The sequence below is a fragment of the Massilia sp. UYP11 genome, assembly GCF_050434805.1.
Classification (GTDB): Bacteria; Pseudomonadota; Gammaproteobacteria; order Burkholderiales; family Burkholderiaceae_D; genus Telluria.
The window spans coordinates 1-57,671 of sequence record NZ_JBNDJE010000013.1 but is presented as its reverse complement, the minus strand read 5'-3'; the positions used below and the strand labels follow the sequence as shown (position 1 = coordinate 57,671).

Here is a 57,671-nt window from a genome sequence, read left to right as displayed (position 1 = left end):
GCGTGCGACCTGCATCCTCCCTTGACCACGGTGCGCATCGACGGCACCGCCATCGGCGCCGCCGCCGCCCGCTTGATCATCGACCGCGCCGAAGGCCGGCCGGTCGAGGAGCCGGTGCGCGACGTCGGTTTCGCCATCGTCGAACGCGCCAGCACCTGACACGCCCGCCAGCGCATCGACTTCCTTCTCGAGATGCCGGCGTCATCCCCGCGCAGGCGGGAATCCAAGTGCCGCCGGCGCTGTCGAAACGCGTGCAAAATTGGATCCCCGCCTGCGCGGGGATGACGTGGTGGTGGTGGTGGTGGTGAATCAGGCGGCCGGGATCAGCCCTTCGGCTGCTGCGTCACCTCGACCCGCCGCGCCACGCCCGATGGCCCCGGGAAGCCCTCGAAGGCGCTGTGCACCAGGGCCGGCATGATGTCCGGCGTCGACATATTGCGGCTGGTGTTATGCACCGTGACGTCGAACAGGCGCTTGCCGTCGCGCGCCGACTTGATCGAGACCTGCAGCTCGCGCCGGTAGTGGTGCTCGACCGAGGTCTGGTAGGCCGGATACGGACCCCAGAACGGATCGTAGAACGGGCTGTACCAGCCGCCCCAGTAGCGGCGGTGCAAGCCGCGGTAGCCGTAGCCGAAGCGCGCGCTCGGATAGAAATATGGCGTCATGACCGGCTCCAGCACGCGCACCGGCAGGTCGGTGGTGGTAAAGCGCATCGCCACCGTCAGCGCCGGCGTGGCGCCCTCGGCGTCGCGAAAGCCCTGGCGCGCCAGCTCGGTGCGCACCAGTTCCTGGTAGCTGCGCCATTCCAGCGTGTCGTCCTGCGGCGGCGGCACCTCGAAGACATAGCTCTTGTCTTCCATCTGCGCCGGCCATTGGTGGAAGGTCGTCACGTCGCTGCGGATGGTGGTCGCGCAGCCGCCCAGGAGCAGCGCAAGCGCCGTGCCGGCGGCGACCATGATGAGGCGTTTCATACCGATCTCCAAAATATTCTGCGGAATTTCCCCGATGATCAAGTTTACTGCTTGTTCAAGATCAATGAACCGGGTTTTACACCCCGTTACCGTGCATACACTGCGATACATGGAATCAAACGGAGCACAGGAAAAGCTTGTTGGTAAAATAAGCACTTCTCCACTGTGTTCTTGGACTCTTCCTATGCGCACCGATACGCCCCAGACCATTTACCGCAAAGACTATACCCCGCCAAGTTATCTCGTGGATACTGTCGAGCTCGGCTTCGACCTGGATCCCGCGCGTACGGTCGTGGCCAACCGCCTGACCATGCGCCGCAACCCGGCGGCAAGCGGGCGGGCCATCGAGCTGCATGGCGAAGAGATCGAGCTGGTGGCGCTGCGCCTGAACGGCAAGGCCCTCGCCGGGGCCGACTACACGCTGGCCGACAATCTGCTGGTCATCCACGAGGCGCCCGACGAGGTGGTGCTCGAGATCGAAACGGTCTGCGTGCCCGAGCAGAACACGACGCTCAGCGGCTTGTATGTATCGAATGGCAACTTCTTCACCCAGTGCGAGGCCGAAGGCTTCCGCCGCATCACCTATTTCCCGGATCGCCCGGACGTGATGGCCAAGTACACCGTGATGCTGCGCGCCGACAAGGCGCGCTACCCGGTGCTGCTGTCGAACGGCAACCTGATCCAGGAAGGCGAACTCGACGACGGGCGTCACTATGCGCTGTGGGAAGACCCGTTCAAGAAGCCTTCTTACCTGTTCGCGCTGGTGGCCGCCAGGTTGGTTTGCCAGGAAGAAACCTTCCGCCTGGCGGACGGCCGCGACGCCCTGCTGCAGGTGTGGGTCGAAGAGGGCAACCTGGACAAGACCGACCATGCGATGCAGTCGCTCAAGCACAGCATCCGCTGGGACGAGGAAAAATACGGCCTCGAGCTCGACCTGGACCGCTTCATGATCGTCGCCACCAGCGACTTCAACATGGGCGCGATGGAGAACAAGGGCCTGAACATCTTCAACACCAAGTTCGTGCTGGCCAACCCGCGGGTGGCCACCGACGTCGACTTCCAGGGCATCGAGGCGGTGGTGGCGCACGAATACTTCCACAACTGGACCGGCAACCGCGTGACCTGCCGCGACTGGTTCCAGCTGTCGCTGAAAGAAGGCCTGACGGTATTTCGCGACCAGGAATTCACGGCCGACATGATCGGCACCGACACCGGCCGCGCCGTGACCCGCATCGACCAGGTGCGCACGCTGCGCCAGCACCAGTTCCCCGAGGATGCCGGCCCGATGGCGCACCCGGTGCGTCCCGACTCCTTCGTGGAGATCAACAATTTTTATACGGTGACGGTGTACGAGAAGGGCGCCGAAGTGGTGCGCATGTACCACACCCTGTTCGGCGAGGAAGGCTTTCGCAAGGGCATGGACCTGTACTTCGCGCGCCATGACGAACAGGCGGTCGAGTGCGACGATTTCCGGCGCGCGATGGCCGACGCCAATGGTCGCGACCTGACCCAGTTCGAACGCTGGTACAGCCAGGCCGGCACCCCGGTGCTGCGCTTCGAGGGCCGCTGGGACGAGACCGCCCACACCTACACGCTCAAGCTGGTCCAGTCCTGCCCGTCGACGCCGGGGCAGCCGGACAAGCTGCCGTTCCACATCCCGGTCGCGGTCGGCCTGCTCGACGCCGCCGGCAACGACATGCGCCTGGTGGAAGGAGGCGTCGACCGCGGCGCGACGGCGGTGCTCGAGCTGACCCAGGCCGAGCAGACCTTCGTCTTCACCGACGTGAAGGAGCAGCCGGTGCCGTCGGTGCTGCGCGGCTTCTCGGCGCCCGTGGTCCTGCAGGGCAGCTATACCGACGCCGACCTGCTGCACCTGTTCAGCCATGACAGCGACCCGGTCAACCGCTGGGAAGCGGGCCAGCGCCTGGCCATGAGCCGCCTGCTCAAGCTGACCGGCGAGGCCCAGGCCAAGGGCAACAGCGGCGCCAGCCTGAACCTGGACGAGACCTTCATCGAGGCGATGCGCAAGGTCCTGGTCGACGAGACCCTCGACCCGGCCTTCCGCGAGCAGGCGCTGATGCTGCCGTCCGAGGGCATGGTGGCCGAGCAGATCGACGGCGTCGACCCGCTGGCCGTGCACATCGCGCGCCAGTTCATCCGCGCCGACATCGGCGCGCGCCTGCGCCGCGAGCTGCTGGCGCAGTACGAGGCCAACCTGACGCCGGGCGCGTACAGCCCGGACGCGGCGTCCGCCGGCAAGCGCGCGCTCAAGAACCTGGCGCTGTCCTACCTGAACGCGGCGCCCGACGAAGAGAGCGTGGCGCTGGCCCAGCGCCAGTTCGCCGATGCCGACAACATGACCGACCGCGCCGCCGCGCTGAGCGCGCTGATCGCATCGCGCGTGCCGGAAGCCGCCGACGCGCTGGACGTGTTCTACCAGGAGTTCCAGAACGAGGCCCTGGTGGTGGACAAGTGGTTCATGATGCAGGCCGCGGCTCCGACCACCGACGTGGCGGCGGTGCGCGCGCTGATGCGCCATCCGGCCTTCACGCTGCGCAACCCGAACCGCGCGCGCAGCCTGGTCGCCGCCTTCTGCATGAGCAATCCGGTACAGTTCCATGCGCCGGACGGCAGCGGCTACGCCTTCTGGGCCGAGCAGGTGATCGCGCTCGACGCGCTCAACCCGCAGATCGCGAGCCGCCTGGCGCGCGCCATGGACCGCTGGCGCCGTTACGCGCCGGCGCTGCAGGAGCAGATGCAGGTCGCGCTGCAGCGGGTGGCGGGGCAGGACAAGCTGTCGAACGACGTGCGCGAAGTGGTCACCAAGGCACTCGCCAATTAAAACAATCCAAACCCAACCTGAGGAAGTCATGAAACGCGTAAGTTTGACGCAGTACCTGGTCGAAGAGCAGCGCCTGCACCAGAACATCAACGCCGAGCTGCGCCTGCTGATCGAGGTCGTTGCCCGCGCCTGCAAGCGCATCAGCTATTCGGTGAGCAAGGGCGCGCTGGGCGAAGTGCTGGGCAGCGCCGAGACCGAGAACATCCAGGGCGAAGTCCAGAAGAAGCTGGACGTGATCTCCAATGAGATCCTGCTGGAAGCGAACGAGTGGGGCGGTCACCTGGCGGCGATGGCGTCCGAAGAGATGGAAACCATCCGCCAGATCCCGAGCCGTTATCCGATGGGCGAATTCCTGCTGCTGTTCGATCCGCTGGACGGCTCGTCGAACATCGACGTCAACGTCTCGATCGGCACTATCTTCTCGGTGCTGAAGGCGCCGGAAGGCATGGCCCAGCCGACCGAGCAGGACTTCCTGCAGCCCGGCACCGCCCAGGTGGCGGCCGGCTATGCGGTCTATGGTCCGCAGACCATGCTGGTGCTCACCACCGGCAACGGCGTGCACTGCTTCACGCTGGACCGCGAGATGGGTTCCTGGGTGCTGACCCAGAGCGACATGCAGATCCCGGTCACAACCCGCGAATTCGCCATCAACATGTCCAACAAACGCCACTGGTATCCGCCGGTGCAGCGCTACGTGGACGAGCTGCTGGCGGGCAGCACCGGCCCGCGCGGCAAGGATTTCAATATGCGCTGGGTGGCCTCGATGGTGGCCGACGTGCACCGCATCCTGAACCGCGGCGGCATCTTCATGTATCCGGCCGACCTGCGCGACCCGCAGTCGCCCGGCAAGCTGCGCCTGATGTACGAGGCCAACCCGATGGCGATGATCGTCGAGCAGGCCGGCGGCGCCGCCACCGACGGCCAGGGCCGCATCCTGGACATTCCGCCGACCAAGCTGCACCAGCGCGTGCCGGTGTTCCTGGGCTCGAAGGAAGAAGTCGAAGTCGTCACGGGCTATCACCAGGGCTGAATCGCTGGTTTTCGGTCGATAATGCGGCACGCTAGCGATACGCACTAGCAAGTTTGCCGCATTGTTTGCTAGAATATGGTTCTTTCGTCACGGCAGCTCCATCGCCGTGCGCCGAAAGGCAAGGCGAAGCACAGGTTTCGCCGCTGTAGCTCAGTCGGTAGAGCAGCGCATTCGTAATGCGAAGGTCACCAGTTCGATTCCGGTCAGCGGCACCAAGATTTGCAGGATGAAGGGTTACAGGCTTCGGCATGTAACCCTTTTTTCTTCTCGGCGTAGTCATGTTGTCGTGTAAACGCTGTGTAAAGCGGCTAAGCAAATACTTGACCCTGTCCGCTGCGTCTTTATTCTGGCCATTCTTCATTTTTGGCATGGACTGTCAGCAGGTCAATCCTCGCATGCTCTTCCCGGTCCGAACATCGAGGCCGACGTAGCATGAGTAGCCTTCGCCCTTCGTCCAGAGGCAGCTAAGATCACCCTTGCTTCGCTGCCGTTGGTCAGGGCCAGCGCCGCAGGCGTCTTTCAAGTCCGGGCCAAGATGATCGAACAAATCCTTCGCGAGCGGCCCGGTCACCATCAATGACAATTTCCTGTCCTTCTCTGTCGGCGGCGTCGAGTCGCCGATGCTGCCGCCGTACATGTAAAAATCGCCGGTGAGCGGTTTGGCCAAGTATCGACCCTGGCTCTTGCTGTCGCCTGCATGGGCGATCGATGCCAGCGCTATTGCTCCAGCAAGACAAGTCAAACGAAGGTTCATGGCCGCTCCCAAAGTCCGATGTGAAGATGATCATCATGGTCGGGCCAGGGTTTCACGAGCGGCCCGCAGACCTCGCGTACCTTGGGGTCGTTGAAGTAAATGATCCTGACGATCGGGTGCTGTAAAAACAGACCGACCAGTTTGATCGTGGCCGCTTGATCATAGATCGGATCCCTATACGAGCACCGGGCGGCTTGGCCGACCAACTTGTCTTTGCGGACAGGGCGAATGTCCATCTCGATACCCTTCATATGGGTGGCGTGGTCGAACCTGAGGCCACCGGCCACGCTGATGTTACCGATGCCGAACTTTCGATCATCAATCGCCTGCCACTCCCGTTCAACCGAGAAGATCACGGACAGCATGTTGGGATGGGCGTATTGAGCCAGGTGTCCGGTTCCGGGAATGCCTTTGAGGTTGCCATACACGTAGTACCCCGCTTCCTCTGGCGCTTGGGGAAGCATGAAGTGGCCCAGGTGATCGCGTGGTTGAATGGGTATAGGCATGGCTTGCCCTCATGCGCAGCACTTCTTGGCCGCAAGGTCCCAACCCCCTGAGGTACTGCCACTGGCTCCGCCGCCGATCTTCTGCTGGACATACGTCCACTTGATCTTGGAAAAGCACAGCCCTATCTCGTCCTGGAGCAGGCCACCGTCATGCATTATTTGGTCCATGTGGGACAGCAACACATTCTCCAGTTCGACCTGGTAGTACTTCACGGGCTTGCCATCGCTGTCGGCACGCATGAACTCCAGCTTGGCCTTTGGAATGGTCTTTCCCATCGAGCAGTGCTGCATGAGGACCGGCGAGGCGAGGTCGGCCAGTTTGGTGAGCGAGAGGGTGCGATGCTCGCAGTGTCCGGTCGTGTGGCCCCCTGCGGTCGACACGCTGGTGACTCGGGGTTGCGTCACGCCCCAGTGAGTTGAGGCGACTTCAATCCAGCCTTGATGTGCTGAATCGGCCGACTCCCCTTTGATGCCGTCAATTTGCAGGTATGCGTCGAGTGCCATGTACTGTCTCCGATGGTTGAGTCCATCAGCAATTCTTCCCGAGTGGCACTGACAGGGGTTATGACCGCGCAATGGATTGGCGTGACTTATCCTTTGGTTTGTGCGACTGCAACTGATCGGGGGACTACCCCAGCAAGACAAGCTAAACGAACTTCATGGCTGCTCCCATGTCCGATGTGACGATGATCATCATGGTCAGGAACCTGCGTCCACCGCGCACACTGATGTTCCCGATGCCGAACTTCCGATCATCGATCGCCTGCCACTCCCGCTCAACCCGGAAGATCACTGACAGCATGTTGGGACGAGCATGCCGAGCCGGTTGTCCGGTGGGCGGTAGCTGAATCCGCGTCACCCCCGTATTTCACGACCACGGCGCAGCTGGACCGCTGGTGGCAGCGATCCGCGTGCTGGCGCGTGAACGTGACTCAGCTCGGCTGGGGGTCTTCGGTGGCGGCTTCCTGCAGGCCGCGCACCAGGCTCGAGGCGCTCGGGTTGTCGACGAAGACGCAGCGCTTGCCGTGGCGCTTGCAATGGTCCTTCACGCGCCAGTAGGCGCTGTGGCTGATGCAGCCGGTCTGGCAGATCACCAGGTCGGCGGCGGCCAGGCTGGCGTCGAGCCGGCTGCTGCTGTCCTCCAGGCCGCCGTCGTGGTGGGCGAACTGCGCGCCGACGCGTTCGATCATGGTGCGGTAGACCGGCACGCTGCTGCTGCGGCCGCCGACGCACAGCACGCTGCGATTGTCGAGGCGCACCGGCGTCGCGACCGGCGCCGCCTGGACCGGTTCGGGCGCGGACCCGGCTTCCTGTGCCGGAGCAGGGGCGCGCACCGCCTTCAGCTCGGCCAGCTGGGCGCGCAGCGCCTGTTCGCGCGCCTCCATCTGCGCCACCCGCTCGGCCAGGCGCTCGCGCGTCTCAAGGTCGGGAATGCTGGCCTGCAGCCGCGCCAGTTCGGCGCGCAGGGCCTGGACGTCGCCGTCGCGCGCGATGGTCGCCGCCCGCGCCGCCCGCAGCTGGTTGTCGAGGCGTTCGCTCTCGAGCGCCTTGTCGTGTGCCAGCGCATTGCAGCGCTCCTGCAGGCGCACCATGTCGCGTTCGAGGCGCGCGTTGTCGGCGAGCACCGCATTGAACTTGTTGATGTCGGCGCGCGCGCAAGCCCCGGCCTGGTGCTGCACCATATGGATGTCGCGGCACATCTTTTCTTCGAGCGCGGTGGTGCAGCGCGGATGCGACAGCCCGGCCCAGAACGCCCCGGCGACGTCCCCGGCGGCTACCGCGGCATCCCACATGGCCCCGACCTCTCCGGTGGTCTTGGCGGCGCGGAAGCGCTGGACATGCTGCGCATAGCGGCGCTCGAGTTCCTTCTGCACCGCATCGGCGAGCGGCGTGCGCATCGCGCACTCGCTGACGGTGCCGACGTGGATGTCGTAATCGTCATGCAGCACCTTCCCGCCAGTCACCTTCTCCACCAGCTTGCGCAAGCCGCCCAGCGGCAACCCGACTCCGACCAGCGGGCAATGGCATGCATGCGACAGCTCCCACACGCGCCGCCGGCGCGAGCCCTGGGCAGCGTCCGCAGGGCAGGGTACCTTCGAAGCGTGTTTGTCGCACATATCGTTCCTTTCGACGCAGATGATGGCATTAAATGATAATGATTCTCATTCATTATTCTAGCTTACCCACCGCGTCGCGCAAGCGAAATCTTCATCCGTGCGTCCTCAGCCCGCATACACGTGGATCCGCGTGGACCTGCCGATACGCCTGACGGTGCGCGCCCTGGTCGCGTTCGCCCATTATCCGCACATGCAGGGGCGGCCGAGCATCACGGATGCGGCCCGCGTCGATTATTGATGCCTGACCCGGTACGCGCACGGCGCCCCGGATGCTGCCGGCCTTCCTGCAGGGCGATCGTGCGCGGATGAGCGAATGCCATCTGCTACACTCGACCGATTGTTTTCCTTGACCGTACCGCATTGATCCAGACCGTTCCCTCCACCGACCTTCCGCCCGTGCTGGCCGGCCCGATCCTGCGCCGCCTCGAGCCCGGCCGCCTGCTGCTGTGGCTCGTCGGCAGCGAGGCGCTCGACCTGACCCTGGAGCTGGCGCCGCAGGGCGCTGCGGCGCGCCGCCTGCGGCTGGATGGCGCGGCGTGCCGCGTCATCCGCGTCGGCCGCCATGCATACGTGCACCTGATCGACGTCGCCCTGGAAGAGCCGCTGGCGCAGGACGTGCTGGTCGAGTACGACCTGGTCCTGGACGGCGGCGCAGGCATCGCGCACTGGGCGCCGCACCTGCTGCATGCAGGCACGAGCCGGCCCAGCTTCGTCCTGCGCAGCCGCATGGACGACATCCTCTACGGTTCCTGCCGCAAGCCGCACCACGAGTCGCGCGACGGCCTGGCCTGCGCCGACGCGCTGCTGGCCGGCCGCATCAAGGAGGCCGACGCGCGGCCCGCCATGCTCATGCTGTGCGGAGACCAGGTCTATGCCGACGACGTGGCCGGCCCGACGCTGGCGGCCATCCACGCGCTCATCGAGCGCCTGGGCCTGTACGGCGAATGCCTGGAGGGCGCGGTGGTGGAAGACAGCGAGGCGCTGTATGCCCACCCGGCCGGCTACTACCGGCGCCAAGACCTGCTGCCCGCGTTCAAGTCGAACGACGCCTTGCGCGACCGCTTCTTCGGCGGCTCGGAAAAGCCGATCTTCACCACCGCCAATGCCCACAACCACCTGGTGACGCTGGCCGAGGTGATGGCGATGTATCTGTTGGTGTGGTCGCCGGCGCCGTGGCAGATCGTGGGCGAGCCCGCGATGCCGCCCTTGAAGCCGAAGCACGTCGAACGCTGGCGGCGCGAGGGCGCGGCCATGCGGGGTTTCTGCGCCGACCTGCCGCAAGCCGCGCGCCTGCTGGCGCACGTGCAGACCCTGATGATCTTCGACGACCACGACATCACCGACGACTGGAACCTGTCGGCGAAGTGGGAGACCACCGCCTATGAGCACCCGTTCTCGCGCCGCATCATCGGCAATGCGCTGGTGGCCTACATGCTGTGCCAGGGCTGGGGCAACCGGCCCGACGTGTTCGGCGAGGCGCTCGACGCGCTGGCGGACCTGAGCGCCACCCCGGACGCCGGCGGGCGCCTGGCACCGGGCGCGCAGGATGCGCTCATCAACCGCCTGCTCGCGTTTCGCCAGTGGGACTACATGCTCCGCACCCAGCCCGCCATCATCGTGCTCGATACGCGCACGCGGCGCTGGCGCAACCGGCGCACCCCTGGCCATCCGTCGGGGCTGATGGACTGGGAATCGCTGAGCGAGCTGCAGCACGAACTGCTCGACGAGACGGCGGCCGTGATCGTCTCGGCCGCGCCGATGTTCGGCGTCAAGCTGATCGAAGTGGTGCAGCGGATCGCCACCTTCGCCGGCCTGGCCCTCACGGTCGACGCCGAGAACTGGATGGCGCACCGCGGCGCGGCCAGCAGCATGCTCAATATCTTCCGCCATTCGCGCACCCCGGGCAACTACGTGATCCTGTCGGGCGACGTGCACTATTCCTTCGTCTACGACGTCGAGGTGCGCGAATCGGACCGCCCGCAGCATGTATGGCAGATCACCAGCAGCGGCATCAAGAACGAATTCCCGCGCCGCCTGCTCGACTGGCTCGACCGCCTGAACCGCTGGCTGTATTCGCCGCGCTCGCCGCTGAACTGGTTCACCAAGCGCCGCGACCTGGCCTTGCGTCCGCGCCTGCCCGACCAGCGCACGCGCGGCGAGCGCCTGTGGAACGGCGCCGGCATCGGCCAGGTATGGCTCGACGCCCAGGGCCGCCCGCGCCGCATCGTGCAGCACAATGCCGATGGCCGGCCATCGACCGAGTTCCTGGTGCTGGACGACGCCGAAGCCGCCACGCCGGCAGCCGAGGAATCGCAGCGCGCGGCCTAGAGGTTCCTAGTCTTTCAGGAGCGCGAGCGGCTGCCCGCGTGCCCAGCGGTTCGATGACAGCGAAAAGCTCAGGGCGCGCACCTGGTGATACCAGCCGGCCGGCACGTACAGCATGTCGCCGGGCTCCACGACGATCTCGACCAGCGCCGCCTGGCGCGCCAGGGGGAGGGCCTCGAAGTCCGGGGCTTCCGGGTCGAACGGGGAGCCGAACAGCAGCGGATTGGCCTCGCGTGCATACAGAAAGGCGTCATGGTGCGGCGGCGCCAGGAAAATCCGTTTGGTCCCCCACAGCTGGGCGAAGAGATTGTCGTCGTAGTCGCAGTGCAGCGGCGTCACCGTGCGCGCCGGGCCGATCCAGAAGCGCGGCGGCCCCATCTTGTCGAACCAGCTCGGCCAGTGGCATAGCCGGTTCAGTTCGCGCAGCGACAGGTTGCCCACATAGGGCGGCAGCTCCGGGGCGGCATCGGGCGGCGCCAGGTCGAGGTAGTCGCGCAGCAGCATGTCCTGCATCGCCCGGTCCGGCGCGAAGGCCGTCGTGACGTAGTCGCCGATGCGCGCGCGCACCGGGAGATGGCCGAATCGTTCGCGCAAGTCCTGCGCCGTGAGGTCGGCCAGCGGCCAGCGCTTGACGATGCCGGTGACCAGGAAAGGCATGCCGGCCGCCGCCCGCGCACGAAAGCCGGCCGCATCCAGCCGGGCCAGGCGCGGCACGGCGGTAAACCGGGGAAGCCGCCGCGCGGCCTGGCGGATGGCGTCGCGCATGGCGGCGATCGAGGCCACGCCGCGTACCTGCGCCGCCTTGTCGGCGTCGGCCTGTTGTTTTGCCGCCGCCTCGTCCGCTGCCGGCATGGCCTGGCGCGGCGGCAGGCGGCTGCCTGGAATGGTGTCTGTTGCCATGTGATGTCGTACGGGACGCCCGGGTGTGGCGAAACCACGTATGGTACTGCCAACACGCCCCTCACTCTGCCGCCAATGGATAAAAAGCAGCTTTTGCAGCGGATGGAACGGCTCTGTTAGTCAGCGCACGGTCTCTTAATACTGATCCATTGTATTTTTGGTATCGCGACGCAGTTGGTTCGATACTGCGCTCGTGACGAAACCCTCGAAGGGCGTCGCCCCGAGATAGGGACGAGCAGTCTGGGAGATCGATGGAATCTTTGCGGTGGCTTGAGGTCAGTGATGCAAGAAACTGATTTTGGGCATGACGCCGCGCCGCCATTGATGTATCGCAGGCAGCTTTCGTTCCGCGTCAAGTATCGGACTGATTCAAGGAAGAATGTGGTGATAGTCGAATATCGGTCTACTCCGCGTTGGTCACACATTTTATGAGGGATACATCATGGATAATCAAAAGTCTACCGAGGGTAAAGGCATCGACGCCAACAAGGCCGGTTCGAGCATCGGCAAAAGCCAGGACTCCAGCCTGAACAAGGGCACCACCGCTTCGTCGGGCAGCCTGCAGAGCGCATCGTCGAACCTGGGCAGCACCGGCTCGTCGCCGTCGTCGTCGAGCCAGCAAGGCGCTTCGTCGAGCGGCAATATGGGCAGCACCGGCATGGGCAGCACCGGCGCGTCGTCGGGTTCGTCGATCGGCGCGCAATCGTCGCAGTCGTCGTCCTCGTCGTCGAGCCTGGGCTCGGCCGCAGGCAGCAGCGGTTCGCTGGGCAACAGCGGCCTGGGCGCTTCGTCGTCGAGCCAGTCGGCATCGTCGACCCCATCGTCGGCTTCGTCGTCGGATTCGTCGACCGGCGAGCAAACGACGGTTGGCGGCATCAAGGCAGCGATCTCGTCGATCTCGCCAGATAAGGTGCACGCAGGTATCGACAAGGCAGCGCAAGCCGCCCAGCCGGTCGTCGAGAACCTGGCTTCGCGCGCCCATGCCGGCGTCGACAAGGTCTCTGGCCTGCTGAGCTCGGCTCAAGAGAAACTGGGTGGCGGTTCGGCCCAGCTGAGCGAACGGTGCTCGGACCTGTCGGCCCAGGGCAAGGAATATGTCAAGAACAACCCGGGCAGCGCACTGCTGGCCGCGGTGGGCGTGGGCTTCATCCTGGCCAAGCTGCTGGGTGGCTCGAGCGACCGTCACGAGTATCGCAACTACCGCGATTACCGCGACTGATCTCGATTGCAAAGAAGCGTGCCACCGGCGCGCTTCTCGCATGCCCGGTCGGCTTTCGCCGGCCGGGCTTTTTTTCGTTCGTGCAATTTCTTTTCGCTGATTTAACGCTTCCTTAACGCCTCACTAACATTTCGATGACAGCATGCAACTTAGCATGCAGGCCATGAACATCGAGAAACTTCGTCTGCCTGAAGGCATCAGTGGTACTCCGGCCATCGCGCGGCATCGCGCCGCCGGACCCGGGCGCATTACCGAATGGACCGGTCCGTTCGCGCCACTCGTCCAGTTGTTGTGCATCGGGCTGATTCTCCTGTCGGCTTTTCGGATCGCACTGGTCGTTTGGCAATGGCCGCGTGTGGCGGCGACCGGTATCGTGCCCGAGATCCTGCTCCAGGGCATGCGCGCCGACCTGATCCTGCTTGGCTACTTCATTGCCGTCCCGCTGCTGCTGGCGCCGTTGCTCGCGCATGCCCGCAGCGCCCGCCTGTGGCGCCGCGCCAGCGTGGCCTGGACCGGTTTCGCGCTGATCGTCATCGTGTTCATGGAAGTGGCCACGCCCCAGTTCATCATGCAATACGATGTACGGCCGAACCGCCTGTTCATCGAATACCTGGGCTATCCGCAAGAAGTGTTCGCGACCTTGTGGCATGGCTTTCGCACCGCGCTGCTGCTGGGCTGTGTGCTGACCGTCGTGCTCGGCATCGTCCTGGTGCGCCTCCTCAAGCGGACCGCGGCCGGCATGACGCCGTGGCCGAGCCGCAAGCTGCTGCTGGTGTGGCCCATCCTGTGCCTGCTGGTCTTCATGCAGGTCCGCTCCACGACCGGCCACCGCCCGGCGAACCCGGCCATGTTCGCCCTGAGCAGCGATGCGATGGTCAATTCGCTCGTCATCAACTCGGCCTGGTCGGTGCTCGATGCGATCCACGCGATGGACAACGAGGCGAAGTCATCCGAGATCTATGGCGACTTCCCGCGCGAGCGGGTCTTTGCCGAAGTCAAGGCGGCGCCCTGGCTGCGCGACTACCGCTTCCCGAATCCGGAACTGCCGACCCAGCATTACCAGCAGGCCGCGGTCCGGCGCGACAAACCGCTCAACCTGGTCATCGTGCTGCAGGAAAGCCTGGGCGCCACCTTCGTGAAATCGCTCGGGGGCCTGCCCGTCACGCCGGAACTCGACAAGCTCAAGGACGAGGGCTGGTGGTTCGAGCAGCTGTACGCCACCGGCACCCGCTCGGTGCGCGGCATCGAGGCGGTGGTGGCCGGCTATGCGCCGACGCCGGCGCGCAGCACGGTGAAATTGTCTCTTTCGCAGAACAATTTCTATACGCTGGCCGACGGACTGGGCCGCCAGGGCTATCACACCGAGTTCGTCTACGGCGGCGAGGCCCACTTCGACAATATGCGCAGTTTCTTCACTGGCAATGGCTTCCAGAACATCGTCGACATCGGCGACATGCGACCGCAATTCGTCGGCAGCTGGGGCGCCTCGGACGAAGACCTGTTCGACAAGTCGCTCGAGCGGCTCAAGACACTGCATGCACAGGATAAACCGTTCTTCAGCCTGATCTTCACGTCCTCGAACCACGAGCCGTTCGAATTCCCGGACGGAAAAATCGCCTTGCACGAGCCGAACAAGCAGACCGTGAACAACGCGGTCAAGTATGCCGATTACGCGCTGGGCAAGTTCATTCGCGAAGCGAAGCAGCAGGCCTACTGGAAGGACACCGTGTTCCTGATCGTGGCCGACCACGACAACCGCGTCTATGGCGATAGTCTGGTGCCGATCAAGAAATTCCACATCCCGGGCCTGATCCTGGGCGCCGACGTCGAACCGAAGCGCATCGCCACGATCGCGAGCCAGGTCGACCTGGCGCCCACCTTGCTGTCCCTGCTGGGCGTGTCCAGCACGCACCCGATGATCGGGCGCGACTTCGTGAAGGACGCGACGACGCCGGGCCGCGCGCTGATCCAGTTCAACGACTATTTCGCCTACCTGGAAGGAGCGCAGGCGACCGTGCTGCGGCCCGGGCAGGCGCCGCTGGCGGCGCACTACGACGCGGCCAGCGGACAATTCGATCCAGGCGACGGCGCGCCGGCCCGGGCCCAGGCGGACAAGGCGATGGCGCACGTGATGCTGCCGTCGCTGCTGTACCGCGAACAGCGCTACCGGCCGCGCTGACGGCGTCTTACAATAACGCATGCGCATTCTCATCGTCGAAGACAATTCCGACATCCTGGCCAACCTCTACGGCTTCTTCGAGCCGAAGGGCTACACGCTCGATTCGGCCCGCAACGGCTATGGCGGCCTGGCGCTGGCGTCCGAGAACACCTATGACGTCATCGTCCTGGACGTCATGCTGCCAGGCTTGAGCGGCCTGGAGCTGTGCCAGAAGCTGCGTTCCGAGCTGCTGTCCACCACGCCGGTGCTGATGCTGACCGCCCGTGACGCCCTGCACGACAAGGTGGCCGGCTTCGACAGCGGCGCCGACGACTACCTGGTGAAACCGTTCTCGCTGGTCGAACTCGACGTGCGCCTGAAGGCCCTGGCGCGCCGCGCAGGCGGCCAGCACGCGCTCAGCCGCGAACTGCGCTTCGGCCCGCTGGTGTTCGATCCCGACCAGCAGGAAGCCGCGCGCGACGGGGTCAGGGTCGTCCTGACCAGGACCGGCTACGTGCTGCTGCGCTGCCTGATGGCGGCGGCCCCGCGCATCGTGCCGCGCGAAGCGCTCGAGCAAGCCGTGTGGGGCGATGATCGCCCCGAAAGCGACGCCTTGCGCACGCATATCCATGCGCTGCGCCAGGCGATCGACAAGCCGTTCGCCTTCCCTATGGTCCACACCATCGCCGGCGTCGGCTACAAGCTCGCCCTGCCAGATGCGCGCGGCTAGTTCGCTGAGCCGGCCGATCACCAGGGCCTTCATCCTGTTCGGCGTCGTGTTGTCGCTGTTCTTCGCGGTGCTGGCGGCGCTGGCGGTCGAGGGCATCGAGGTGCACCTGGTCGACGAGCGCCTGGCCGAAGTCGAGAAGTGGGCGCGTCCGCGCGCCGCCGCGGGCATGACCGCCGACCTGCCGGCCGGCCTGCGCTTCCATCGCGGAGACGACATCCCGCTGTCGCTGCGCGGCTTGCCGGCCGGCGTGTCCGAGGCCGAGATCGACGGCATCGGCCTGCACGTGCTGGCCGGCAGCGACGAGGCGGGGCCCTATGTCGTGGTCGACCATGAAAGCGACTACGAGGACATCGAGATGCTGGTGTACTCGATGTTCGCCGCCTTTTTCGCCGGCTTCGTCATCCTGGCGCTGTTCCTGGGCCGCTTCGTGGGCCGGCGCATCGTCACGCCGATCCGCGAACTGGCGGACGCGGTCGGCCAGGGTGCGCTGGCGCTGCCGCACACGACGCGCGAGGACGAGCTGGGCATCCTGGCGCGCGCCCTGGACGCGCATACCAGCGAGCTGCGCGCCTTCCTCGACCGCGAACGCTTCTTCACGGGCGACGTCAGCCACGAACTGCGCACGCCGCTGACGGTCATCATGGGCGCGGCCGAGATCCTGGTCGAGAACACGGACGACCCCGCGGTGCGCTCGCCGGCCCGGCGCATCTACCGCGCCGCGCAGGAAGCGACCGAATGCGTCACCGTCCTGCTGCTGCTGGCGCGCGCGCCCGAGCTCGGCCTGTTCGCGCCGGTCCCGGTGAGCGACATCGCGCGCCGCGAGACCGAGCGTTACCAGCACATGGTGGCCGACAAGCCGGTGACCCTGCGCTGCATCGGCTCGGCTGCCATCGACGTGCGCGCGCCTTCCGAACTGTGCGCGTCGGCGGTGGCCAACCTGATCCGCAATGCCTGCCAGTACACCGAGCAGGGACAGGTGACGGTGGTGCTGGAACCCGGGCGCATCAGCGTCGAAGACACCGGCCCCGGCTTGCCGGACGCGGTGCGCCAGACGCTGGACCGGGACGCGGCCGCCATTCCCTCGACCGGCTCGGCCGGCACCGGGCTGGGGCTGTCGCTGGTCAAGCGCATTTGCGAATATCTGGGCGCCAGATTGGTCTATCAACAGCGCGAGGGCGGCGGCAGCCGCTTCACGATCGTGTTTCCAGGCGATTTCACGCAATCCTGACGCCGGCTTGACGCCGACCTGAAGCGTCCCTCCTTATTCTTCCAGCACAGCAGTTCCGTGTCGGACTGCGCTACTTGAGGGGAGAGAGTGGATAGATTGTTCGCCAGGCGCATCCAGGCGCCGGTGCTGATGCTGGTCGTGGCCTTGCTGCTGGCCAGCGTGGGTAACATCAAGTTCTGGTCGGTCCTGGGCAGTGCCGCGGGCGGCGTCTCGCTGGCCAGCCTGCCGCTGCTGGCGGGATCGTTCCTGATCGTGGTCCTGTTCTTCAACGCCTGCCTGATGCTGGCCAGCTTCCGCCTGGTCGCCAAACCGGTGCTGATCGCGCTGGTGCTGGCCGCATCGGCCGCCAGCTATTTCATCGCGACCTATGGCATCGTCATCGACAAGGCCATGATCCAGAACGTGTTCGAGACCGATACGCGCGAGGCCACGGAACTGATCAGCTGGCAGATGGCGGCCAGGGTCGGTCTGCTGGGCGTGCTGCCCGCGTGGGCGATCTGGCGCGCCAGGATCGCGTTCCCGCGCGGCGCGCGCGGGCTGCTCGAACGCGCCGGCATCGCCGGCGGCTCGCTGCTGCTGGCGCTCATGCTCCTGCTGCTGCTGTACAAGAGCCTGGCGCCGGCGCTGCACGAGCATCGCGAACTGCGTTTCCTGCTCACGCCGACCAACTTCATCCAGGCCACCCATGGCTACCTGCGCGCGCGCTGGGCCGCCCCCATCGTGGTCGCGCCGCTCGGACGCGACGCCGTCAAGGGCGCCGCGTGGAAGGGCGCGCAACGCCGGACGCTGACCGTGCTCGTGGTCGGCGAAACGGCGCGCGCGGCCAATTTCTCGCTCGACGGCTATGCCCGCGACACCAATCCGCTGCTGGCGCGGCAAAGCGGCCTGGTCAACTTCGCGCGCGTGCATTCCTGCGGCACCGCGACCGCGGTCTCGGTGCCCTGCGTGTTCTCGGCCTTCAGCCGCGAGGACTACAGCCAGTCGAAGGCCGAGCGCCAGGAAGGCTTGCTCGACGTGCTCGCGCATGCCGGTTTCGACGTCGTATGGCGCGATAATAATTCGGGCTGCAAGGGCGTGTGCGACCGCGTGCGCTACGAGGACCTGTCGCGGCCGAAGCCGGGCGGCCCTTGCGAGGACGGCGAGTGCCACGACGAAGTCCTGCTCGACGGCTTGCCGGAGCTGCTGCGCCGCGGCGGCAAGGACATGGTGGTCGTGCTGCACCAGAAGGGCAGCCATGGTCCTGCCTATGCCAGCCGCTATCCGCGCGCCTTCGGCCGCTTCGGTCCGGTATGCACCAGCAACCAGTTCGAGACCTGTTCGCGCGAATCGATCCGCGCCGCCTACGACAACACCATCCTGTATACCGACTACTTCCTGAGCACGACCATCGACCGCCTGCGCGCGCTGGCCCTGGACGCGGACGTCGACACCGCGATGCTGTACTTTTCGGACCATGGAGAATCGCTGGGCGAGAACAACGTCTACCTGCATGGCACGCCCTATCTGTTCGCGCCGCGCGAGCAGACCGAGGTACCGATGATGCTGTGGATGTCGGACGGCTTCAGCGAGCGCTTTCGCATCGACCGCCGCTGCCTGAGCCAGCGCCGCAACGAGCCGCTGTCGCACGACAACGTGTTCCACTCGGTGCTCGGCATGCTCGACGTGAATACGGCGGTGCTCAATCCGCGGCTCGATATCTTCCATGCCTGCGTACGGGGCGCGTGAGATGGGCGCCGCCGTCACGCCTACCGCGCTGCTGCCGGCGCGGACGATCCGGCGCACGGTGGCGGCGCTGGCTGTCGCCGCGGCGGCCATCTTCTGGATGGGCCGCTGCACCGACCTCGACCTGGCGCTGGCCGATGCGGTGTTCGACGCCGGCAGCGGCGCCTTCCCCTGGCGCCATGCCTGGCTGGCCGAGACCTTCAGCCACGTGATCCTGAAATGGCTGCTGATGCTGCTCGCGCTGGGCTTCATCGGCCGCGCCCTGGCCGACCTGGCCTGGCCGCGCGCAGGCATGAGCGGGCGCGCTCGCCTGCGGCTGCGCATCGTCGCGCTGTCGGCGCTGCTGGTGCCCCTGGCGATCAGCATGCTGAAGCACTTCAGCACCTCGCATTGTCCGTGGGACTTGCTGCGCTATGGCGGCGACCAGCCCTATGTGCGCCTGTTCGAGGCCTTGCCGGCCGGCGCCGTCGCCGGACAGTGCCTGCCGGCCGGGCATGCGTCGAGCGCCTTGTGGCTGCTGTCGCTGGCGGTTTACTGGCTGCCGGCGCGGCCGCGGATGGCAAGCGCGGCGGCTGTCCTCGCGCTCGCGTTCGGCGCGGCGGTCGGCTATCTGCAGCAGCTGCGCGGGGCCCACTTCACGACCCACACCCTGTGGTCGATCTGGATCGCCAGCGCCATCGTCCTGTTCCTGGTCGCCGCCCTGCGGGCCGGGCCATCCCGCCGCAAGGCGCAATCCAACCCCTTATCGGAATCCGTCAATGTCGCAACCGCAGATCAGTGAATTCAAGAGCAAACAGGGCCTGGGACGGATACTGTCCGCGTCCCGCTATTCGGCCGCAGGCCTGAAGTTCGCATGGCAATCGGAACACGCGTTTCGCCAGGAGCTGCTGGTGGCCGTGCCCGCCATGCTGGTGGCCGCGCTGCTGCCGCTGCCGGCCCTCGAGCGGCTGGCGCTGGTCGCGGTGCTGGTCGGGGTGCTGGTCGTCGAGTTGATCAATTCCGCCATCGAAGCGGTGGTCGATCGCATCTCGCTCGAGCGCCACCCCCTGTCCAAGAGCGCCAAGGACCTGGGCAGCGCGGCCGTCGCGCTGGCCGTCATGCTCGCCGCCCTGACCTGGGGTGTGCTGGTCCTGCCGCTGCTGTTCGGCTAGCCGGGCGTGTGCTCCTCGGCCTTCGCCGGCGCCGGCGCAGGCTGGCGCCGCAGCCTGCGCCCGTGGCGCTTGAACCAGTGTTCGAGGTCGTCGATATAGGTGTAGACCGCCGGCACCACCAGCAGGCTCAGCAAGGTCGAGGTGATCAGGCCGCCGATCACCGCCACCGCCATCGGCGAGCGAAAGCTCGGGTCGCCCGAGAAGCCCAGGGCGAGGGGCAGCATGCCGGCGCCCATGGCGATGGTGGTCATCACGATCGGGCGGCTGCGCTTGTGGCAGGCGTCCACCAGTGCGTCGAAGCGCCCCATGCCGGCTTTGCGCGCCAGGATCGCGTAGTCGACCAGCAGGATCGAGTTCTTGGTCACGATCCCCATCAGCATGATCAGGCCGATCATGGTCGGCATCGACAGCGCATTGCTGGTGAGCAGGAGGGCGACGAACGCGCCGCCGATCGACAGCGGCAGCGCCGCCAGGATCGTCACCGGCTGCATGAAGTCCGAGAACAGGAGCACCAGCACGCCATAGATGCACAGCACGCCGATCAGCATCGCCACCCCGAAGCTGTTGAACAGCGCCTGCATCTCTTGCGCGTCGCCCAGCTCGGCGATCGTCACCGACGACGGCAGCGACTGGAACACCGGCAGCGCGCGCGCCTCGGCATTGACTTCGCCCAGCGCGCGGCCGGACAGCTCGACGTCGAGCGTCACGTTGCGGCTGCGGTTCAGGCGGTCGATCTGGGCCGGGCCGCTTTCCATGGTGATGTCGGCCACCGTCGAGAGCAGCACCGGGCCGTGCGCGCCGGGCACCGTCAGGCGCCCGATGGCGTCCAGGTCGGCGCGCACCGCGTCCGGCAGCTTGACCCGGATCGGCACCTGGCGCTCGTCCAGGTTCATCTTGGCCAGCGCTTGCTCGTAGTCGCCGGCGGTGGCCACGCGCACCGTCTCGCCGATCGACGCCGCCGTCACGCCCAGGTCGGCCGCGCGCGCGAAGTCGGGTCGCACGATGATCTCGGGGCGCACCAGCGAGGCGCTCGAACTGACGTTGCCGATGCCGCGCAAGGTGCGCAGTTCGCGCTCGGCTTGGCGCGCCGCCAGCGTGAGCGCCTGCGCGTCGTCGCTGCGCAGCACCAGCTGCATCTTGGTGCCGGCGTCCGGTATGCCCACTGTGAAGCGGGCGCCGGGGATGTCCACCAGCGTTTGCCGGATGCGGTTCTCGATCACGCCCAGCTTCACGTCGCGCTCGCTGCGGTGCACGGTGGCGATGGTCAGCACCGCGCGCCGCGCCTCGGCCGCCGCGCCGGGCGAGAAGGCGTCGCCGCTGGAGCCGCCGCCGATCGAGCTGAACACGCTCTTCACGCCGGCCACGGTCATGACTTGCCGGCGCACCTGCTCGGCCACCGCATGGGTCTGGGCCAGGGTGGCGCCCGGCGGCAGCTCGACGTTGACCTGGGTCTGCGAGCGGTCGGCCGGCGGCATGAAGCCGGTCGGCAGCAGCGGCACCAGGGCCAGCGAGCCGGCGAAGAACAGGGCCGCGCCGAGCATGGTCAGGCCGCGCCGGCGCAGGCACCACTGCATGACGGCCAGGTAGCGGCGCATCAGCGGGCCGTCCTGCGGCGCGTGCGGGACGCCATGCGCGTCCTTGTTCAGGTCTTTCGGCGCCTTCATCAGGTAGGCGCACATCATCGGCGTGAGCAGGCGCGCGACCAGCAGCGACGCCAGGATCGCCAGCACCGCGGTCCAGCCGAACTGCTTGAAGAACTTGCCGGGGATGCCGCCCATGAAGGCGGTCGGCAGGAACACCGCCACCAGGGCGAAGGTGGTGGCGATCACCGCCATCCCGATCTCGTCGGCCGCTTCCAGCGCGGCCTGCATCGGCGTCTTGCCCATGTGAAGGTGGCGCGAGATGTTCTCGATCTCGACGATCGCATCGTCGACCAGCACGCCGACCACCAGGGCCAGCGACAGCAGCGTGACCATGTTCAGCGTGTAGCCGAACAGGTACTGGCCCAGGAAGGCCGGGATCACCGACAGCGGCAGGGCGGCGGCCGCGATCAGGGTCGCGCGCCAGTCGCGCAGGAACCACCACACCACCAGCACCGCCAGCAGCGCGCCCTCGTACAGCATGTGCATCGAGGCGTCGAAGTTTTCCTCGACCGAATAGGAGTTGTCGATCACTTCGCGGATGACCAGCCTGGGATTGTCCTTGCCCAGCTGTTCCATCGCGGCGCGGGCGCCGCTGGCGACGTCGATCTCGCCGGCGCCGCGGGTGCGGAACACCTCGAAGGCGACTACCTTGCGGCCATCCTGTTCGGCCAGCGCGCGCTGCTCCTCGACCGTGTCGCTCACCGTCGCCACCTGGTCGAGGCGCACGTGGCGGCCGTCCGGCAGCGGGATGTCCAGCGCCGCCAGCTGCTGCGCGGTCTGCACGGTGGCCAGGGTGCGCACCGATTGCTCGACGCCGGCCACGTCGCCGCGGCCGCCCGGCGCCTCGCGCTGCACGTTGCGCAGCTGACGCGAGACGTCCAGCGCCGACAAGCGCAGCGCGGCCATCCGTTGATCGTCGAGTTCGACCCGCACTTCGCGCGTCACGCCGCCCACGCGCTTGACGGCGCCCAGGCCGGGCACGCTCAGCAGGCGCTTGGAGACGTCGTTGTCGACGAACCAGCTCAGGTCCTGGTCGTCCAGGCCCGAACCTTGCGCCGCCTCCACGGTGAAGGTCGAGACCACGCGGCCGGCGGTGGCGGTCTTGGTGACGGTGGGGTCGCGCATCTCGGCCGGCATGTCGGCGCGCACGCGCGAGACCGCGTCGCGCACGTCGTTGACGGCGTCGGCCGGATCGCGCTCGAGGATGAACTCGACCGTGATGGTGGCCACGCCGTCGAGCACGCGGGTATAGATGTTCTTGATGCCTTGCAGGGTGGCGATCGAGTCTTCCATCTTGCGCGCGACCTCGGTTTCGAGCTGGGCCGGGGCGGCGCCGTCGAGGGTCGCGGTGACGGTCACGATCGGCAGCTCGATGTCCGGAAAGTCCTGCACCTTGCTGGCATTGAAGGCCAGCAGCCCCGCCACGGTGAGCAGGACGAACAGCATGATCGCCGGGATCGGATTGCGGATCGAGAGGGCGGAAAAGTTCATCGTGGCGTCCTCAGCGCGCGGCGTTCGTGCGCGCGGCCGGCGGCGCCGGCGTGGCCCGGGGCGCCGTGGCGGCGATATTGCGCACCAGGTCGCCGTCGTTCAGGAAGCCGGCGCCCTGGACCACGATCGGCGTGTCGGCGTTCAGGCCACTGACCACCTCGACCCGCTCGCCCAGGCGGCGCCCCAGTTGCACTTTCACCTGGCTCACGCGGCTGTCCGGATTCAGGCGGAACACGTAGCTGAAGCCGTCGCGCACGGCGACCGCCTGCTGCGGCACGGTCAGCGCATTCGAGGCGCCCAGCTCGAAGCGGCCGCTGGCGAACATGCCGGCCTTCAGGGGCGTGTTGCTGGACATGGAGGGCGGCAGGTCGACATAGACCAGGGCCAGGCGGGTCTGGGGATCGACCGACGGCGCCACGGTGCGCACCTTGCCGGCGATCTCCGCCCCGCTGGCGGCGAGCACGGTCGCCCTGGCGCCGGGCTTGATGCGGCCCAGGTCTTGCGCCACCACTTCGGCGCGCCATTCGAGGCGGCCCTGGCGGATCATGCGGAACAGTTCCGCGCCGACGCCGACCACGGCGCCGACGGTGGCGCTGCGCGCCGAGATCACGCCGCTGTCGGGCGCGACCACCTGCGTGTATTTCAGGCGCAGCTGCTGCTGGGTGAGGGTGGCCTGGGCCGATTTCACGCGCGCCGCGGCGGTCATTTCGCCGGTGACGTACTGGGTGACCTGCTGCGCGCTCAGCGCGCCCGAGCTTTCAAGCGCGCGGGCGCGGTCTGCGTTCGACTTCGCTTCCTGCAGGTTGGCCCGGGCTTCGAGCAGCGCGGCGCGCGCGATGTCGATCTCGGCGCGCACCGTCTCGTCGGCGAACACCGCCAGCACTTGCCCCTTCTTGACCACGTCGCCTACGTTCACCCGCACCTCGGACAGGCGCAGGCCGTTCGATTCGCTGCCGATCACCGCTTCCTGCCAGGCGGCGATGCTGCCGTTGGCGGTGAGGTTGAGCGGCAGTCTGGTGGTGGCGGGGAGGGCGGTGGTGACGCTCAGGGCGGGGCGCGGCGCCGCTTTTTCATCTTCCGCAGTGGCGCGCTCGGCCGTGGCCAGGGCAACGGTGGCGCACAGGGCAACGGCGCCCAGGGCGATGACGAGCGTACGCGGAGCGCGAATGTTTGGCATGGTCTCTGTGTCGTTTGGCTATAGCAAACAAGTGTAGCAAAAGCGACACGGCAGGCCGCCGCGCACGCACCCCATCATGGCCAGCGCGCTTGTCCCGGCAAAGCGGTCTGCCGATCCGGAAGAAGGCTGAAAGAGAGGGAAAACGAGGGGAAGGGGAATGGCGCACTGCCGCAAACGTCCAGGCCGCCGCCTGATCTAGAGGGCTTACTCTATTGAAACAACTACAGTACTTCTACCGTATTGCACTGCACAATAAAAAAGACTATATTGGAACTGTCTCCTCCAGTTTTCTCCGAAAATTGGATTCCCGCCCGCCAACCATCAGGTTTGCGGGCGTTTTTTTTTGCTCAGGCGTCTTCGCCTTGGAAGGCATTGGCGCGCCAGGTCAGCACCAGCGTGTCGCGGTAGCCATGCTCGCCCAGCGGCTGGATCGGCGTCGATTCGTGGATCACGGCGGCGTCGTCCAGCAGCAGCAGGGTCCAGGGTTCGAGCATGGTGAAGCGCTGGCCGGCCGGGCCGTGGGCGTCGAACACGCGCGTCTCGCCGCCCTTGATGCCCTTGCGATGGATGAGAATCACGGCCACGAAATCGACGCCGTCGCGGTGCGCGCCTTCCGGCGTCGGGCGGCCGATGCCGTCGGCGGTGTCGATGCGGAACTGGTGCGCTTCGACGAACCAGCGCTGCCGGCCCGCGACCTCTGAACAGACCCCGCCCAGCGCGCGCAGTAGCCTCGCCCAGGCCGGATTGGCGACGGTGGCCGCTTCCATCGGCGCGAACAGGCGGTGCATGCCGCCGTGCAGCGCGTTGTATTCGACCGGCTGCCAGTGCGCGCGGTGCGGCGTCTGCTCGAGCTTACCGGCGTCGTCGATGAAGCAGGAATGGCGGCGGCGGCGGTAGCGGCCGCCGTCCTTCAGGTATTCGTCCAGCACCAGCCGCTCCCAGCTCGGCACGAGCGAGTCCAGCTCGCCGATCCCGCAGCCGGCCAGCGCGGCGACGTCGAGAGGACGCAGGACCGCATAACCGGTGTTGCGCAGGGCGTCCGTCAGCTGCGACGGCGCGACATACGGGAGTTGGGTTTGCAATGTGGTCATCTCGTTAGCGTAGCACTTTTCATGTCGACGAGTGACCGCCCCTGCCGAACGATCAATGCGCTGGATCAGGCGAACAGCAGGCGCCGTCACCACTGTTTGACGAGAGTCAGGCGCAGCGAGCGCGGCTCGATCGGGTGGAAGTGCACGTCGGCCACCGGCGCGGCCTCGCCCGGCAAGCGCGACGCGTAGAAGTAGTCGATGGCCGAGGCGCGGCGGTTGGCCAGATTGAAGCCCTCCAGCTCCAGGCGCAGGTCGTTCGCCAGCCGGTAGCCGATGCGGCCGTTGAGCGTCAGGCTCGCGTTCGAGCGCACGCTGTCGTCCTCGACCAGCGGACGCGGGCCGAACCAGCGCAGGCGCACGGAGCCCGACCACGGGCCGCGCGGGTCGACCGTCACGCCCAGCTGGGCGACGCCTTCGATGGCGCCGGGTATCCTGTCGCCGTCGGGATTGCCGCCGCATGAGCGGGCACATGAGCGGGCGCGCGCCCAGGCCGCGTCGAGGTCGATCGACAGCCACTTGAGCGGGCGGTAGTAGTTCGAGAACTCGATGCCGTAGCGCCGGCTCGGATCGCCCGCTTCGGTATTGCCGGCGTCGCCGATATAGGTCAGCTCGGAATCGAAGTCGAGCCGGTACACGGCCAGCGACGTCTGCATCTTCGCGATCGCCTCGGTGCGCACGCCCAGTTCGAACCCGCGCGAACGCACCAGGCCAGGCGTCGGGTCCACCGCCTCCAGGGTCTTCGGGTCGACGGTCGCTACCGTCCCGCGCGCGTCGTTGCTGTGAAAGCCGTGGCCGTAGTTGGCGTACAGCTCGGTGGCCGCCCATGGCCCATAGACGATGTTCAGGGTCGGCGTGACCAGCGTGTCATGCGCCTTGCCGGCGTTTTCAAGCCGGTCGCCGTCCACGCGGAAGCGGTAGTTGCTGGCCCGCACACCCGCCACCGTGCGCAGCGCATCGCTCCAGCGCGTCGCGCTCTCGATGAAGACGGCGCCGCTGGTCTCGACGATGTGGTCTTCGCGCGTGGTCGCGATGCGCTGGCGCCGGCGCGTGTCGTACAGGCCGTTGAAGATATTGTCGTTCTGGAGCTGCGCGCCCACCGTCAGGTCGGACGACAGCGCCTCGGTGCGGTGCACGTGCCAGGTGTGGGTGGCGTCGATGCCGGTGGTGACGCGGCGGTCCGGCTGGGCGAACTGGTCGCCGTTCACCGGGTCGTTCAGAAAATAAGTGAAGTTCGAGAACAGCGCGAGCTGGTTGCGGATCGCGTAGGCGCTCACCTTGCTGGCCGAGTCGGCGCCGGTCCGGCGCCAGACGCCCGACAGGCTGAAGCGCCGCGCCGCGCCGCCATCGCTGTCGTCGACCAGGTCGTAACGCTCGAGGCGGCCATCCTGCACCGCGCGCAGCGGGATCTGGTCGGTGGCATGCCAGTCGCCGCGATAGCCCATCGCGGTGACGCTCCAGCCATTGTTGGCGTAGCCCCGGCTGAAGCGCAGCACGGCATTGAACTTGCGGTAGTCGTCCGGCCGCGTCCACGGGCCGTCATTGTGCATCGCCTCCAGCGCGTACAGCAGGCTGCCGCCCGCCACCTCGGGCGAGCCGGCGAGCAGCGCGCGCCGGTAGCCGTCCTGGCCGACGGTGGCCGAGGCGAGGTTCTTCACCAGCCGGTTGGCATAGGTGAGCGACGCCACGCCGGCCGACGAGAAGTCGCCCTCGCGCGCCGAATACGGTCCCTTGCGGTAGTCGAGGCGGCCGACCAGCTCGGGGATCAGGAAGTTCAGGTCGGTCCAGCCCTGGCCGTGGGCGTGGCTGCGCTGGTTGACCGGCATGCCGTCGACCCGGGTGGCGAGGTCGGTGCCGTGGTCCAGGTTGAAGCCGCGCAGGTAGAACTGGTTGGCCTTGCCTTCGCCGCTGTGCTGGCTGGCGATCAGCCCGGGCGTGACTTCGAGCAGTTCGCCCGGGCGGTAGGCGATGCGGCCGGCCAGGTCCTTCGCGCCGGCGCTGCCGGCGCCGGCCGAATCGGCGACGCCGAGCTGGGATGCGCGCGCGCCTTCGACCAGCACGCGCTGCAGCTGGAAGTCGTCGGCATGGACGGCGGACGTGGCGAACAGCGCGGCCAGCACGCAGGGAACGGGGCGAAGATGCATGGAATTCTTGAAAAACGTTTTTGTTATTGCGCCGGCTGCTCGAGCGCCTGGCGGGTGAAGGTGAGGGAACGGACCGCGCCGCCCGCGCCCAGGTTGACGGTATTGACCTGTTCGGGCAGGAAGTCGATCAGCACGCCCTGGCGGATCGTGGCCGCGCGGGTGAGCGGCGTGTTGTCGATCTCCTGGTAGATGACGACGCTGTTGGCGTCGACCGTCATGCCGATCCACTTGACCGGCAGGCGCGTGTCGTCCGGGGCGGCGAGCCAGAACTGGCGCTCGACGTACCGGCGCAGCACGGCCTGGTCTTCCGGGTCGGAAAGGTCGAACTGGCGCTGGTACAGGTTCAGCAGCAGGGCGTCGATGTCGTGCGCCGTATAGGTGTGGACGATCTCGGTGCTCCTGGTGCGTTCGTTGTACGAGATGTCGGTCATGCCGAAGTGGAAGCGGTGCGCGCTCGCGCTGTTGCTCATGACCGTGCTCACGCACAGCAGCAGGGCGATGCACAGCGCCTTGACGCCGTACAGCCTCATTGCGCGGCCTTCGGCGCTGCGGCGCCCTTCAGCGGCGTCTGCATGTCGCGCATCAGGTTATTGGGATCACGCTCGGTCTTGAACAGCTCCAGGCGCGACGGCGCGGCTTTGCGCGGCCAGCTGTTGTTGCTGGTGTCGATGTCGGCGGTTTCCCAGAACGGATCCTGGGTCAGGCCCACGATCGGCTCATCGAGCACGAACAGCTTGGTGATCCTGGTCGGCGAATAGCGCCAGACTTCGGCCGGAATGCGCTCGATGGTCTTCTTGCCGCTCTTGAGTTCGATCTCGACGATCAGCGGCATCACCAGTCCGCCCTTGTTGGCGAAGTCGACCAGATACAGGTGCTTGCCCTCCTTGAGCAGGGCTTTTTCCCAATCCTCCAGGCCGGCCATGGTTTCCTGGTACTTGTTGCGGTCCTTGTTGGTGACCGTGAACTCGTCGTGCTCGTTGTAGAAGTCGCGCAGCTCGGGATGGGCGTCGATGCGGCGCGCCATCCCCCGATTGCGCTGGTCCATGACCGACACCGGTTCGCCGTTGGCGCGTTCGCGGAGAAACGCCTTTTCGACCTCCGGGTCCTGGCTGCTGACGGTGTACTCGGTGATGCCCTCGACGCTGATGTCGACCGCGTCGGTGGTATAGAACCAGCCGCGCCAGAACCAGTCGAGGTCGGTGCCGGAGGCGTCTTCCATGGTGCGGAAGAAGTCGGCCGGGGTGGGGCGCTTGAACTTCCAGCGCTCGGCGTATTCCTTGAAGGCGAAGTCGAACAGCTCGCGGCCGAGGATGGTCTCGCGCAGGATGTTGAACGCCGTGGCCGGCTTGGCGTAGGCGTTGTTGCCGCGCTGGAGCGTCGATTCGGCATTGGTCATGATCGGCGCCTGGTTGGTGCTGCGCATGTACGAGACGATGTCGCGCGCCTCGCCGCGGCGCGACGGGTAGTTTTCTTCCCAGGCCTGCTCGGCCAGGAACTGCAGGAAGCTGTTCATGCCCTCGTCCATCCAGGTCCACTGGCGCTCGTCCGAGTTGACGATCATCGGGAAGTAGTTGTGGCCCACCTCGTGGATGATCACGCTGATCAGGCCATACTTGGCGGCCTTCGAGTACGTCACCTCGCCGGTCCTGGCGTCCTTGACCGGACGGCGCCCATTAAACGACAGCATCGGGTATTCCATGCCGCCCACCGGGCCGTTGACCGAAATCGCGACCGGATACGGGTAGTCGAACGAATATTTGTTGTACTGCTCGATGGTGTGGATCACGGCCGGGGTTGAGTATTTTTCCCACAGCGGATTGGCCTCGGCCGGGTAGTAGGACATCGCCATCACGTCCTGCTTGCCGCTCTTGATGCCCTGGGCGTCCCAGATGAACTTACGGCTGGTGGCGAAGGCGAAGTCGCGCACGTTCTGCGCCTTGAAGCGCCAGGTCCTGGTGCCGGTGGCGCGGTCTTTCTCGTTGGCCTGCGCCTCCGCCTGGGTGATGATCATGACCGGCTTGTTCGCCGTACGCGCCTGTTTCAGGCGCTCGCGCTGGACCGCGGTCAATACTTCGCCCGGGTTCTGCAGTTCGCCGGTGGAGGCCACCACGTGGTCGGCCGGGGCCGTGATCTGCACGTCGTAGTCGCCGAATTCGAGCGTGAATTCGCCGTCGCCCAGGTATTGCGCGTTCTGCCAGCCGGCGGCGTCGTAGTAGGCCGCCATGCGCGGGAACCACTGGGCGATCTCGAAGATGTCGTTGCCGTCGTCGAAGCGCTCGAAGCCCATGCGGCGGCCCAGCACGTTCATCTCGGGGATGTTGAAGCGCCAGGCCACGTCGAACGCGGTGCGCGCGCCCGGCTTGAGCGGCTGCGGCAGGTCGATCCGCATCATGGTCTTGTTGATCGTGTGGCGTAGTGGCCGGCCGTCGCTGCCGGTGACGCTCGCGATGTGGATGCCGCCGTCGAACTTGCGCGCCTCGAGCGTGAAGCGCAGCGCGTCGAACTTGACGCCATCCCCGCCACGGGCCTGCCAGGCGTCGCGCGACGGCAAGGTCGAGATGTTGCGGTTGTCCGAATCGTTGCGGAACATGTTCTGGTCCAGCTGCACCCACAGGTAGGACAGGGTATCCGGCGAATTGTTATGGTAAGTCACGGTGCCCGCGCCGCTCAATGAACGCTTGTTCTCGTCGAGCGTCACGCGCAGCCGGTAGTCGGCGCGCTGCTGCCAGTACTTGTGGCCCGGCGCGCCGGCCGCGTTGCGGGTTTCGCCCGGCGTCGGCAGCAGTTCGTCGAGCTGGCGGAACTTGTCGTCGAAGACCGGGCCGGCGGCGCTTGCCGAGGCGGAAAGAACGAGGGCGGCAATGCTTGCCTGCAGGTGCTTGAGATTCATGTGGTGACAACAGCAAGTAAAACACCGGCAGGGGCCGGCGCAGGGTGGACGGCGCGTCATTCGGTCAACCGGACCGAATGACTCCACGCGTTCAACAATATGATCAGTGCCCGGTCACTGACCGGAAGCCCCATCCGTCTTGAGCTTCGTATTAAAGTCGCGCATCAGGTTGTTCGGATCGCGCTCGGTCTTGAACAGCTCCAGCCGCGACGGCGTGGCCTTCCTCGGCCAGCTGTTGTTGCCGACGTCGACGTCGGCCGTCTCCCAGTACGGGTCCTGGGTCAGCCCGACCATCGGCTCATCCGTCACGAACAGCTTGGTGATCCTGGCCGGCGAATAGCGCCATACCTCGGCCGGAATCCGCTCGATGGTCTTCTTGCCGCTCTTGAGTTCGATCTCGACCACCAGCGGCGTCACCAGCCCGCCCACGTTGGTGAAGTCCACCAGGTACAGGTGCTTGCCTTCCTTGAGCAGCGCCTTTTCCCAGTCCTCCAGCCCGGCCAGCTTTTCCTGGTAGCGGTTGCGGTCCTTGTTGGTGACGGTGAAGTCGTCGTGCTCGTTGTAGAAGTCCTTCAGCTCGGGATGCGCATCGACGCGGCGCGCCATCCCCTGGTTGCGCTGCTTCGTGACCGACACCGGTTCTTGCACGCGGCGCGCGCGCTGCAATGCTTTTTCGACTTCGGGATCCTGGCTCGACACCGTGTACTCGGTGATGCCGTCCACGCTCACGTCGACCGCGTCGGTGGTATAGAACCAGCCGCGCCAGAACCAGTCGAGGTCGGTGCCGGAGGCGTCTTCCATGGTGCGGAAGAAGTCGGCCGGGGTGGGGCGCTTGAACTTCCAGCGCTCGGCGTATTCCTTGAAGGCGAAGTCGAACAGCTCGCGCCCCAGCACCGTCTCGCGCAGCACGTTCAGCGCGGCGGCCGGCTTGGCATAGGCGTTGTTCCCGAACTGCAGCAGCGACTCCGAGTTGGTCATGATCGGCACCTGGTTGCGGCTCTTCATGTAGTCGGTGATGCGGCGCGGCTCGCCGCGGCTGTCCGGCCAGTTTTCTTCCCAGGCCTGCTGCGCCAGGTATTGCACGAAGGTGTTCAGGCCCTCGTCCATCCAGGTCCACTGGCGCTCGTCCGAGTTGACGATCATCGGGAAGTAATTGTGGCCCACCTCGTGGATGATCACGCCGATCAGGCCATACTTGGTGCGCTGCGAATAGGTGATCTCGCCGGTTTTCTTGTCCCTGCTTGGCCGCGGGCCGTTGAACGAGATCATCGGGTATTCCATGCCGCCCACCGGGCCGTTGACCGAGATCGCGGTCGGGTACGGGTAGTCGAAGGAATACTTATTGTACTGCTCGATGGTGTGGATGATCGCCTGGGTCGAGTATTTCTCCCACAGCGGATTACCCTCCTTCGGGTAGTACGACATCGCCAGCACGTCGATGTCGCCGCTCTTGACGCCCTGCGCGTCCCAGATGAACTTGCGGCTCGAGGCGAACGCGAAGTCGCGCACGTTCTTGGCCTTGAAGTGCCAGGTCTTCGTCGCGCCGTTGTCTACTCCGCTGCGCGCCTTTTCGGCCGCTTCGGCTTCAAGCTGGGTCACGATGACGACCGGTTTTTTCGCCGTGCGCGCCTGCCTGAGGCGCTCGCGCTGGGCGGCGCTGAGCACCTCGCCCGGGTTCTGCAATTCGCCGGTCGACGCGACGATATGGTCGCCTGGTACCGTGATGCGCACGTCGTAGTCGCCGAATTCGAGCGTGAACTCGCCCGCGCCCAGGAACTGCTTGTGCTGCCAGCCATAGACGTCATAGTAGGCGGCCATGCGCGGGAACCACTGGGCGATCTCGAACAGGTCGTTGTTGTCGTCGAACTTCTCGTAGCCGGCGCGCCCGCCCAGCACCTTCTGTTCGTTGATGTTGTAGCGCCAGTCGATGCTGAAGCTCACGCGCGCGCCCGGCTTGAGCGGCTGCGGCAGGTCGATCCGCATCATGGTCTGGTTGATCGTGTGCGCCAGCGCGCGGCCGTTCGCATCCTTCACCGCCAGGATGTCGAAGCCGCCGGGGAAGGTGCGCTGTTCGAGCAGCGAACGCAGGCCGTCGAACTTCAGGCCGGTCTGCGCCGTGGCGCCGGTCCAGGCGTTGCGTGAGGGGAGGGCGGCGCTCTGGCGCGCGTCCGAGCCCGGCTTGTAGATGTTCTGGTCCAGCTGCAGCCACAAATACTTGAGGGTGTCCGGGGAATGGTTATGGTAGGTCACGGTGCCGGCGCCGGTGAGCGCGCGCTTGTTCTCGTCGAGCGTGGCGCGGATCGTATAGTCGGCGCGCTGCTGCCAGTAGGCGTGGCCCGGGGCGCCGGACGCGGTGCGGATCGCCCCCGGCGTCGGCAGCAGTTCGTCGAGCTGGCGGAACTTGTCGTCGAAGGGCGCGGCCGCGAACGCTGACGTGGCGAGGCATAGCGCTGCCACGCCGAGAGGCAAACGGAACATGATTCCCCTGGATTTGTTGTTGATATAAGAAAAGAATTCTAATCCTGATATTAATCAACTGCTCAGGGGATTTGTAAAAATCCTGAAATATGCGGTGTGACAGCCGCACCAATGGCTGGCTTTTACAACACCATATTTACAGGCGCCGGTAGGCGCGCGACGACGATCCGACCACGGTGTGGCCGCTGTCGGCATCGCTTGGCCGCATTTCCAGGTTGCGCGACAGGATGAACAGGACCTTGTCGGATTCGGCGTACAGCGGTTCCCAAGGGCCGCGGCGGATCGCGACCATCAGCCGGCCCTCGCGTTCGGCGACTTCGAAGTCGCCGATGCCGTCGACGCGGTATTTGCCGACCAGCGCTTGCCTGGCGCTTGGCGCGAGTTCGACCGTGGTGCGCAGGCGGGTCTGCTGGCCGGCCCACTTGTATTCATGGGCGATGGCGCGCGTCAGGGCGGCCGCCAGTTCACCGCCGTTGTCGCCATTGGTCAGCACCACCACGCCATCGCCGCCTTCGGTCGAGCCGTACAGCCACGACTGGAAGCCCACGTTGACGCCGCCGTGGCCGAAGCCCTTGCCGCCCTCGCTGATCTGCAGGCCCAGCGCATAGTCGTTCATCACCGGCTGCAGCATGGTGCGGGTCATGGCCGGCGACAGCACGCCGTTGTCGCCGCCAGCCGCCCCCTGCTGGATCGCGATCGCGAATTTCGCCAGGTCGGACGGTGTGCTCCACAGGCCCGCAGCAGCCTGTTCGGGGTGGGTGTAGGCGCCGCCGGCGAAAGGCTCGCCATCGTGGCCGTGGGGCCGGGCCGCACTGGCCTGCAAGGCCGTCGGCAGCGGCTGGGCGAAGGTGCTCTCGAGCATGCCCAGCGGCGCCAGCACCGACTCCTGCATCAGGACCTCGAAGGGCTTGCCGGCACGGTCGATCATGGCCTGCTGCAGCACGGTATAGCCCCCGCCCGAGTAGCGCCATGCCGTGCCCGGCGCCGTGTCGACCCGGATCGCCTTGGTATTGGCGGCCCATGCGCCGTCCAGCACCTGCACCAGCGTCGGCACCCGCTTGCCCGCGGCGTAGCCGGGAAAGCCCGGCACGCTCACGCCACCCGTATGCGAGAGCAACTGGCGCAGGTTCGGCCTGCCTTTATCTTGACTGTCCGGCAGGCGCCACGACGTCAGGGCCGTGTCGATGCCGGCGTCGAGGTCCAGCTTGCCCTGTTCGACCATGCGCAGCGCGGCCATTGCGCTCACCGGCTTGCTCACCGAGGCGGTCTGGAACAGCGTGTGCGGCGTGACCGCCGGCCCGCCGATCCAGGCCACGCCGTAGCCGCGGGCCCAGGCCAGCTCGCCGTCCTTGATCACGGCCACGCTCACGCCCGGCACCTTCAGGCGCGTCATCGCTTCCTGCAGGCTTTCGGTCTTGACCGGCGCGCTGGCCAGCGCGATGGCCGGGCGCAGGCCCGCTTCGACGCGGGCGATGGCGGCGTCGTCGGCATGGGCGAACGGCGTCGCCAGGGCGGCGATCAGGAAGAAACGCAGGCGCGGTGCTGCAAGCGAGTTGACGGACATGAGCTCTCCATACGATGTGGGCAAATGGCCAATAGTATGGAGATGCCGGACAAGGCGAACAAGCGTTCGATGTATTTCATGCGGCCGGCATGCTGAAGGTGAAGGTGGTGCGTTCCTCGCCAGACTGCACGCCGATCGCGCCGCCGTGCGCGCGCGCGATCTGGTCGACGATGTACAGCCCCAGTCCCAAGCCGTCGTCGCCGGCGCGCGATACCGCGCGCCAGTAGGGCTTGAACAGCTGCTTGACCGTGGTCGCATCCAGGTGCGGGCCGTGGTTGCTCACCGCGAGCACGAACAGGCCGTCTTCGACGCCGGCCCGCACCTCGATGGGCCGCGCCGGATCGCCGTGCGTCAGCGCGTTCCTGACCAGGTTCGACAGCATCTGCGCGAGGCGCCGCGGGTCGCAGCGCAGGCGCAGGCCGGGCATGATGTCGCTGTCCAGGTGCGCCTGGGGATAGGCGCCGCGCAACTCGTCGACGGCCTGCTCCAGGCCGGTCTCGACGCCGTCGTGCAGCCGCAGGTCGAGCGCCATGCCCGAACCCATGCGCCCGCGCGTGAAATCGACCACGTCGTCGACCAGGGTGTCGATGCGCAGCGCGCTGCGCCGGATCCGTTCCAGGGCCTGGGCCGTGGCCGGATCTTCGTTGCGGCGCGCCAGCAGGTCGACCCGGATCAGGATCGCGCTCAAGGGCGTGCGCAGGTCGTGTCCGAGCACGGCGATGAACTGCTCGCGCAGTTCGGCCGTCTCGCGTTCGGAGAACAGCGCGCGCTGGGCGTCGCGCAGCGAGCGTTCGGTCTCGAGCTGGCGCGAGACCAGTTCGGCGAACAGGGTAATGGCCGGCACCAGCGGGCCTTCGCTCAGGCGCGCCGGCTCGTCATCCAGGCCGCACAGGGTGCCGAAATAGGCGCCATCCGGGCGGAAGATCGGAATCGAAAAATAGCTCTGGTAGCCGAAGGCGCATGGCGACGGATGGTCGCGGTAGCGGGCGCTGTCGCGCACGCAGTCGATGACGACCGGTTGGCGCGACTGGAGCACTTCCTGGCACAGGGTAAGGTCGAGGTCGATCGTGGCGCCCGGCTGCAGGCCCAGGCCGAGGCGGTCGTGCACCGCGCACGCCGTCCAGCACTCGGGCGTGACGTGGGCGATGCAGACGAAACGCATGCCGGTGAGCGCCGCGATGGTCTCCAGGACCCGTGGCACGGACTCGATCGCCTGGATTTCGCTGACGTGGAGAGGGACGCTGTCCGCCATGGGTCGGATGTTGTAAAAATACCATCCTAGCACGTTGCCGTGCCCGCTGTCACTTTCTGGCGGAGCGGCGCCTCAGGCCAGCCAGCGCCCGTCCTGGTACACCCTTTCCTCGCCCAGCCAGACCGCGTCGGTCACCGCGAACACGTCGATGTGGTAGCGCGCATCCTTGCGCTTGAAGCCGGGCTTCGGATACACGCCATGCTTGGCGCCGAGCGACAGGTGGATGCCGCACATGCGCTCGTAGGTGCCGATGTCGTCCACCCGCAGCTCGCGCGTGAAGGCGCGGTTCAGGCCGAAGCCCAGCTCGCGCACCCAGACTTCGCCTTCCTCGAGCCGGATATTGTCCAGCACCTGCTGGAAGGCCGGCGTCGCGTTCTCGGTGGCCACCACACGGCCGGCCTCGATCACCAGGGTCACCGGCGTCTCCGGGCGGTTGGAGCGGTAGCTGGTGTCGCCGAACACGTGGATCTGCACCCGGCCGTGCACCGCTTCGAGGTCGAGCGCTTCGGTGAACACTTCGCCGATCGGGAACTGGCCGCCGACGTTCTTCATGTCGCTGTAGTCGCCGATATTGAGCTTGGCCGGCTCGAAGGGCGAGGCGAAGGTGAGCGTCTCGCCGCCGCCGACCACGCGGCCGTGCGGCGCACGGTCGATGCGTTCCTTGAGCGCGCGTCCGGTGCCGCGAAAGTACGCCGGATCGTAGGCCAGGGCGTCGATGTAGTGCTCGCCCTGGATACCCGGCATGCGCGACAGGTGCACGTGCTCGATCACTTTCAGGCCCAGCTTGAACAGCTCGACCCGCATGCGAAAGCCGTCGAGGCGGAAGTTGGACGACTGCAGCAGCACCACCAGGTCACCCGCCGCCATCGCGCGAAAGGCCGCCAGCACCGCCTCCGGCGTCACGGCGTCGAAGTCGACGAAGTTCGCATCCGGCAGGTTGCGCCGGTAGCCTTCGAGCAGCGCGCGCGCCAAGCCGGTGCGGGTGTCGTACACCACCAGCGCCCGTTGTCCAGGCCCGTGTTCGAGCGCGATCGTCAACACGTCGGCCAGATGCCTGCCGGCGGCATCGACGGCGTGCGAAGGGAGGTCGGCGTGGGGGTCTGGAGCGGTCATGGCGCAATCGTCGGGCGGCAAGGGGTGGATGGGCAGGCGGCCATTATACGTAGGTCTGCCGAAAGTTCCGCGCCGGGGCAGGCGATGAGTTCGATTATTGATGCGTCCGGGATCGCGCTACGCTACCGCGCGAACGGCGCGCCGCGCGGCAGTGCACGGAGCTATCATTTGAGCAATAGCAAGGACAAAGACGCGGCCCGCGGGCTGTTTCGACCAATCCTTTTCGACCAATCTTTTTCGACAAATTATTTGGCAGAGCGAAAGGCAGCAATGGTGTACAGATGGGAAACGCCTGCCAGCATCTGGCAGGAAGACGAGGCAAGCGGCGAATTCGCCCTGCTCGCCAGCGAGGGCCTGGGCCCGGTCGACTGGCAGGGCCGCGCGCGCCAGCGCCTGCCCGACGTTGCCCACGTGCTCGGCGCCTCGCTGCCCCTCGATTGCCGCTGTGCGCCGATCTATCCCGAAGGCTTTGCCTATTGCCCGCGCTGCGGGCGGCCGCTGCTGCGCCTTGCCGGTACGCCGGCGCGGCGACATGGCCACCCCAGCGGGTGGTGGGGACCGGGCGGCGACGACCTGCTGCCGCGCCACGTGCCGCACGGCTTGCCGGTCACCTCGACGCCGCTCGGCGACAGCCTCGAAGAACGGCCGCCCGCACCGACGCCGGGCCGCTGCGACCTGACCATGCCGGCGCCGCCGAATGCCTGCTCGGTGTTCGCCGCCGCCAGCTTCGGCTTTCCCGGCGAACGCCTGCTGGCGCTGGCCCATACCCGCGGGGTGCTGCAGTACTGGGATCCGCTGGGCGCCAGCTGGCATGTGCTCACGCCCGAGGCGGGCGCCGCCAGCCTGGTGTTCACCGCGTCCAGCCACGCCTGGATCCCGGCGCCGGACCCGCGCCGCGGCGAGGCCGGCGTGGTCCCGGGCCAGGACGGCCTGCAGCGGCTGTGGATCGACCCGGTCAGCGAAACCTACCGCACCGAGAGCGTGCTGGCCGCGCCCATCGTGGCGGCGCCCGGCCTCATGCGGCGCCACCTGGCCTGCCTCGCGGGCGGTGTTGATGGGGTGCGCCTGTGGTGCAGGCGGCTCGACCTCGATGAAGTGCAGGAATTCGCCTGCCCCGACGCGCCGGCCGCCGGCTGGAGCCGTCCGCTCGGCTACGACGGCCGGCTGTTCTGGCTGCACGCCCAGGGCCAGCTCGCCTGGCGCCCGGGCGAAGCGCCGCGCTTCTCGCCCTGGCCGCTGCACTGGCAACCGCGCCTGGAGTTCGGCGGGCCGACCCAGAGCCGCGACGGCCGCCTGTGGCAGATCGGGCACGACGGCCAGGGGTATTCGTGGCTCGAACTCGGCGCCGGCCCCGACCACCTGCCGGCGCGCATGGCGATCGATGGCGCGCGCCTGGGTTTCGCCAACTTCCTGTTCCGGCGCGGGCATCCGGTGCTGGACGAGCCGTGGTCGAACGAGCACGTCGAAGACCCGCACCACGACGACACGCTGGTGCTGCCGCTGCTGCGCAGCTTTAACAATAACCGCAGCCAGCCGAGCGGCCTGGTGCTGCGCTTCCACAAGGCGAACTTTCGCGCCGAAGAAGCGCTGGGGAGCGGAGAAAATGCGCGCACGCTTGCGCGAGTGATCCCGCGCACCACCGTCGAATGGATCGGGCGCCGCAACGTGATCCTGGACGAGATCGCGCGCCTGGCCCGGCCGCTCGAGTGCGTGCCGGTGGTGGCGGGCGGCTGCCTGTGGCTGCACCACCCCGACTGGAACCAGATGCGCGGCTGGCGCCTGGACGAGCTGGCGCGATGAAGGCCATCGCACGTCCGTTGGCGGCGGCCCTGCTCGCCTGTGCCGCAATGAGCGCGCCGCCGTGCGCCGCCGCTGCGGCGCCTTCCGTCCCCCACGTTTTCCTGGTCCAGAACTCGGGCTGGATGGAGCCGTTCTACAGCGACCCCGGGTCGCCTTTCAAGCCGCTGGTGGCGGCGCTGGCGGGCAGCGTGGTCCAGCCGGGACAAGCGCTGGTGCTGGCAAGCTTCAATCAGTCGCTGCCTGGCGCGCCGTCGCCGCGCGCGCTGCTGTCGTTCAAGGCGGGCGAGGAACCGGTGGGCGAGCGCGTGGCGCAGGCCATCGCCGGCCTGGACACGGCGCGTAAGCCCGGCGGCGCGGCGCTGGCCGACACCGACCTGGGCGAAGCGGTGCGCGCCGCGACCGGGCAAGTGCTCCAGGGCCGGCCCGGCATCGTCTGGCTGGTGACCAACAACCGCAACAGCCCCGACAACGACCAGGCCACGGCCACGCGCAACCGCGAGTTCTATGCGCTGATCCACGGCGGCGACGCGATCACGAAAGCGCTGGCCTTCCCGCTGCGCATGCCCGTGCAAGGCAGGCATTACAGCGCGAACGGCCTGATGGTGTATGCCTTCGCGGTTGGGGCGCAAGGCGCGGCGGCGCTCGATGCGCTGCTGGCCTCCGGACGCATTGCCCGGGTGATCACCGAGCCGCCGGCACGCCTCAAGCCGCTCGACCGCGACACGGTGCGGCTGGCGCCGCGCCGCGTCGTCGATGCGCCCGGCGTGTCGTTCGCCTCGGCTGCCGGCGGCGTGCTGCGCGCCGACGTTGCCCCCGATGCGCGCACGCCGCAGGCGCGTATCGAATGGAACCTGGAAAACACGATGTATCCGTACACGATCAGTTCCGCCACCCTGAGCGCGCGCTCGACGCTTGCGGGCGAAAGCCGCCCGATCGCGCTCGATGCGGCGCGCGTGCGCGCGCTGGCGCCCGGCCAGCCGTCGCCGCTGGGTTCGAGCATGGCGCTGCCAGTGGCGCAGATTCCCGACAAATGGTCGCTGGCCGCGCTCAAGTCCGCCGGCTCGGCCTATGTGCTGCCGGGCCGCATCGAGCTGCACCTGGCCGACCAGAAGCTGATGCTGTCGCAGGCCTTCCGCCAGCGCATGGCGGCGCTGTTCCCGGGCGACCCGCTGCCGGACATCTTCATCCCGCCGGCGCGGGTGCAGGCGTCGACCGCGGTGCTGCCGCTGGAGGTGCGCGTCCATTACGGCATGGGGCCGCTGCTGGCGCTCGTGGCGGGCCTGTTGGCGCTGCTGGCGCTGTTCGCCGGCGGCGCCTGGGCCTGGACCAGGCCGCGTACGGCGCAAGTGCTGGTGGATGAAGAAGCGCGCACCTTGCGCGGCCGCCCCGGCACCACCCAGCCGGTCCACGACCGCCATGGGGAGCAGGTCGCGCAACTGAAGACAACGCTGTTCGGCCATCGGCTGCTCGATGTGCGCGAAGGCGTGCAAGTGCGGCTCGGCCGCCCATGACAACGAAGGAAATGACCATGCAGGCAACCCAACCACCGACAGATGCGCCGTCGCCCGCCGATCCCGGCTTCAAGCTGCCGGAGGAATCCGCTTCGCCGCAGGGCGCGCGAGGGGAGACCTTACCGCAGACCTTACCGCAGACTCTGCCAGACACCGCCGCCCGCCCGGTCGAGGTGATGCCGGTGGATCCGCACACCTTGCCGGTCGCGGACACGTCGGACCGCGACCTGGCCATCGGCGGCATCGTGTTCCTGGTCCTGCTCAGCGTCTACTTCTTCGTGCGCGGCGCCTATGTGCACCACCTGGTGAGAAAACGCGTGGCGCCTTCCTCGGCCGGCAACGCGGGCTGGCTGCTGTTCGTCGGCCTCGGCTTCCTGTCGGCGGCGGCGGTGCTGGCCATCATCAATGCCAGCCGTTTCCTGACCTTCGCCGTCACCGGTCCGCTGGTGGCGGTGGGCGTGGTGGCGCTGGTCGCCTCGCTGTTCATCGGCCGTCGCTAAGAGAGAGTCCCCATACCATGGCAGAATTCCCGCATCCCTCCGGCGTCAACACCGGTCCAGCCGAACTGAAGGTCGACCTGCGGCCAACCTTGTTCATCGGCGCCGGCGGCACCGGCATGGAAGTCATGATGCGCATCCGGCGCCGCATCCTGTCGGCGGTCTGGAACCGGCGCCATCCGACCCGGGTCGAGTCGATCGCCGACTTCCCGGTGGCGCGCTTCCTGCACTTCGACCTCGACAACAATGCCGTCATCGACGAGGGCAAATCGCAGCGCACCGATCCCTGGTACGAGCTGGTGCGCCTGACCGACGAGGAACGCCTGGTCGAAGCGCTCGACCTGCCGCAATACCACGAGTCCGACGACAGCCTGGCGCGCTTTCCGCTGATCGAGCGCTGGATGCCGCTGCGGCCCAAGAAGCTGCGCTCGCTCGGCATCGATCCGTCGAAGGGCGCGGGCCAGATCCGCGCGCTGGCGCGGCTGTACCTGTTCGACAAGTATCCGAAACTGCGCGGGCGCATCAAGGGCGCGCTGAACTACCTGAGCAGCAATGCCGGCATCGAGCGCAAGGCGAACTACCAGCGTCTCGGGCTGCAGGTCGATACCTCGAAATTCAGGATCGTCGTCATCGCGTCGAGCGCCGGCGGCACCGGCGCCGGCAGCGTGCTCGACCTGGGCTGGCTGGCCAAGGCGATCGCGCGCCAGGAAGTGTCCGACAGCCAGGTCGACCTGGTGCTGTTGATGCCTTCCGGTTTCGCCAAGGCCAACAAGGAGCGCACCGAGGCCAATGCCTACGCCACGCTGATGGAACTCGAGACGGCGATGCGCGACATGAACGCCAATATTACGTGGCAGGAGCCGGACAGCATCGCGGGCCGCGGCGCGCCCTACGACGACGTGTATTTCGTCGACACCGCCAACCTGGCCAACAAGGCCACGCTCGACGTCAAGGACGTCTACCAGATGGTGGCCGATACGCTGTTCGAAGACTTCGCCTCGCTCGATTTTGCCAACCGCAAGCGTTCGGTGGCGGTCAACCAGCAGCAGCACAAGCTGGGGCCGTACAACCCGCGCGTGCCCGAGGCGCGCTTCGGCGACATGCGGCTGTCGTATTCGAAGGCGTACTCGAGCTTCGGCCAGTCGGTGCTCGACACCCAGCAAAGCCTGCATGAGGACATCCGCGCCTATGAACTGGCGGCGCTGATGGTGAAGGCGTTCTTCGGCCTGGCCGGCAGCGATGGCGCAGGCGGCGGCGATGCGGCGCGGCGCGCCGGCGACGCCGAGCGCGACGCCTTCATGCGCGAGCAGATGGAGATGGCCGAGCGGCCGTTCGACGAGTTCCCCGACCTGCGCAAGGGGTCGGTGGACGTGACGCCGTTCACCGAGTACGCGCTGACCGGCGCGCTGCTGCTGGACCGCGACGGCCGCTCGCTGCTCGAGCGCGTGGAGAGCCGGGTCCAGCTCGAGATCGACCGCATCATGGCGTCCTACGACGTCAAGCTGTGGCGCGAAAAAGTGTCCGAACTGCTGCCGCAGCTCGAACGCGACGCGATCCGCGAGGCCGGCGCCACCGCCGAGACGAGCGAAGACCGCATCAAGCGCCAGACCGGCGAGCTCCTGGGACGCCTGCAGGGCAGGGTGCGCGCGCGCCTGTACGCGCTGCTCGACGACCGTCGCCAGGGCGGGTTGGAATTCGTGCTGTCGCTGCTGGAGCAGGTCAAGGCGCGCCTGTCGCAGCGCGACCTGCTCCAGGCCGAGCGCAATGGCCGCCGCTACCGCGACATCCGCGACGCGTTGCGCACGCGCCAGGTCGAGGAATCGCTGAACAACCTGGGCCAGGCCGCCGGCCGCCTGTTCGGCAAGGAGCCGCAGGCGCGCGAAGTGATGGGCCACCTCAGGCGCGACCTGGCCGATTACCTGCGCTTCCACCTGCTGGCGGTGGCGGCCGGCCAGGCGATCGAGGTGATGCGTTCCTTGTCCGGCTGGCTGGGCGATCCGCAATCGCTGGATGAACAGGGCCAGGCGCAGTGGAGCGGCATCGCCGGCGAATTCCAGGAGGGCCGGCGCGCGGTGCAGGCGATGCTGGGCGCGGTGGACCAGCGCATCGGCCAGCTGCGCGCCGACGCGCGCCAGGAACATGCGACCACGATCAAGCTCGGCGCCGACGTGACCCCGGCGCCGGTACGGCTGGCCGGCGACACCAGCATCTGGAGCGAGGAAGTGCTGCTCGAATTCGGCGGCTCGGCGCGCCTGTTCCCGCAGCTGGGCGACGAGCGCCTGCGCGCCGAGCTGCTGCTGAAACTGTTCCGCCGCGCGCAACTGCAGCTGTCGAGCCAGGAGCTGGCCCGGCAGGAGCCGGCCGATCCGCTGCTCGAACGTCTGTCAAGCCTGTCGCCGCAAGAGCGCCAGCGCATCTTCGCCGAGTGGATCCGCAGCGCGATGCCGTGGGTGAATGCGCGCTTCTCGGCCGAGTTCACGCCCAACGCCGACCAGTTCAAGTGCTTCATCGGCGTCGGCGACCCGATCGCATGGCGGCGCATGGAAGCGGAAATCCGCGCCGCCGTGCCTACCGGTTACTTCCATGGCGAGCTGGTGTCGATCGTCAACACCGGGGAGAGCGGCAGGGCGGTCTGCTATATCGAGCTGTCCGGCTACCCGATGACGGTGCTGCGCGGCCTGCCGACCTGGCGCGCCTCGTACCAGCTCGAGAACCCGAAGATCCCGACCCACCTGCATTTCGACGCCACGCGCTTTCGCCATCCGATCTCGCCCTCGATGGACGAGCTGGGACGGCTGGCCGACGATGTCGAATGGTTTCTAGAGGCGATCGCGCTGGGCGTCATCCGGCGCAAACCCGAGCTGGGCGACCGCGAGGCGGCGTTCCAGCCGCGCGGCCAGTACCTGTTCGAGGTCGAAGCGGGTTCCGGCGAGTGGCTCCAGGTGGGCAACGAGTTCGCGATCCGTTCCAACGGCCTGCCGCCTTACTATCGCGAGGGGATCATCGCGGCCGTCCAGGCCCGCCTGGCCGATCTCGGCCCGCAGCGGTTGATGCTGCTGGCGGCGCTGATGCGCTACTACCAGCTGCGCGTGTACGAGCCGCGGCTGGAGGTCGATGAAACCGGCGCCCAGCTGCCATCGCCCTCGCTGCCCAACATCACCGCGCGCCGCTTGTACGACGGCTGGATCCGGCGCGCGCAGGCGCTAGACCCGGCCCTGGGGCCGGCGCGCATCGACGCCCTGCTGGTCCAGGTCGAACGCTGGACCGAAGCCGTCCCCGGGTCGAGCCAGGACGCCTACAGCTGGGAAGTCGAGCGCGCGGTCGACAAGCGCGTGATCCCGCCCGCGCTGCTGGCGGACGAGGATGCGGCGGCGCAGGCGCTGGCGCGGCCGCTGCTGGCCCCACCGCCGCTGGCCCCGCCGCCGCTGCCGGGCACGACGCCGCGCTTCAAGCTGTTCGTCGACGGCGCCCAGCGCGGGCCGTTCACGGTCGACGAAGTCGCGGCGCAGGCCGCGCGCGGCGAGATCGGCCACGCCACGCGCGCCTGGGACATGCGCTGGCATCCGAAAATCGGCAAGTGGAGCACGGTGGGCGAGCTGCCCGAACTGGCGACTGCGCTGGCGGCCGCGCTTGGCCGGACGCGCGACGACGGGATACCCGATCCCGACGACGGCGTGCCGGATCCGGACTAGGACCAGGAGCAAGCATGGAGCAAGCCCAGTCCCTCCACCGCTGCGTGAACGTCGGCTGCGGACGCACCTTTGCGCGGCGGGTCGACTTCTGTCCGTGGTGCGGCGTGGCGCAGCAGGGCGCCGCGGCGCCGATGGTGCCGATGGTGCCGATGGTGCCGATGGTGCCGATGGTGCCGATGGTGCCGATGGTGCCGATGGCGCCGCCGAGCCTGGCGAAACGCCCGGAGGCCGCGGTCCCGTCCCCGGTCGCGGCGCCCGCACCGGCTGCCGCGCGGCCGGCGCCGCCAGCGCCACCGAAGCCGCTCCCACCGTCGCCACCGCCGCCTTCACCGCCTGCGCCGCCGCCCATCCGCCCGAGCGCTGCGCCGCCGCCCATCCGCCCGAGCGCCGCGCCCCGGCCGGCCCCACCGGCGCGCAAGCCGATCCGCCTGCGCTGGTGGCTGATCACCCTGGCCATGCTGTGGCTGGCCTGGATGCTGACCAAGCCGACCCAGGCGCGCATCGAGCGCCGCATGAACGCGGCGGTCACGCTGGCGAAGGAATGCAAGCCGAAGGAGGCGCAGGACGAGTTGATCGCGCTGCGCAAGACGCGCGCCAGCGACGCGCAGCTGCGCAAGGTGCAGGACGGACTCAATGCCGCGGCCGCCGCCTGCACGCGCGAGGAGCGGCGCCGGCGCAGCCATCCGCTGGCCGATCCGACGCGCGGCGGCTGACCCCGCAGGCGCGTCCACGCCGGATGGCCCGGTGTATCATGGACGGCGTCGAGAAAACCGCAAGGAGCAGGGAATGAAAGCAACCATGACCAGGGCGCTGCTGGTGCCGGTGATGCTGGTGGCGCTGGCCGGCTGCAGCCGCGACGAGGACGGCGCCGGCCCGGCGGAGCGCGTCGGCAAGGCGCTGGACGAGGCCAGCGCCAGGGTGACCGATTCGGTGCAGGACGAGCTGGCCAGGGTCGACGACGCGGTCGACGAGGCGCGTGACAAGGTCAAGGACGCGACCGAGGAAGCCAGCCGCGGCCTGGACCGCGCGACCGAGGAAATCGGCAAGTCGGTGGAACGCACCGGCGAGAAGATCCAGGAAACAGCGGACGAGATCAAGCAAGCCGACTGAGGGCGCCTCAAGAGCAGCCCGCACCCCAGGCCGCGCCCCTGCGTGGCTCCCTGGCCCTGCCAGAATCGGCCCACGGCGATGCCTGCGGCTCCCACCCGATCGCCGTAGTGGCGATCCGGGCATCAGGCGGCGCCGGGCTGACCGTCGACCAGCCCTTGCCCGGGCCGCTGGCGCCAGTTCGGTTCTCCATCGGCTATCGCACCGGGAACATCCGCCTCGTGCCGGTGTACGGCACGGCCATCGAACGGCCAACCTCGTGACCAAGTTGTATCCAGAGGTAACGCGATACATACACCACATTGGTCCGTATCGCGCCGCGTATGGCGCGCATCGTGCCGACAACGCGCCATGGCCGACCGGCGGGCCGCCGGGCCCGCGCGCCGCGGTTACAAGCGCTTACGTATCGGCGTTCAGCTCGCCTTGTCATTGGTGCTACATTTCTAATACGCAATTCATTGAGGAATTGCGAATCAGACCAGATAGAGGACATCATGAAAAAACTGATCATCACGCTCGCAGCCACCGTCGCTGCCATCGGTTCCGCACAAGCCCAGACCGTCGTCGCCGACGGCGGCGTGGCGCGCCCTTATATCGGCGCCGCCGTGTCCGGCGCCAAGAACCAGACCACGGACGACTGGCAGGCCGGCGGCAAGATCTTCGGCGGCTATCAGATCGACCAGAACTGGGCGGTGGAAGTCGGCCACTCGCGCTTCGGCAACGAAGACTTCAACGTCACGTCGGCGCCGGGATTCCCGGATGCACGGGTGAAGAGTTCGCGCACCTATGCTGCGGCAAAATACACGATGCCGGTGAACGCCGAACTCTCGGCTTACGGCAAGCTGGGCGCCTCGTATAACGAAACCAAGACCTCGTTCATGGGCGACAGCTATACGAATCGCGACACCGGCGCCTATGCCGCGCTGGGCGTGCAATATGCGCTGGCCCCGAACGTGGCGCTGTTTGGCGAATACGAACGCTACGGCAAGAAGAAGGACATGGGCGCCAAGGCCGACGTCGTATCGGTGGGCCTGCAGTACGGCTTCTGATACGCCACGAAATAACGCCACAACCACGCGCCGCGAAACGCTCAGCCGTTCGCGGCGCGCGGCAGGTCGCGCTCTCCCATCACGACCGACAGCTCGACCTGGCCGGCGCGCCAGGCATGTTCCAGGTTCTGCTCGATCGCATCGATGCTGGCCAGCCTGTCGTCGGCGAAGCCGCGCACGCCATACGCCCGGTTGCGCCCGTGCGACTTGGCCAGGTACAGCGCCATGTCCACCAGGTTCACCACCCGTTCCCACGCCAGGCGCTGCTTGCCCACCGACAGCGGGAAGGGCGCGTAGCCGATCGACACGTTCACACTCAGGGCCGTGCCGCCATGGTTGATGACGGTCGCGCCGATGCCGGCCAGGATGCGCTCGGCCACCTCGTCCAGGCCGGCCTTGCCGGCCGGCGCCGTCGGCAGATAGGCCAAAAATTCCTCTCCGCCCCAACGCACGATCATGTCGGTTTCGTGCAGGATGTCGCACAGGCGCGCCGCGATCGTGGTAAGCACCGCGTCGCCGGCCGCGTGGCCATGGGTGTCGTTGATGCTCTTGAAGTGGTCGACGTCGAGCAGGAACAAGGCGCCGCCCGGCGCGCCGTCCGCTGCTTCCTGCGCTTGCGGCGGCGTGCGCATGTACTCCAGGAAGTGACGGCGGTTGTATAGTCCCGTCAGCGGATCGCGCACGCTCTGCTGCTTGAGTTCGCGGTTCTTTTCGTGCAGCTTGGCGTTGGCCTGGCGCACCTTGCGGTACAGCAGGCCGACCACGGTTGCCGCCAGCGCGAACACCGCGACCACCAGCCACCACACGCGCTGCTGCAGGCGACGGTTGTCGATTTCGGTCGACTTGATCAGGTTTTCGCTGCGCAGCAGCTCGATCTGGCGCTGCTTCTTGTCGCCCTCGTATTTTTCCTGCAGGTCGAGCATCGCCTTCTGGCGGCGCCGCTCGAACAGCTCGTTCGAGATCTTGCGTTCGCGGTGATAGGCCTTCAGCGCGCCGGGCAGGTCGCCGGCGCGTTCCAGCGCCAGGCCGTATTCGACCAGGGCGGTCTGCAGTTCCGGCTTGTTGCCGATTTCTTCGTAGCCGGCCATGCCCCTTTCGATCTGGCGCTTGCCCTCGGCCAGGCGGCCGGTGCCGAGATAGGCCTGGCCCAGGTTCAGGTGCGCGGTGGCGTCCAGCGCGCGGTCGTTCAGCGGATGCGCCGCGGTCACGGCCTGTTCGCCGAACGAAGCGGCGTTCACGAAATCGCCCGTCTTGAGATAGAAGTCCGACAGGTTGATCAGGGACACCACCACCCGTCGCTCGGCGCCGATCGAACGTTCCAGCGCCAGCCCTTCCTGCAGCGCCTTCAGTGCGCGTTCGGGCTGGCCGGTGTCGATCGCGAGCCCATATTCGGCATTCCTGATCGTTGCCATGCGGCCCGGCGACTGCGCCTTCTCGGCGGCGGCCAGCGCCTCGTCGAGCAGGCCGAAGCCTTTTTCGGGCTCGCGCATCTTGGTGTACAGGCGCACCAGCGCATTCAAGGCCATCACGACGTGGACCGGATCGCCTTTCCGGCGCGCCAGCGAGGTCGCCGCCTGCAAGCGTTCGAGGGCGAGCGGCAGGTTGCCGTCCTCGGCATACGATTCGCCCGAGGAAATCGTCGCCCTGACGCGCAGGTCGATGTCGTCGGTGGCATTGGCCAGCTTTTCGGCTTCCCAGATCAGGCGGTGGGCCTCGCCGGGCCGATGCTGGGCGAAGGCGGAATACCCCTGCAGCAAGAGACCCTTGGCCAATGCGCCCGCATGGTCGTGTTCGCGCCCGATGGCGATCAGCTCGTTCGCGAGGGCGAACGACTGGGGATGGTGCCCCAGGAGGTGGCGCGCCATCGCCAGCTGGTTCAGGAATTCGACGCGTTGCGCAAGCGGCGCGGCGCGCGCTTCGCTTTCGAGCGCTTCCAGCTGCGGCAGCGCGCGCTCGGGGACGAAGCGGTTCAGTTCCCGGATCTCGGCGATGCGCTGGTCCAGCGGCGCGGCGTCATCGGCGAACGCCAATGCCGACGCCACGCACAGGGCCAGCGCCAGGGCGTGGGAGCGGGAGCGCGCGAATGCGCGGTGCAGAACAGCGAACATGCCGGTAATCGTCGCGCCGAGTGTTCCGGCGGAAGTTGTTTGGTTCATTATATGGCTGTTGCAAAGAGGAAATTTCACTTTCTCTTTAAATGTCACAAAAATGACACAGGTGCCCGGCCAATGGCGCGCCCATGCGATTGATCCAGAAAGCCCGCCAATCCGGGCGAACCGAGCGGGCGCGCAGGCCGTCGCCAGGAAGCAAGGAGTCGCCGCTCCGCCCATGCCGTCGCTCGGTAAAAACACACATGATTTGTTGGACGAACGGTGCGATCCCGTTTTACCTGCCCTCCTATACTGGCTGCACGACATCGATGAGGAGACGGGCATGTTGAGATCGCCATGGGCCAGGTGGGGCGCGGCGCTGGGCTTTGCCCTGGGCGGCTTTTTTGACGGCATCCTGCTGCACCAGATCCTGCAGTGGCACCATCTTCTGAGCCTGGTTCCCGGCATCGACGACCTGCGCCTGCAGGTGCTGTGGGACGGCTATTTTCACTTGCTGATGTACGTCGTCGCACTGGCTGGCCTGTTCGGCCTGTGGCGCGCGCAGCGGCGCGGCCCGGTTGCCTGGGGCCGGCCACTGGCGGGCGCGCTGCTGGTGGGGTTCGGCGCCTGGCATGCGGTCGACGCGCTGCTCTCGCACTGGCTGCTCGGCATCCACCGCATCCGCATCGACAGCCCGAATCCCTTGTCGTGGGATCTGCTCTGGCTGGTCGCGTTCGGCATCGCGCCGCTGGCGCTGGGCTGGCGCTGGCTGCGCCGCCAGGGCGGCAACGATGGTGGCGAAGGCGAAGGCGAAGGCGGGGGCGGGTCGCATCGTGCGACCTCGGCTGCGGTGCTGGCCCTGCTGGCTGCCGGCACGGCCGCCGCTGGCGCCTGGGCGCTGATGCCGCCGCCGGGGCAGGACCTGACCACCGTCGTGTTCCACCCCGGCGCCGGCCCGCGCGAGGTGTTCGCCGCGCTCGACGCGGTTGACGGTCGCCTCGTATGGAGCGACCGCGCCATGGGTGTGGTGGTGATGGCGGTGCCGCAATCGCGCCGCCTGGACCTGTACCGGCACGGTGCGCTGCTGGTGAGCGGCGGCGGCGCGGCGGCCGGTTGTTTCAGTTGGAGCAGGATCTGACGACCTGCGGCGCAGTCGAGGCAGGGTGGACGGCGCAGCCGGCCGCGCGCCCGGCCCGCCCTACACCGCGATCTGCTGCAACAGATACAGCCGCTGGTACAGGCCGCCCTCGATCCGCATCAGTTTCTCGTGCGCTCCAGCCTCGGTAATCTTGCCGTGGTTGAGCACGATGATGCGGTCGGCGTCGCGGATCGTCGACAGGCGGTGCGCGATGGCGATGATGGTCACCTTGCCGCGCAACTCTTCCAGGGCCTCCTGCACGATCTGCTCGGTGGCGCTGTCGATGCGCGAGGTCGCCTCATCGAGCAGCAGGATGCGCGGCTCGCCCGCCAGCGCGCGCGCGATCGCGATCAGCTGCTTCTGGCCCGACGACAGGCGCGACCCGCCTTCGCCCAATTGGGTCTCATAGCCGTCTTCCAGCGCGGCGATGAAGTCATGGGCGTGCGCCGCGCGCGCCGCCGCCTGCAGGCGTTGGAGGGGCAAGCCGCGGCCCATGTCGATGTTCTCGCGCGCCGTGGCGGCCAGGATGAACGGATCCTGCGGCACCAGGCCGACCTCGTTGCGGAAGCGCTCGTTGCCGATGCCGGCCAGCGGCAGGCCGCCGATCTCGATGCTTCCCTTGTCGGCCACGTAGTAGCGCAGCAGCAGCGACAGCAGGGTCGACTTGCCGCTGCCGGTGTGGCCCACGATGCCGAAGAAGGCGCCTTGCGGCACGTCGAGCGACAGATCGTGCAGCACCGGCTGTCCCGGCGCGTAGCCGAATTCGACGTGGCGTACGCGCACCGCCGGCGCGCCGGCCACGAACGCCGCTTCGTCGTGGGCACGCTGGGGGTCGTGTTCGGGCGCGCCCGCTTCATCGAGCAGCGTGTTCACGCGCGCCGCCGCCACCACCGCCTGCTGCAGGCCGCTGAACTGCATCGTGATCTGGATGAGGGGTTCCACCACGCGCGCGATATAGCTCACGAACGCGTACAGCACGCCCACCTCGACCGCGCCGACTTCGCGCTGGCCGAAGGCGAAGATCACCAGCGCCAGCAGGGCCACGTTGAGCAGGTCGAGCGCGGGCCGCAGCAGGAAGGCGTTGGCGCGCAGCTCGGCCACGCGCGCCGTGTAGTGGCTGCGGTTGGTGCCCAGGATGCGCTCGCCGAAACGCGCTTCGGCATTGCTGGCCTGTAGCACGCTCATGCCGCCGATCGACTCGGCCATCTGGGCATTGATGTCGCTGCGCAGGGCCCTGGCGCGCGTGACCGCCGGCGCCGACAGGCGCTGGTAGAGCCAGACGATGCCCACCACCGCCGGCACCAGGGTCAGCACGATCAGCATCAGGCGCCAGTCGAGCCAGGCCATCGCGATCATGGTGCCGACCAGGACGATCGAGTTGTCGAGCATGACGTACAGGACCTGGATGTACAGGGTCTTGACCGCCTCGGTGTCGTTGGTCACGCGGCTGACCAGCTGGCCGGTGATGGCGCGATCGAAGAAGGCCATCGGCAGGCGCAGCACATGGCCATAGACCCATTCGCGCAGGCGCTGCACCGAGCGCATCGCCAGGCCCGACAGGCGGATCAGCTGCAGGTAGCGCACCCAGCTCGAGATCCAGCCGGTGAGCACCAGGCCGCCCAGCAGCAGGGCCATCTGCGTCCAGTCGAGGTGGCGCGGCAGCAGGTGGTTGTCGATCAGGGCCTTGCCCAACAGCGGGCCCACGACCTCGAAGGCCGCGGCCAGGATCAGCCACAGCGTGGCGACGGCCAGGTGGCGTTTTTCGGGCGCGGCGGCGCGGCGCAGCAGGCGCGTGGCGAGCTTCGCCTGGTTGCGCAGCTCGCCGCGCTCCACGGATTTCTCCAGGCTTGCGTCAGATGGCATCGAGGCTGGCCTCCAGTTGTTGATAGCGCCACTGGCTGGCATACCAGCCATCCAGCGCGAGCAGTTGATCGTGGGTGCCGGCTTCGACCACGCGACCGGCCTTGAGCACGACGATGTGGTCGGCCGCCACCACGCTTGATAACCGGTGGCTGGCGATGATGGCGGCGCGTCCCGGCTGCGCCCGGCGCAGCTCGGCCAGGTGTTCGAGGATGCGCGTCTCGGTGCCGGTGTCGACCGCCGACAGGGCGTCGTCCAGCAGCAGCAGGCGGCTATCGGCCAGCAGCGAGCGCGCGATCGCGACCCGCTGGCGCTGGCCACCCGACAGCGTGATGCCTTTTTCGCCGACCGGGGTGTCGTAGCCGTGCGGGAAGCGCAGGATGTCGTCGTGGATGTCGGCCATCCGCGCCGCCGCGATCACTTCGGCGCGCGAGGCGCCGGGACGGGCCAGCGCGATGTTCTCGGCGATCGAGGCCGAGAACAGGAAGGATTCCTGCGGCACCCAGCTGGTCGCGCTGCGCAAGGCCGCCAGGCGATAGGCCTCGAGCGGCTGGCCGGCCCATTCGACGCGGCCGGCCTGCGGCGTGGCCTGGCGCAGCAGCACCCGCAGCAGGGTCGACTTGCCGGAACCGGTCGGGCCGACCAGGCCCAGGGTCTGGCCGGGCTCGAGCCGCAGCGACACCGCGTCCAGCGCCGGCTGGCGCGGATCGGCTTGCGCTGCGCCGTAGGCGAAGGTGACCTTGTCCAGCACCAGCGCGCCCTGGCCGACCCGTTCGATCTCGCCGTTGTCCTCGACCGAGAGCGGGGCGTCGAGCAGCGGTTGCAGGCGCGCCAGGCCGGCGCGGCCGCGTTCGATCAGGGTCAGCACCCAGCCGGCCGCGAACATCGGCCAGATCAGCTGGCCCAGGTACATCGTGAAGCTGGTCAGGGCGCCCACCGTGAGCTCGTTCTGCCACACCAGGTAGCCGCCCAGGCCGAGCGTGAGGCCGGTGGCGGCGGTGAGCGTGAGGCCGACTGCCGGCTCGTAGGCGGCTTCCCATTTCTGCGCCGTCAGGCTGGCTTGCGCCGCATTGCCGGCCAGCTCGCCGAACTGGCTGGCGCTGCGCCCTTCGAGGCCCAGGGCGCGCAGGGTGCGCACGCCGGACAGCGACTCCTGCACGTGGTCGTTGAGCTTTGAAAAGCGCTTGAGCGCATCGCCTTCGGCGGTGTGGATGTGGGTCGAGATGTACCAGAACGCGAGACCCATCAGCGGGAACGGCAGCAGCGCGACCAGGGCCAGGCGCCAGTCGACGCCCAGCATCATGATCCCCAGCACCATCGCCAGGGTCAGCGTGCCGTCGAAGGCGGCCAGCAAGGCTTCGCCGGCCGCCATCTCGATGGCGTCGATGTCGTTGGTGGCCAGCGCCATCAGGTCGCCGGTGCGCTGGCGCCCGTAGAAGGCCGGGCCCTGCGCCGCCAGGCGCGCGTACAGGCGGGTGCGCAGCTCGACGCCCAGGTCGTAGGCGGCCGAGTACAGCCGGATGCGCCAGCAGACCCGCAGCACGTAGATCGCCACGCCCAGCGCGGCCAGTTCGGCGATCCCGAGCAGCAGGTCGTGCTGGCCGAGACGGTTGGCGGCGAGGGCGTCGACCATGGCGCCGACCTTGCGTGGGATGAGGACGGTGCAGATCGCAACGCCGACCAGCATGACGGCCGACGAGGCATAGGATCGCCAATGCCGGCGCACGAAGCCGCCGATCAGCGTGGACAAACTCATTCGACTTCCTTGGAAATGCGCCCGAAAAAAAAAGCGGGCCAGAGCCCGCTAGTGTAGTCGTTTTGCCTAGTCGGCGCATTTCGCGGCGTTATTCGCTCATGCTGTCGCCGATCCTATTTGCGGCGCTTCGACGACGTGCCGATGCGGGTGACCGTGGTCGAATTCTTGTCCTCGACCGGGGCTGCGAGCGGTTGCGGCGTCGCGGCGGCCTTCGAGGCGCCCTTGACGGCGGCCTTGGCAATTGGCTTTTGCTCGGACACCGGAACCGGCTCGTCGAGGACGGTCGCCTGCACCTCGGCCGCCGTCGCCATCGGCTCGGCCAGCTCGACCACGAGTGGCTCTGGCGCAAAAGCCGGTTCGGATATCTGCTCGGCGGCCTGCTTGACCTGCTCGGTGACCTCTTCGGTGGCCTCTTCGGTGGCCTTGACGGTAGCCTGCACGGCTTCCTGCGCGGCTTCGGTGATCGGCGTTTCCTGGATCACGGGCGCGACGAAGGCCGGTGGCGCGGCCTCGGGCGCGATCGTGCGCAGGCCGTATGGCTGGGCATTGGCGGTGATGTTGGCCAGTTCGCGGCCATAATCGAACAGGCTGCGCACCTGTTCTTCGGCGTGGGTGCGCAGCACCAGCAGGTCGCGCGGCTGGGTCGCCCCGATCAGCTGGCGCAGAGTGTGCGACGAGCGCTCGACCGAATCGCGCGAGGCCGACAGATTGAGCGAGATGAGACGGCTGGCGTTGTCCAGCGCCTGCGTGGCAAAGGTATTAAAAAAGCGGAACTGTGCATCCAGCTGGGCGCTCAGTTGCCTGGTAGATGCTGCGGACAATTGCTCGGGAAGTGAAGTCATGGGATTTCCTATCGTCAGTATGGCGCGCTGCAATATCGTGCAGTGTACCTACGATTCGTGGGTGTTGCAAAGCACAAAGGGGGCTTATTTATAGCGGGTAATATTGCATTGCAGCATTGCTTGATATTTCTCAAGGACTATGTCCCTGAATTGCTACAATTTGGCGATGAATAGGAGTTGACATGGATCTCGTGATTCGCAACGCGACGTTGCCTGATGGCCGGCGCGACATCGACATCGGCATCGCCGACGGCCGCATCGCCGCTCTCGCGCCGCGGCTGGCTGCCAGGGGAGCGCGCGAAATCGATGCTGCCGGCGATCTGGTCAGCCCACCCTTCGTCGACGCCCATTTCCACATGGATGCAGTCCTGAGCTATGGCTTGCCACGCGTGAACCGCAGCGGCACCTTGCTCGAAGGTATTGCGCTGTGGGGCGAGCTGAAGCCGGCGCTGACCCAGGACGCCCTGGTCGAGCGCGCGTTGCGCTATTGCGACTGGGCGGTGGCGCGCGGCCTGCTGGCGATCCGCAGCCACGTCGACGTCTGCGATGACCGGCTGCTGGCGGTGGAAGCCCTGCTGGAGGTCAAGCGCCGGGTGGCGCCGTACCTCGACCTGCAACTGGTCGCTTTCCCGCAAGATGGGCTGCTGCGCAGCCCGACCGCCTTCGGCAACCTGAAGCGTGCGATCGGCATGGGGGTGGACGTCGTCGGCGGCATCCCCCATTTCGAGCGCACCATGGCGCAGGGCGCCGAGTCGGTGCGCCTGCTGTGCGAGTTCGCGGCCGAGCGCGGCGTGCGGGTCGACATGCACTGCGACGAGAGCGACGACCCGCTGTCGCGCCATATCGAAACGCTGGCGCAGGAGACCCTGCGCCTCGGCCTGCAGGGCAGGGTGGCCGGCTCGCACCTGACCTCGATGCATTCGATGGACAATTATTACGTGAGCAAGCTGCTGCCGCTGATCGCGGAAAGCGGCGTGGCGGCGATCGCGAACCCGCTGATCAACATCACCCTGCAGGGCCGCCATGACACCTATCCCAAGCGGCGCGGCATGACCCGCGTGCCCGAGCTGATGGCGGCCGGGGTCGACGTCGCCTTCGGTCACGACTGCGTGCTCGATCCCTGGTATGGCATGGGTTCGGGCGACATGCTCGAAGTGGCGCACATGGGCCTGCACGTGGCGCAGATGACCGGGCTGGAGGCAATGCAGTCGTGCTTCGACGCCGTCACCGCGACGCCGGCGCGCATCCTGGGGCTCGAAGGGTACGGCCTGGCGCCGGGCTGCCATGCCGACCTGGTGATCCTGGACGCCGGTTCCGCGGTCGAGGCGATCCGCCTGCGCGCGGCGCGCCGGCTGGTGCTGCGGCGCGGCTGGGTGGTGGCCGAGGCGCCGGCCGCCGCCAGCCGCCTGTATCTCGATGGGCGGCCCGACGGCGTCGACTTCAGGCTGCCTCAGGGTAACACTCAGGGCACCAAACTCGCAAACCAGGATGCACCGTGATTATTTGTGAGATTTCAGGCAAAATAACTGACCGCCGGGTTTTGGCATTTGCATACTGACCGTTGTGAGAGAGATCGACATCCGTCCCGCCGTCGAAGCCGACTTCGAGGCGATCTGGACCATTTTTTGCGCCCACGTGGCGGCCGGTGAAAGCTATGTCTTCACCACCGCGACCACGCGCGAGGCCGGCCATCATTACTGGCTGGGCCAGGGCGTGCACAGCTTCGTCGCCGTGAGCGCGGCGGGGCGCGTGCTGGGCATGTACCGGCTGGCGCCGAACCAGCCCGGACGCGGCCACCATGTGGCCAACGCCTCGTACATGGTCAGCCCGTCGGCGCAGGGCGCGGGCATCGGCCGCCTGATGGGCGAACACAGCCTGAACGAGGCGCGCCGCCAGGGCTTCCTGGCGATGCAGTTCAACCACGTGGTCAGCACCAATGCCGCCGCCATCGGTCTGTGGAAGAAACTGGGCTTTTCCATCGTCGGCACCCTGCCCAAGGCCTTCCGCCACAAGCGCCTGGGCTATGTCGACGCCTATGTGATGTACCAGCTGCTGCAGGATCCCGACCATTGGCCCACCGCGGACGAGTAGCGGACGGTAAATAAAGCGGTATGATCTCGGCCATGACCAGGATCCTCGACACCGACCGCCTGCGGCTGCGCCTCGCTACCCCGGACGACGCCCCGTTCTACCTGGCGCTGGTGAACGACCCCGCCTTCATCGAGCACATCGGCGACCGCAAGCTGCGCACCGTCGCCGCCGCGCGCCGCGCCCTGGACGAAGGACCGGTGGCGATGCAGGAGAAATACGGCCATTCGCTGTACCTGGTCGAGCGGCTGGCGGACGGCGCGCCGCTCGGCTTGTGTGGCCTGGTCAAGCGCGACACCCTGGAGCACGTGGACATCGGCTACGCCTTCCTGCCCGAGCACCGCGGATGCGGCTACGCCTTCGAGGCGGGGCAGGCGGTGGTGCGCCTCGCGGTGCGGCTGGGCATCCGGCGCCTGGCGGCGATCGTCGCGCCCGACAATGCGGCCTCGATCGCGCTCCTGCAGCGCCTGGGCCTGCGTTTCGAACGCCGCGCCACCCTGGCGCCCGGCCAGCCGCCAGTCGATCTCTACCTGACCGATCTGGAGGGTTGAGTAGCGCACCTTGCGCGGGTATTGACGGTGATACGATGAGGCATCCACAACGCCTGCTTACCGAAACGAACTCCAATGCCATTCACCGAGCCGCCGCCAGACGCCCATTTCTACATTGTCCTGAATGCGGGATCCGGGCATTCCGAAACCGAAGAGCGAATCTCGACGATCCGCGAGGTCATGGACAAGTCGGGCCGGGTCTGCCACCTGGAAGTGGTCGAACACCCTGACCGGCTGGAAAACATCGCACGCGAGATGGCCGGCAAGGCGCTTGCCAACGACGGCGTGCTGGTCGCGGCCGGCGGCGACGGCACCATCAACACGGTTGCGCACCAGGCGGTGCTGGCCGGCTGCCTGTTCGGCGTGCTGCCGCAAGGCACCTTCAATTATTTTGGTCGCACCCACGGCATCCCGGAAGACCTCACCGAGGCGGTGTACGCGATGTTGCGCGCCGAGGTGCGGCCGGTGCAGATCGGCATGCTCAACAACAAGATCTTCCTGGTCAATGCCAGCGTCGGCTTGTATCCGGCGCTGCTCGAAGAACGCGAGCACGACAAGCGCGAATATGGCCGCAGCCGCTTCGTCGCCTTCCTGTCGGCGGTCAAGATGGCGCTGCGACCCCACCGCCATCTGCGCATCACGCTCGAACTCGATGGCAAGGAAAAACGCCTGCAGACCACGACCTTGTTTGTAGGCAATAATCGGCTGCAGATGGAGCAGATCGGGATGGAAGAGCTGACCGAGGCGGTGGAAGAGGGACAGCTGGTGGCGCTGGCGCCCAAGCCGATGGGCAAGCTCGGCCTGCTGGGCCTCTTGATCCGCGGCGCTTTCGGCAAGCTCGGCGCGGGCGACGACGTCGTCGCCTTTGCGTTCAAGCGCATGACGGTGCGCACGCCGTCGTTCTATGGGCGCAAGCGCCTGAAGGTGGCGGCCGATGGCGAGGTGAGCAAGATGGCGACGCCGTTCGAATTCCGGGTGCTCGAAGGGCGGCTCAAGCTGCTGGTGTCCGAAAAAGGACGCGGCAAGCCGCGTCCCGTCGAGGGCTCGTTCGAGACTGCGTGATCCCGACGGTTATGGGCACCTCGAAAACCGTCGCGAGCGGCAGCAGTTTCGGTCGGGCCGCGCAGGTCGAGAAGCGCAGCTGTACTGGAGTACAGCGAGCATCGGCGACCGGCGGGGCCCGGCCCCAACTTCCAC

The 57,671-nt window shown here is 67.3% G+C and carries 45 protein-coding genes and 1 tRNA gene (1 of these 46 running past the window's edge); 25 read left to right on the top strand and 21 right to left on the bottom strand.

Annotated elements, in window-relative coordinates:
* A protein-coding gene (locus tag ABIB38_RS16915) for a LacI family DNA-binding transcriptional regulator (RefSeq protein WP_429205575.1) crosses the window boundary here: on the top strand, positions 1-159 show its end. 903 nt of this gene lie to the left of the window's left edge; only the last 159 of its 1,062 coding nucleotides appear in the window; its start codon lies beyond the left edge, outside the window; the stop codon is at positions 157-159.
* 164 nt (positions 160-323) lie between these two features.
* On the opposite strand, the gene ABIB38_RS16910 is transcribed toward ABIB38_RS16915, so the two are convergent.
* Positions 324-971, bottom strand: a complete 648-nt coding sequence (locus ABIB38_RS16910) for a DUF4136 domain-containing protein (RefSeq protein ID WP_429205573.1) — start codon at positions 969-971, stop codon at positions 324-326.
* A 184-nt stretch (positions 972-1,155) separates the two neighbouring features.
* Between ABIB38_RS16910 and pepN the strand changes: the two genes are divergently transcribed.
* From pepN to ABIB38_RS16895, 3 genes are all read left to right on the top strand, one after another.
* Positions 1,156-3,813, top strand: a complete 2,658-nt coding sequence (pepN, locus tag ABIB38_RS16905; protein WP_429205572.1) for an aminopeptidase N — start codon at positions 1,156-1,158, stop codon at positions 3,811-3,813.
* 28 nt (positions 3,814-3,841) lie between these two features.
* Complete coding sequence (locus tag ABIB38_RS16900) at positions 3,842-4,843, top strand: class 1 fructose-bisphosphatase (protein ID WP_429205570.1); 1,002 nt, start codon at positions 3,842-3,844, stop codon at positions 4,841-4,843.
* Positions 4,844-4,982: 139 nt separating this feature from the next.
* A tRNA-Thr gene (locus ABIB38_RS16895) sits at positions 4,983-5,058 on the top strand.
* A 161-nt stretch (positions 5,059-5,219) separates the two neighbouring features.
* Here the strand turns inward: ABIB38_RS16895 and ABIB38_RS16890 are convergent.
* The 5 genes from ABIB38_RS16890 to ABIB38_RS16870 form a co-directional block, all read right to left on the bottom strand.
* Complete coding sequence (locus ABIB38_RS16890) at positions 5,220-5,597, bottom strand: hypothetical protein (protein ID WP_429205568.1); 378 nt, start codon at positions 5,595-5,597, stop codon at positions 5,220-5,222.
* The gene (locus ABIB38_RS16885) at positions 5,594-6,103 is read right to left on the bottom strand and encodes a hypothetical protein (protein ID WP_429205567.1); all 510 of its coding nucleotides are present in this window, start codon (positions 6,101-6,103) and stop codon (positions 5,594-5,596) included. The genes ABIB38_RS16890 and ABIB38_RS16885 overlap by 4 nt, the downstream gene beginning before the upstream one ends.
* A gap of 9 nt (positions 6,104-6,112) precedes the next feature.
* Positions 6,113-6,607 (bottom strand): Hcp family type VI secretion system effector, encoded by a 495-nt coding sequence (locus ABIB38_RS16880; protein ID WP_429205565.1) that lies wholly within the window; start codon positions 6,605-6,607, stop codon positions 6,113-6,115.
* 142 nt (positions 6,608-6,749) lie between these two features.
* On the bottom strand, positions 6,750-6,905 hold the full coding sequence (locus tag ABIB38_RS16875) for a hypothetical protein (RefSeq protein WP_429205563.1): 156 nt from the start codon (positions 6,903-6,905) through the stop codon (positions 6,750-6,752).
* 130 nt (positions 6,906-7,035) lie between these two features.
* Complete coding sequence (locus ABIB38_RS16870; protein WP_429205562.1) at positions 7,036-8,220, bottom strand: DUF2325 domain-containing protein; 1,185 nt, start codon at positions 8,218-8,220, stop codon at positions 7,036-7,038.
* Between the two features lie 396 nt (positions 8,221-8,616).
* On the opposite strand from ABIB38_RS16870, the gene ABIB38_RS16865 reads away from it, so the two are divergent.
* A complete protein-coding gene (locus ABIB38_RS16865; RefSeq protein ID WP_429205676.1) occupies positions 8,617-10,548 on the top strand; it encodes an alkaline phosphatase family protein in 1,932 nt (643 codons plus the stop codon).
* A 6-nt stretch (positions 10,549-10,554) separates the two neighbouring features.
* Here ABIB38_RS16865 and ABIB38_RS16860 read toward each other — a convergent pair whose 3' ends face one another.
* Positions 10,555-11,445: a cupin-like domain-containing protein gene (locus ABIB38_RS16860; RefSeq protein WP_429205561.1), complete on the bottom strand. Its 891-nt coding sequence runs from the start codon at positions 11,443-11,445 to the stop codon at positions 10,555-10,557.
* A 442-nt stretch (positions 11,446-11,887) separates the two neighbouring features.
* Here ABIB38_RS16860 and ABIB38_RS16855 point away from each other — a divergent pair, with 442 nt between their 5' ends.
* The 7 genes from ABIB38_RS16855 to ABIB38_RS16825 all read left to right on the top strand — a co-directional run bounded on the left by ABIB38_RS16855 (position 11,888) and on the right by ABIB38_RS16825 (position 19,653).
* A complete protein-coding gene (locus ABIB38_RS16855; protein WP_429205559.1) occupies positions 11,888-12,664 on the top strand; it encodes a DUF883 family protein in 777 nt (258 codons plus the stop codon).
* A gap of 142 nt (positions 12,665-12,806) precedes the next feature.
* The gene (locus ABIB38_RS16850; protein ID WP_429205557.1) at positions 12,807-14,843 is read left to right on the top strand and encodes an LTA synthase family protein; all 2,037 of its coding nucleotides are present in this window, start codon (positions 12,807-12,809) and stop codon (positions 14,841-14,843) included.
* 19 nt (positions 14,844-14,862) lie between these two features.
* Positions 14,863-15,552: a response regulator transcription factor gene (locus ABIB38_RS16845; protein ID WP_429205555.1), complete on the top strand. Its 690-nt coding sequence runs from the start codon at positions 14,863-14,865 to the stop codon at positions 15,550-15,552.
* The gene (locus ABIB38_RS16840) at positions 15,539-16,780 is read left to right on the top strand and encodes an ATP-binding protein (protein WP_429205553.1); all 1,242 of its coding nucleotides are present in this window, start codon (positions 15,539-15,541) and stop codon (positions 16,778-16,780) included. Before ABIB38_RS16845 ends, ABIB38_RS16840 begins: the two co-directional genes overlap by 14 nt.
* An 87-nt stretch (positions 16,781-16,867) precedes the next feature.
* A complete protein-coding gene (locus ABIB38_RS16835) occupies positions 16,868-18,505 on the top strand; it encodes a phosphoethanolamine transferase (RefSeq protein WP_429205551.1) in 1,638 nt (545 codons plus the stop codon).
* On the top strand, positions 18,483-19,283 hold the full coding sequence (locus ABIB38_RS16830) for a phosphatase PAP2 family protein (RefSeq protein ID WP_429205550.1): 801 nt from the start codon (positions 18,483-18,485) through the stop codon (positions 19,281-19,283). Before ABIB38_RS16835 ends, ABIB38_RS16830 begins: the two co-directional genes overlap by 23 nt.
* Positions 19,261-19,653, top strand: coding sequence for a diacylglycerol kinase (locus tag ABIB38_RS16825; protein WP_429205549.1), 393 nt, complete (start codon positions 19,261-19,263; stop codon positions 19,651-19,653). The genes ABIB38_RS16830 and ABIB38_RS16825 overlap by 23 nt, the downstream gene beginning before the upstream one ends.
* Here the strand turns inward: ABIB38_RS16825 and ABIB38_RS16820 are convergent.
* The 10 genes from ABIB38_RS16820 to ABIB38_RS16775 all read right to left on the bottom strand — a co-directional run bounded on the left by ABIB38_RS16820 (position 19,650) and on the right by ABIB38_RS16775 (position 36,493).
* Positions 19,650-22,787 (bottom strand): efflux RND transporter permease subunit, encoded by a 3,138-nt coding sequence (locus ABIB38_RS16820; RefSeq protein WP_429205548.1) that lies wholly within the window; start codon positions 22,785-22,787, stop codon positions 19,650-19,652. The two genes, ABIB38_RS16825 and ABIB38_RS16820, sit on opposite strands and share 4 nt — an antisense overlap.
* Before the next feature lie 10 nt (positions 22,788-22,797).
* Positions 22,798-23,964 carry an efflux RND transporter periplasmic adaptor subunit gene (locus ABIB38_RS16815; RefSeq protein WP_429205546.1) on the bottom strand — a complete coding sequence of 389 codons (1,167 nt, stop codon included), beginning with the start codon at positions 23,962-23,964 and terminating at the stop codon, positions 22,798-22,800.
* A gap of 347 nt (positions 23,965-24,311) precedes the next feature.
* Positions 24,312-25,055 carry a 2OG-Fe dioxygenase family protein gene (locus tag ABIB38_RS16810; protein WP_429205544.1) on the bottom strand — a complete coding sequence of 248 codons (744 nt, stop codon included), beginning with the start codon at positions 25,053-25,055 and terminating at the stop codon, positions 24,312-24,314.
* Positions 25,056-25,141: 86 nt separating this feature from the next.
* Entirely contained in the window at positions 25,142-27,196 is a 2,055-nt protein-coding gene (locus ABIB38_RS16805) for a TonB-dependent receptor (protein WP_429205542.1), read from the bottom strand.
* A 23-nt stretch (positions 27,197-27,219) separates the two neighbouring features.
* Positions 27,220-27,726 (bottom strand): DUF6702 family protein, encoded by a 507-nt coding sequence (locus ABIB38_RS16800; RefSeq protein WP_429205541.1) that lies wholly within the window; start codon positions 27,724-27,726, stop codon positions 27,220-27,222.
* Positions 27,723-30,086 (bottom strand): M1 family metallopeptidase, encoded by a 2,364-nt coding sequence (locus tag ABIB38_RS16795; protein WP_429205539.1) that lies wholly within the window; start codon positions 30,084-30,086, stop codon positions 27,723-27,725. The genes ABIB38_RS16800 and ABIB38_RS16795 overlap by 4 nt, the downstream gene beginning before the upstream one ends.
* Before the next feature lie 114 nt (positions 30,087-30,200).
* A complete protein-coding gene (locus ABIB38_RS16790) occupies positions 30,201-32,564 on the bottom strand; it encodes a M1 family metallopeptidase (protein WP_429205537.1) in 2,364 nt (787 codons plus the stop codon).
* A gap of 136 nt (positions 32,565-32,700) precedes the next feature.
* On the bottom strand, positions 32,701-34,128 hold the full coding sequence (locus ABIB38_RS16785) for a serine hydrolase domain-containing protein (protein WP_429205535.1): 1,428 nt from the start codon (positions 34,126-34,128) through the stop codon (positions 32,701-32,703).
* 76 nt (positions 34,129-34,204) lie between these two features.
* Complete coding sequence (locus tag ABIB38_RS16780) at positions 34,205-35,329, bottom strand: GAF domain-containing sensor histidine kinase (protein ID WP_429205533.1); 1,125 nt, start codon at positions 35,327-35,329, stop codon at positions 34,205-34,207.
* A 123-nt stretch (positions 35,330-35,452) separates the two neighbouring features.
* Complete coding sequence (locus ABIB38_RS16775) at positions 35,453-36,493, bottom strand: hypothetical protein (RefSeq protein ID WP_429205532.1); 1,041 nt, start codon at positions 36,491-36,493, stop codon at positions 35,453-35,455.
* A 270-nt stretch (positions 36,494-36,763) separates the two neighbouring features.
* Between ABIB38_RS16775 and ABIB38_RS16770 the strand changes: the two genes are divergently transcribed.
* The 8 genes from ABIB38_RS16770 (at position 36,764) to ABIB38_RS16735 (ending at position 46,149) form a co-directional block, all read left to right on the top strand.
* On the top strand, positions 36,764-38,293 hold the full coding sequence (locus tag ABIB38_RS16770; RefSeq protein ID WP_429205530.1) for a hypothetical protein: 1,530 nt from the start codon (positions 36,764-36,766) through the stop codon (positions 38,291-38,293).
* Entirely contained in the window at positions 38,290-39,804 is a 1,515-nt protein-coding gene (locus tag ABIB38_RS16765; protein WP_429205528.1) for a hypothetical protein, read from the top strand. The genes ABIB38_RS16770 and ABIB38_RS16765 overlap by 4 nt, the downstream gene beginning before the upstream one ends.
* 17 nt (positions 39,805-39,821) lie before the next feature.
* Complete coding sequence (locus ABIB38_RS16760; protein ID WP_429205527.1) at positions 39,822-40,304, top strand: hypothetical protein; 483 nt, start codon at positions 39,822-39,824, stop codon at positions 40,302-40,304.
* A 17-nt stretch (positions 40,305-40,321) separates the two neighbouring features.
* Positions 40,322-43,993: a tubulin-like doman-containing protein gene (locus ABIB38_RS16755; RefSeq protein ID WP_429205525.1), complete on the top strand. Its 3,672-nt coding sequence runs from the start codon at positions 40,322-40,324 to the stop codon at positions 43,991-43,993.
* Between the two features lie 14 nt (positions 43,994-44,007).
* Complete coding sequence (locus ABIB38_RS16750; RefSeq protein WP_429205523.1) at positions 44,008-44,706, top strand: hypothetical protein; 699 nt, start codon at positions 44,008-44,010, stop codon at positions 44,704-44,706.
* A gap of 73 nt (positions 44,707-44,779) precedes the next feature.
* Positions 44,780-45,103 carry a hypothetical protein gene (locus tag ABIB38_RS16745; protein ID WP_429205521.1) on the top strand — a complete coding sequence of 108 codons (324 nt, stop codon included), beginning with the start codon at positions 44,780-44,782 and terminating at the stop codon, positions 45,101-45,103.
* Positions 45,100-45,363, top strand: coding sequence for a DUF6130 family protein (locus tag ABIB38_RS16740; RefSeq protein ID WP_429205674.1), 264 nt, complete (start codon positions 45,100-45,102; stop codon positions 45,361-45,363). Before ABIB38_RS16745 ends, ABIB38_RS16740 begins: the two co-directional genes overlap by 4 nt.
* A gap of 231 nt (positions 45,364-45,594) precedes the next feature.
* Positions 45,595-46,149 carry a porin family protein gene (locus ABIB38_RS16735; protein WP_429205519.1) on the top strand — a complete coding sequence of 185 codons (555 nt, stop codon included), beginning with the start codon at positions 45,595-45,597 and terminating at the stop codon, positions 46,147-46,149.
* 41 nt (positions 46,150-46,190) lie between these two features.
* Here ABIB38_RS16735 and ABIB38_RS16730 read toward each other — a convergent pair whose 3' ends face one another.
* A complete protein-coding gene (locus ABIB38_RS16730; RefSeq protein WP_429205517.1) occupies positions 46,191-48,257 on the bottom strand; it encodes a tetratricopeptide repeat-containing diguanylate cyclase in 2,067 nt (688 codons plus the stop codon).
* A 325-nt stretch (positions 48,258-48,582) separates the two neighbouring features.
* Between ABIB38_RS16730 and ABIB38_RS16725 the strand changes: the two genes are divergently transcribed.
* Positions 48,583-49,377, top strand: a complete 795-nt coding sequence (locus ABIB38_RS16725) for a DUF2243 domain-containing protein (protein WP_429205515.1) — start codon at positions 48,583-48,585, stop codon at positions 49,375-49,377.
* Between the two features lie 60 nt (positions 49,378-49,437).
* Here ABIB38_RS16725 and ABIB38_RS16720 read toward each other — a convergent pair whose 3' ends face one another.
* From ABIB38_RS16720 to ABIB38_RS16710, 3 genes are all read right to left on the bottom strand, one after another.
* A complete protein-coding gene (locus ABIB38_RS16720) occupies positions 49,438-51,240 on the bottom strand; it encodes an ABC transporter ATP-binding protein (RefSeq protein WP_429205513.1) in 1,803 nt (600 codons plus the stop codon).
* Positions 51,230-52,993: an ABC transporter ATP-binding protein gene (locus ABIB38_RS16715; protein WP_429205511.1), complete on the bottom strand. Its 1,764-nt coding sequence runs from the start codon at positions 52,991-52,993 to the stop codon at positions 51,230-51,232. The genes ABIB38_RS16720 and ABIB38_RS16715 overlap by 11 nt, the downstream gene beginning before the upstream one ends.
* Positions 52,994-53,106: 113 nt before the next feature.
* Positions 53,107-53,835 carry a phasin family protein gene (locus ABIB38_RS16710; protein WP_429205510.1) on the bottom strand — a complete coding sequence of 243 codons (729 nt, stop codon included), beginning with the start codon at positions 53,833-53,835 and terminating at the stop codon, positions 53,107-53,109.
* 182 nt (positions 53,836-54,017) lie between these two features.
* Between ABIB38_RS16710 and ABIB38_RS16705 the strand changes: the two genes are divergently transcribed.
* The 4 genes from ABIB38_RS16705 (at position 54,018) to ABIB38_RS16690 (ending at position 57,536) form a co-directional block, all read left to right on the top strand.
* Entirely contained in the window at positions 54,018-55,334 is a 1,317-nt protein-coding gene (locus ABIB38_RS16705; protein ID WP_429205509.1) for an amidohydrolase family protein, read from the top strand.
* 64 nt (positions 55,335-55,398) lie between these two features.
* Entirely contained in the window at positions 55,399-55,926 is a 528-nt protein-coding gene (locus tag ABIB38_RS16700; protein ID WP_429205507.1) for an N-acetyltransferase family protein, read from the top strand.
* Between the two features lie 32 nt (positions 55,927-55,958).
* Positions 55,959-56,474 carry a GNAT family N-acetyltransferase gene (locus ABIB38_RS16695; RefSeq protein ID WP_429205506.1) on the top strand — a complete coding sequence of 172 codons (516 nt, stop codon included), beginning with the start codon at positions 55,959-55,961 and terminating at the stop codon, positions 56,472-56,474.
* A 75-nt stretch (positions 56,475-56,549) separates the two neighbouring features.
* Positions 56,550-57,536: a diacylglycerol/lipid kinase family protein gene (locus tag ABIB38_RS16690; RefSeq protein ID WP_429205504.1), complete on the top strand. Its 987-nt coding sequence runs from the start codon at positions 56,550-56,552 to the stop codon at positions 57,534-57,536.
* The last annotated feature ends 135 nt before the right edge of the window (positions 57,537-57,671 follow it).

What these genes read in the sequence shown, in the direction of transcription:
- ABIB38_RS16910 (WP_429205573.1), bottom strand. Translation starts at nt 971, where the DNA reads ATGAAACGCCTCATCATGGTCGCCGCCGGCACGGCGCTTGCGCTGCTC.
- pepN (WP_429205572.1), top strand. Translation starts at nt 1,156, where the DNA reads ATGCGCACCGATACGCCCCAGACCATTTACCGCAAAGACTATACCCCG.
- ABIB38_RS16900 (WP_429205570.1), top strand. Translation starts at nt 3,842, where the DNA reads ATGAAACGCGTAAGTTTGACGCAGTACCTGGTCGAAGAGCAGCGCCTG.
- ABIB38_RS16890 (WP_429205568.1), bottom strand. Translation starts at nt 5,597, where the DNA reads ATGAACCTTCGTTTGACTTGTCTTGCTGGAGCAATAGCGCTGGCATCG.
- ABIB38_RS16885 (WP_429205567.1), bottom strand. Translation starts at nt 6,103, where the DNA reads ATGCCTATACCCATTCAACCACGCGATCACCTGGGCCACTTCATGCTT.
- ABIB38_RS16880 (WP_429205565.1), bottom strand. Translation starts at nt 6,607, where the DNA reads ATGGCACTCGACGCATACCTGCAAATTGACGGCATCAAAGGGGAGTCG.
- ABIB38_RS16875 (WP_429205563.1), bottom strand. Translation starts at nt 6,905, where the DNA reads ATGCTGTCAGTGATCTTCCGGGTTGAGCGGGAGTGGCAGGCGATCGAT.
- ABIB38_RS16870 (WP_429205562.1), bottom strand. Translation starts at nt 8,220, where the DNA reads ATGTGCGACAAACACGCTTCGAAGGTACCCTGCCCTGCGGACGCTGCC.
- ABIB38_RS16860 (WP_429205561.1), bottom strand. Translation starts at nt 11,445, where the DNA reads ATGGCAACAGACACCATTCCAGGCAGCCGCCTGCCGCCGCGCCAGGCC.
- ABIB38_RS16855 (WP_429205559.1), top strand. Translation starts at nt 11,888, where the DNA reads ATGGATAATCAAAAGTCTACCGAGGGTAAAGGCATCGACGCCAACAAG.
- ABIB38_RS16850 (WP_429205557.1), top strand. Translation starts at nt 12,807, where the DNA reads ATGCAACTTAGCATGCAGGCCATGAACATCGAGAAACTTCGTCTGCCT.
- ABIB38_RS16845 (WP_429205555.1), top strand. Translation starts at nt 14,863, where the DNA reads ATGCGCATTCTCATCGTCGAAGACAATTCCGACATCCTGGCCAACCTC.
- ABIB38_RS16840 (WP_429205553.1), top strand. Translation starts at nt 15,539, where the DNA reads ATGCGCGCGGCTAGTTCGCTGAGCCGGCCGATCACCAGGGCCTTCATC.
- ABIB38_RS16830 (WP_429205550.1), top strand. Translation starts at nt 18,483, where the DNA reads ATGCCTGCGTACGGGGCGCGTGAGATGGGCGCCGCCGTCACGCCTACC.
- ABIB38_RS16825 (WP_429205549.1), top strand. Translation starts at nt 19,261, where the DNA reads ATGTCGCAACCGCAGATCAGTGAATTCAAGAGCAAACAGGGCCTGGGA.
- ABIB38_RS16820 (WP_429205548.1), bottom strand. Translation starts at nt 22,787, where the DNA reads ATGAACTTTTCCGCCCTCTCGATCCGCAATCCGATCCCGGCGATCATG.
- ABIB38_RS16815 (WP_429205546.1), bottom strand. Translation starts at nt 23,964, where the DNA reads ATGCCAAACATTCGCGCTCCGCGTACGCTCGTCATCGCCCTGGGCGCC.
- ABIB38_RS16810 (WP_429205544.1), bottom strand. Translation starts at nt 25,055, where the DNA reads ATGACCACATTGCAAACCCAACTCCCGTATGTCGCGCCGTCGCAGCTG.
- ABIB38_RS16805 (WP_429205542.1), bottom strand. Translation starts at nt 27,196, where the DNA reads ATGCATCTTCGCCCCGTTCCCTGCGTGCTGGCCGCGCTGTTCGCCACG.
- ABIB38_RS16800 (WP_429205541.1), bottom strand. Translation starts at nt 27,726, where the DNA reads ATGAGGCTGTACGGCGTCAAGGCGCTGTGCATCGCCCTGCTGCTGTGC.
- ABIB38_RS16795 (WP_429205539.1), bottom strand. Translation starts at nt 30,086, where the DNA reads ATGAATCTCAAGCACCTGCAGGCAAGCATTGCCGCCCTCGTTCTTTCC.
- ABIB38_RS16790 (WP_429205537.1), bottom strand. Translation starts at nt 32,564, where the DNA reads ATGTTCCGTTTGCCTCTCGGCGTGGCAGCGCTATGCCTCGCCACGTCA.
- ABIB38_RS16785 (WP_429205535.1), bottom strand. Translation starts at nt 34,128, where the DNA reads ATGTCCGTCAACTCGCTTGCAGCACCGCGCCTGCGTTTCTTCCTGATC.
- ABIB38_RS16775 (WP_429205532.1), bottom strand. Translation starts at nt 36,493, where the DNA reads ATGACCGCTCCAGACCCCCACGCCGACCTCCCTTCGCACGCCGTCGAT.
- ABIB38_RS16770 (WP_429205530.1), top strand. Translation starts at nt 36,764, where the DNA reads ATGGTGTACAGATGGGAAACGCCTGCCAGCATCTGGCAGGAAGACGAG.
- ABIB38_RS16765 (WP_429205528.1), top strand. Translation starts at nt 38,290, where the DNA reads ATGAAGGCCATCGCACGTCCGTTGGCGGCGGCCCTGCTCGCCTGTGCC.
- ABIB38_RS16760 (WP_429205527.1), top strand. Translation starts at nt 39,822, where the DNA reads ATGCAGGCAACCCAACCACCGACAGATGCGCCGTCGCCCGCCGATCCC.
- ABIB38_RS16755 (WP_429205525.1), top strand. Translation starts at nt 40,322, where the DNA reads ATGGCAGAATTCCCGCATCCCTCCGGCGTCAACACCGGTCCAGCCGAA.
- ABIB38_RS16750 (WP_429205523.1), top strand. Translation starts at nt 44,008, where the DNA reads ATGGAGCAAGCCCAGTCCCTCCACCGCTGCGTGAACGTCGGCTGCGGA.
- ABIB38_RS16745 (WP_429205521.1), top strand. Translation starts at nt 44,780, where the DNA reads ATGAAAGCAACCATGACCAGGGCGCTGCTGGTGCCGGTGATGCTGGTG.
- ABIB38_RS16735 (WP_429205519.1), top strand. Translation starts at nt 45,595, where the DNA reads ATGAAAAAACTGATCATCACGCTCGCAGCCACCGTCGCTGCCATCGGT.
- ABIB38_RS16730 (WP_429205517.1), bottom strand. Translation starts at nt 48,257, where the DNA reads ATGTTCGCTGTTCTGCACCGCGCATTCGCGCGCTCCCGCTCCCACGCC.
- ABIB38_RS16725 (WP_429205515.1), top strand. Translation starts at nt 48,583, where the DNA reads ATGTTGAGATCGCCATGGGCCAGGTGGGGCGCGGCGCTGGGCTTTGCC.
- ABIB38_RS16720 (WP_429205513.1), bottom strand. Translation starts at nt 51,240, where the DNA reads ATGCCATCTGACGCAAGCCTGGAGAAATCCGTGGAGCGCGGCGAGCTG.
- ABIB38_RS16715 (WP_429205511.1), bottom strand. Translation starts at nt 52,993, where the DNA reads ATGAGTTTGTCCACGCTGATCGGCGGCTTCGTGCGCCGGCATTGGCGA.
- ABIB38_RS16710 (WP_429205510.1), bottom strand. Translation starts at nt 53,835, where the DNA reads ATGACTTCACTTCCCGAGCAATTGTCCGCAGCATCTACCAGGCAACTG.
- ABIB38_RS16705 (WP_429205509.1), top strand. Translation starts at nt 54,018, where the DNA reads ATGGATCTCGTGATTCGCAACGCGACGTTGCCTGATGGCCGGCGCGAC.
- ABIB38_RS16695 (WP_429205506.1), top strand. Translation starts at nt 55,959, where the DNA reads ATGACCAGGATCCTCGACACCGACCGCCTGCGGCTGCGCCTCGCTACC.
- ABIB38_RS16690 (WP_429205504.1), top strand. Translation starts at nt 56,550, where the DNA reads ATGCCATTCACCGAGCCGCCGCCAGACGCCCATTTCTACATTGTCCTG.